Here is a 55,613-nt window from a genome sequence, read left to right as displayed (position 1 = left end):
GGGCGCGACCGAAGGCCTGCACGCTGTCGAGCGGAATCCAGTGGTCGCGCTCGCCAAAGTGCGCGAGCACCGGCACGCGCGGCTGGCGGGCCGACTCTTCGGGCGTGGTCATGCCGCCGCCGTAGTAGCACACGGCTGCGGCCAGGCCTTCGAGCGCGCAGGCCGAGCGCCAGGTCAGCAGGCCGCCCCAGCAAAAGCCCACGATGCCCACCTTGCCGCCGCTGCGCTCGCGCGCCCAGTCGATGGCGGCCTGGATGTCCTGCAGCACACCGGGGGCGGGCAGGCCGTCCACCGCCTGCTTGAGGCCGAAGCCGTCCTTCATGTCCTGTTCGGTGTAGCCCAGCTCCACCCCCTGCTGCACGCGCGCAAAGGTGGAGGGCGCGATCGCCAGGTAGCCACGCGCGGCAAAACGATCGGCCACGGCGCGGATGTGGCTGTTGACGCCAAAAATCTCCTGCAGCACCACCACGGCGCCCTGCGGCGGCGCGTCGGGTTCGGCCACCCAGGCGGGGCAGGCCTGGCCATCGGCGGCCTTGAGTTCGATCCACTGACCCATGTGCGTTCTCCTTGTTGCGGTGCGGCGGCGGCCCGGCAGTGTCGCGCCCGGGCACCACCGCGGGTGGGGCCCCCTCGCCTCGGGCGATGGGGAATGCTGTAATGCGGCCCATTGCCGCACCCTGGCATTCTTGCAGCGCCTGGCTTTTCGGGCAAAACACTCGGCCTTGGGGCCAGCGCTGCGGCCCGCCGAATCCACCCCGAGTCTTGCGCATGGACCTCAAACCGCTGATCACGCTGCTGGCGATCGTCAATCCGCTGGCCATCGTGCCGTTTTTCATCCACTACACCGAGGGCTTCAGCCCCGCGCAGCGCCGCCGCACCATCCAGGTGGCCTCGATGAGTGTGTTCTGCGTGATCGCCGCCTGTGCGCTGCTGGGCCTGCAGATCCTGGATTTCTTCAACATCTCGCTGCAGAGCTTCCAGGTCGGCGGCGGCATGCTGCTGCTGATCTCGGCCATGAACATGCTCGGCGCACAGCCCGCAGAGGCCAAACCGCACACGCACGAGCTGGAAGAAGGCGCCGAAAAGGCCGCGGCTGGTTCGAGCATCGCCGTGGTGCCGCTGACGATTCCGCTGCTCACCGGCCCGGCGAGCATGTCCACCGTGGTGATCTACGCCGACCGGGCGCAGACCTTCTGGCAGCACGCGTCGCTGCTGGTGTACGGCGTGGTCATCGCCGCAGCGACGGCCGTGTGCTTTGCACTAGCCGACCCGATTGCGCGCGTGCTGGGCAAGACCGGCATCAACGTGATGACCCGGCTCATGGGCCTGATCCTCGCGGCCCTGGCGGTGGAGGTGATGGCCGACGGCCTGGGCAAGCTGTTCCCGGTGCTGGTGGCGCGGTGACAGGGTGCCCCCTGAGTCGCCTGCGGCGCCTTCCCCCTCGGAAGGCTCCTCGGTACGCATCGAGCGGAAAGTGTGCGCCGCGGATCGGGAACGGCTGCAAGGCGCCAAGCGCAGCAATAGCCTGCGCTATTGCGAGCATTGGCAACGCAGCGGGCGGCCCGAGTCCGCGGATGCACACGGCGCGAGGATGCGTGCAGAGGGGCCCTGGCCCTCGCTGCGGGGCGGCCCTTGCTCGGCGTCCCCGCGCCGACGGCCCGCGCACCTTGCCACCGGGGGGGGCGGCAGGCTTCACGCACTAGCATTGACCATGTCCACCATCCTCGTTCTGGAAGACGACCCGGCGATTGCCCACACCGTGTGCTACGCCCTCGGCCGCGAGGGCTGGGCCGTGACGCACAGCCTGCTCGTGCAGGACGCGCGCCAGCAGCTGCGCGGCCAGCGCTTTGACGCGCTGGTGCTGGACGTGGGCCTGCCCGACGGCAGTGGGCTGGATTTGCTGCGCGAGCTGCGCCAGGCGCCCCCGGCACTGGCCCAGTTGCCGGTGCTGGTGCTCAGCGCCCAGGGCGAAGAGATCGACCGCGTGCTGGGCCTGGAGCTGGGCGCAGACGACTACCTGGCCAAGCCCTTCAGCCCGCGCGAGCTGGCGGCGCGCGTCAAGGCCCTGCTGCGCCGCGCGGCGCGCGCACCCGCCACCACCGCCCCTGCGGGCCTGCACGACGACGCCGCAGGCCAGCGCATGCTGCTGGCCGGGCAGCCGCTGCCGCTCACGCGGCGCGAATACCGTCTGCTGGCCTGCCTGGTGCAGGGCGCGGGCCGCATCCTGAGCCGAGAGGCCCTGCTGGCCGCCGCCTGGGGCGACGACAGCGACAGCCTGGACCGCACGGTGGACACCCACATCAAAACCCTGCGCGCCAAGCTGCGCGAGGCCGACCCGTCGCGCGAGTACATCGTCACCCACCGCGGGCTGGGCTACGCGCTGGCCGCGGGCTGACCGCACCTCCGTCCCATGCGTCTCGGCCTGCGCCTGCTGTTTGCCTTCTTCGTCATCAACGGCATTGCGGCCTTCTTTGTGCTGCGCGTGTTCGTGGCCGAGATCAAGCCCAGCGTGCGCGAGGTGATGGAAGACATGATGGTGGACACCGCCCACCTGCTGGCCGAACTGGCGGCCGACGACCTGGCCGCGGGCCGCCTGGCCGACGGGCGCTTTGCCCAGCAGGTGCGGGCCTATGCGCAGCGCACGGTGGACGCGCCGATCTGGGGCCTGTCCAAGCAGAGCCTGGACTTCCGCATCTACGTGACCGACGCGCAGGGCGTGGTGCGGTTCGATTCTGAGCAGCGCGCCGTGGGCGAGGACTATTCGCGCTGGCGCGACGTGGCCCGCACGCTGCGCGGCGAATACGGCGCACGGGCCACGCGCGAAGACCCGGCCGACGACAGCACTGGCGTGATGTACGTGGCCGCCCCCGTGCAGGTGGACGGGCGCATTGCCGGCGTGCTCACCGTGGCCAAGCCGGTGCGCAGCGTGCAGCGCTTCATCGACCGCGCCGAGCGCAAGGTGCTGGCTGGCGGCCTGCTGCTGCTGGGCCTGTCGGCGGCCGTGGGCGTGGCCGTCACGCTGTGGATGGTGTGGAACGTGCGCCGCCTGCGCGACTACGCCCTGAGCGTGCAGGGCCCGGCGGCCGGCGCGCCCGCGGGCGACTGGACGGCCCCGCCCCCCGTGCCCCGGGTGCCGGGCGAACTGGGCGACCTGGCGCAGGCCATGGACCGCATGCGCGCCCGGCTGCAGGGGCAGGACTACGTTGAGGGCTATGTGCGCGCCCTCACGCACGAACTCAAAAGCCCGGTGGCCGCCATCCGCGGCGCGGGCGAGCTGCTGCAGGACGATCTGCCCGCGGCCGACCGCGCACGCTTTGCCGACCAGGTGGTGGCGCAGAGCGAGCGCCTGCAGCGGCTCATCGACCGGCTGCTCGAACTCTCCAAGCTTGAGCAGCGCCCGCACGCCGAGGCCTCGGCCCCGGTGGCGCTGGCCGCCTGCGCGCAGCAGGCGCTGCAGCAGGTGCAGGCGCGCGCGGCGCAGCGCGGCATTGCGCTGGCGTTGAGCGGCGAAGGCGCGAGCGGCCCCTGGGAGGCCGAACTCATCACCCTGGCGCTGGGCAACCTGCTGGACAACGCGGTGGACTTTTCCCCGCCCGGCAGCACCGTGCAGGTGCGGCTGAACGGGCCCGAGGTGCAGGTGCAGGACGCAGGCCCCGGCGTGCCCGACTATGCGCTGCCGCGGCTGGGCGAGCGCTTTTTCACCACTGCGCGGCCCGACGGCACGCGCAGCGGCTCGGGCCTGGGCCTGGCCATCGTGCAGCGCGTGATGGCCCTGCACGGGGGGCAGATGCAGGTGCGCAACACCGCGCCGGGCCTGTGCGTCACGCTCACCCTGCCCTGACGGGCGCGTGAGCGCGGGGCAGCCGGGCCGTCCCGCGCCCGCCGCCCCGCCGCCCCGCCGCACCACTTCACACCCGCTTCACAGACTTCATGGTCCGCTCACGCGGGCTGCCGAGACTCGCCTCCACACACCACAACACCTCGGAGGACCTGTGAAGAAACGCCATCCCTGGCTCACCAAACTCGCCGCGCTGGGCGGCATCACCCTGCTGCTGCTGTGGGGCCTGGGCCTGATCGCCGACATCGTGCGCGACCGCCAGAGCCACCGCAGCCAGGCCGTGCAAAGCGTGGCCGACAGCCTGGCGGGCCCGCAAACCCTGCTGGGCCCGCTGATCCACATGGCCTGCGTCGAAAGCTGGGACGACGCCACCGCACCGGCCGAGCGCCGCGGCGAGCAGCGGCGCGAATTCCGCCTCACGGCCATGCCTGAGCGCCTGGTGCTGCGCACCGATGTGGCACTGCAAGAGCGCGCGCGCGGCCTGCACAAGGTGCCCGCCTACCAGACGCAGACGCGCATAAGCGCCCAGTGGGACACGCTGGCCAGCCTGCAACCGCAGCGCCAGGTGCAGGGCTCGCGCCTGCAGTGCGGCCAACCCATCCTGATGGTGGCGGTGAGCGATGCGCGCGGCATCCGCAACGCGCGGCTGCAGCAAGACGGGCAGACGCTCGCGCTCAAGCCCGGCACCTTCCACCCCACCTATGCGCGCGGCCTGCACGCAGTGCTGCCCGCAGCGCTGGCGGGCAGCAGCGGCGGCTTTGCGGCCACGCTGGACCTGGAACTCGTGGGCACCGAGCGCTGGGCCGTGGTGCCGCTGGGCAGCACCACCGAAGTCAGCGTGCAGGGCCCGTGGCCGCACCCTTCGTTTGGCGGACGCTTTCTGCCCACCGAGCGGCAGGTATCGGACGCGGGCTTTCGCGCGCAGTGGCGGCTGTCGTCACTGGCCACCACGGCGCAGCAGGACGTAGAGCGCAAGCGCCGCCTGTGCGACCCGGCCAGCGACACCGGAGCGGACGCGGCCACGCCCGCCGAAGGCCCGAACGCCGCGCCGCGCGGTTGTGTGGACAGTTTCAGCGTGGCGCTGGTGGACCCGGTGAACCCCTACACCCTGAGCGACCGCGCCACCAAATACGGCCTGCTGTTTGTGGCCCTGACCTTTGTGGCCGTGGGCCTGTTCGAGCTGCTGCTGCGCCTGCGCGTGCACCCGGTGCAGTACCTGCTGGTGGGCAGCGCGCTGTGCAGCTTCTTCCTACTGCTGGTGAGCCTGTCGGAGCACCTGCCCTTTGGTTGGGCCTACGGCGTGGCGGCCAGCGCCTGCGTGGCCCTGCTCACCTACTACGCCAGCCACATGCTCGGGCGGCTGTCGCGCGGGCTGCCGCTGGGCGGCGGCATTGCGCTGCTGTACGGGCTGCTGTACCTGCTGCTGCAACTGGAGCAGACGGCCCTGGCCGTGGGCTCGATCGCGCTGTTCGCCGTGCTGGCCGCAGTGATGGTGCTCACCCGCAAGGTGGACTGGTACGGCCTGGCCCCGGCGCGTGCCGACCTGCCCGAAAAACGCCCACCACCGCCCGCACCGCCCACCTCGGCGGGCATGCAGTTCCCGCCCGTGCCGCCGCGCGGGGCGTCTCCTGCGGCGGGGTCGGCATGAGCGCCGCGCACCCCCATCACGCGGCGGGGCAGAACGGCTGGGAGCGCTTTCTGGCCGGGCACGGCAGTGAAGGCACGCCGCCCCCCGCCACCGCGCTGAGCCCGGCCGACGCCGACCGCGTGGCCGCCTACCGCGACGCGCTGCTGCAGGCCCTGGCCCAGCGCGACCGGCAGGCGCTGGCCCAGGCACAGGCGCGGCTGGCGCAGGCCGCATGGCGCGCACGCCCGCTGGCTGCGCCCCCGCTGCGCCGTGCGCTGCGCGAGCTGGCCTGGCGCGCGGCCGGGTTGGGTGTGGCGCTGCGGGTACCGCTGGGCTGAGGGGGAATGAGAGCGAAATCGGCTGCTCGTGCTGATTAATCAAGCACGAGCAGCTATGTATTTGATAGCAATGGCTTGCAGGGTGGTCAAGCCGTCGCAGCCGCCTCGGCCTGCTCGGCATCGCCAGACGAGCAACTGTGGCCGCCACAGCCGTGGATCAGCTCCTGCGGCAGCGCACCGGGCGCGTGCACGGTGCCGGTGGCCGGATCAAAGCCCACGCGGCGCAGGTGCAGCGCGAGCGCCGCGTCCATGCTTTGTGCATGCTGCGGAAACCACACCGCCAGCTCCGACGCCATGGCCCGCACCACGCCCAGCTCGCCGCGCTCTGCACGGGCCGCGCCTTCGCGCATCACCTGCAGCACCACCTTGTGCTGCAAGCTGTGGCAGTTGCCCGAGGCAAAACGCGTCTGCGCCATCCAGGCGTCTTCCTGGCCGAAATGCTGTTCGGTGTGGTCCACCAGCGCATGCCAGGCGGCCAGCACGCCCGCATCGTCGGCACGCTCGACGGTGGCCAGCAGATCGACAAACTCGCGGTGGGTGTCGTCCATCAGGGGCAGGTCGAGCGCGAGCGCGTCGGTCCATTGGAGTGTGGGCATGGGGGGCTCCTTGGGGGCAGCAACAGGAAGGCGCAGCTTAGGTGCGCGCCCCGGAGGGTGCTTTGACGCAGGTCATGCGCTGCGCGGCGCGGTCGCACCGGCAGCGGTGGCTCAGGCGGGCGATCGGCTTGGCAGGCAGTGTTGTAAATCCCCCTCAAGTCGGGGCGATGGCCGTCAAGCCTTTATCGAGAGACAGTTGCGTTTGGTAACGGCTGTGCGTTCTATACACGTTTGCACGGTGTATCGCGGCGTAACGCGGCTTCTTACACTGCGGACACCACTCCTGCGCCCGCACCATGGACACCCTCGTTGCCCCAGACGCCCCCCAGCGGGCCCTTGACCCGAACACCCCGGGTGCCGACCAACCCGCAGCCGCGACGAGCCCGGGTGCGCCCCGCAGCGCAGCAGCCACGGCTGCAGGCACAGCCACCATGGCCGCCGCTGCGGCCAGTCTGGCCGCCTGCGGCGGGGGCGGCGGCGGGGGCAGCGGTGCCAGCCTGCCCGGGGGTGTGACGCCGATTCCCACGCCCAGCCCGGCGCCCCTGCCCAGCCCCGCGCCAGCGCCTGCTCCCACGCCCGCGCCGGGGCCAGCGCCCGGGCCTGCACCGGCCCCGAGCCCAGCACCAAGCCCGGCCCCTGCACCGGCCACCGGCCTGTACCGCTTCACCACCCCGGCGAACGACGCCGACGCCGCACGCTTTCTGCTGCAAGCGCAGCTGTCCACCTCGGTGGGCGAAATCGCCTCGCTGCGCAGCAGCACCTATGCCGACTGGCTGGAGCAGCAATTCAACACCTCGCCCGGCATCACCGGCTGGGACTGGCTCAACCAGCGCGGCTACGCGGTGGTGGACAGCAACAACTATTTCGACAACAGCTACCCGGCCGATTACATGATCTGGCACCAGCTCATGCGCGCGCCCGACCCGCTGCGCAAGCGCGTGGCGCTGGCCTTGTCCGAGATTTTTGTGGTCTCCACCTCGGGCATCGACATCAGCTGGCGCAGCCACGCCATGGCCGCGTACTGGGACATGCTGGTGGCCAACGCCTTCGGCAGCTTCCGCAAGCTGCTCGAAGACGTGACGCTCAACCCGGCAATGGGCGTGTACCTGAACACACGCGGCAACCAGAAAGAAAACCCCGCCACCGGCCGCCAGCCCGACGAGAACTACGCCCGCGAGATCCTGCAGCTCATGTCCATCGGGCTGGTGCAACTCAACCAGGACGGCTCGTCCAAACGAGACGGCAGCGGCACTCCGCTGGAGAGCTACACACAAAGCGACATCACCAACCTGGCGCGCGTGTTCACGGGTTACGACTTCGACATGTCGCAGAACGTGCCGATTCCGGTGCCGGGCAGCTCTCGCACCGTGCCCAGCACTGCGTACACGCGCCTGCCCATGGCGCTCAACGCAAGCCGCCACTCCACGCTCGAAGCCCGCTTCCTGGGCGCAACTGTGGCCGCCAACACGCCGGGTGCCGCTGCGCTCAAGACGGCGCTGGACACCATCTTCAACCACCCCAATGTCGGGCCGTTCATCGGCAAGCAGCTCATCCAGCGCCTGGTGACCAGCAACCCCAGCGCGGGTTATGTGTCGCGCGTAGCGGCCGCCTTCAACGACAACGGCCAGGGCCAGCGCGGCGACATGCGCGCCGTGGTGCGCGCCATCCTGCTCGACGACGAGGCGCGCGACCCGGCCACCGCCACGCAGCCCACCTTCGGCAAGCTGCGCGAGCCCATGCTGCGCCTGGTGCAGTGGGGCCGCACCTTCGGCCTGAACTCCACCTACGGCAGCTGGAAGATTGGCAACCTGAGCGACGCGGGCACCAGCATGGGCCAAAGCCCGCTGCGCTCGCCCTCGGTGTTCAACTTCTTCCGCCCGGGCTATGTGCCGCCGTCGACCGGCCTGGCGGCCATCGGGGCGGTGGCGCCGGAGTTCCAGCTCGTCAACGAAAGCAGCGTGGGCGGTTACCTCAACTTCATGCAGAACGCCGTGCGCAGCGGCCTGTATGCCAACGCGCCCGACCAGCCCAACCCCGGCAGCAACGCCACCAACGGCTTCGACATGAAGCCCAACTACGCCAACGAACTGGCCATCGTCACCGACGCCGACGCGCTGGTGGCACGCCTGAACCTGCTGCTGTGCGCAGGCCAGCTCAGTGCGGCCACGGTCAAGCTCATCAGCGATGCGGTCAAGACCATCACCGTCACGGCGTCGAGCAGCGAGGACACCAAGCTCAACCGCGTGGCAGCCGCTGTGCTGCTGGTCATGGCCTCGGCCGAGTACCTCGTGCAGAAATAACCGATTCCAAGGCGTCGCCATGCACCTGCTGCAACCCCACCTTCACACCCGCCGCGCGTTTCTGCGCCGCAGCGCCCAGCTGGGCCTGGCCGGCACGGCCGTACCGTTTGCGCTGAACCTTGCCGCCATCGGCGAGGCTGCCGCCTTCAACGCCACCGACTACCGCGCGCTGGTCTGCGTATTCCTGTACGGCGGCAACGACTACGCCAACACCGTCATCACCTACGACGACGCCAGCTACAACCGCTACGCCACCATCCGCGGCGGCGGTGGCGGGCAGACCGCTGGCGGCATTGCGCTGGCCAAGTCGGACCTTGTCGGCACCCTGCTCAATCCCACCACGGCGCTGCCAGACGGCCGCCAGTACGCGCTACACCCGTCCATGCCCGGCATGGCCAACCTGTTCAATACGGGCAAGGCTGCGGTGCAGCTCAATGTGGGGCCGCTGGTGGTTCCGCTCACGCGCGCCCAGTACAACAGCGCCGACCGTGTGCGCTACCCACTGCCGCCCAAGCTGTTCTCGCACAACGACCAGCAGTCCATCTGGCAGTCGTCGTCGCCCGAGGGCTCCACCGTGGGCTGGGGCGGCAACCTGGGCGACCTGGCCCTGTCGTCCAACACCAACGCGCTGTTCACCTGCATGTCGGTCACGGGCAATGCGGTGTTCCTGTCGGGCGATTCGGCGCTGTCGTACCAGGTCAGCACCCGGGGCGCGGTGGCGATCAACGGCGTGAAGAACAACGTCTATGGCTCGGCAGGCGTGCGCAACGCACTCACCACGCTGATCCAGCAGCCCAGCGTGCAACTGCTGGAGCACGAATACACGCGCGTGACCTCGCGGGCGGTGACGGCCGAAAGCCAGATCACCTCGGCCCTGGCCACCAGCAACCCGACCACGGTGTTCCCGACCAACAACAGCCTGGCCGACCAGCTCAAGATGGTGGCCCGGCTGATCGGTGCGCGCAATGCACTGGGCACCAAGCGGCAGGTGTTCCTGGTGTCGATTGGCGGCTTCGACCTGCACGACAACCTGATCGCGCAGCAGCCCGGCCTGCTGCAGCGCGTGAGCGAGGCGGTCACGGCGTTCTACAACGCCACGGTGGAGCTGGGTGTGGCCGACAAGGTGACCACATTCACCGCCTCCGACTTCGGCCGCACGCTCAGCTCTAACGGCGATGGCTCGGACCACGGCTGGGGCAGCCACCACTTCATGGTGGGCGGCGCGGTCAAGGGCAAGGCCTTCTACGGCTCGGCGCCGCCCGTCAGTGTGACCAACACCGCTGCGCCTGAGGACCAGTGGCACGTGGGCCAGGGTCGGCTGCTGCCCAGCACCTCGGTGGACCAGTACGCCGCCACGCTGGCCACCTGGTTCGGCGTGGCGCCGTCCGAGCTGAACGGCATCCTGCCCAACCTGCGCAACTTCGGCTCGGCCTCCTACCCCACCAACCTCGGCTTCATGGCCTGAGCGGTCCGGGCTGGCCGAGGGCTCAGTCGGGCATGGTCTCGTCCACCCAGGTGGCGATCTGCGCCACGACCTGTGCCGTGGCCTCTGCCAGGGCGCGGGTGCCGCCCGCGGCGTCGGGCGTGGGCGCGGGCCGCTGCACCACGAACAGGCGCTGGCCGCGCAGCAGCTCGCCCGTGCTGGTGGGTTCGACCAGCGTTGCGCGCATGCGCACCAGGGCGACGCTGCGCTGTTCGGACTCGAACACCTGGCTGAACTCATCCAGCTCGGCCCTTAGCACCAGCGGCAGGCGACCCTGACGGCGGGCCTGCACCACGGCGTCGCGCGCGGGCAGCACGGCCCGGCGTTCGGCCAGCGCGTCGCGCAAAGCCTGCTGCACCAGCTGGGCGGGCGGCTGGCTCCAGCGCGCCAAGGTGTACGAGCGCACCTGCTGTGCGTCGGCATACGCCAGGCGGTAGAGCACGTCGTTGCTGCCCTCCACCAGCCCGGGCGCGTCCAGATCGGCCAGCGCCAGCGGTGCACGGCCCGCGCGCACAGGCGGGCTGGGCACCTGCGAAAGGCCTGGGCCAAAGTCGTACACCAGGGCCCGCGCAGGCGGCGAGGGCAACGAGGAGCAGCCCGCCATCACCACCGCAGCCGCCAGGCACAGGGCGGTGGTCCAGGCGGTCCGGGTCGACCGAAGGGGCAAGAGAGGGTGCGTCATGGTGCGGTCCTGGGGCATTCAACGGGCCGGAGCGGGCAGCGGGGCCATAAAGCCGGGCTCTCCCGGGCCAGGCGGCAGCCGGCCCGAGCCGTAGATGAACAGTTGGGGGTTGTCGCCGATGCTGTCGGCCGCCCGGCCGAACAGGCGGGCGGCACGGGCCACTTCGTCGGTGGCGCGCTGGATGCGTGGCAGCGTGGCCAGGTTGAACTGGTCGGCCGCGCGCGCAAACGCACGGCTGCCCTCGTCGATCTGGTCCATCATGCCGCCCTCGGCGTTCACGCGCTGCAGCGTGCGGTCGAGCTGGCCGGTGAGCGCCGCCACGTTCTGGCCCGCCTGCTGCAGCGACTGCAGCGCGGCCCGCGCGTCGCCCGCCAGCGGCGGCAGGCTGGCCAGCGCCGGATCGAGCCGCTGCTGCACGGTGCCGTCGAGCGTGCGCGCCAGCGCAGCCACCTGGCCTGCGGCCTGGCCGATCTGCCCCAGGGCTTCGGTCAGCAGGCGCTGGTTGTCGTCGCCCAGGATGCGGTTGATGCGGCGCGTGGCCTCGTCCACGCGCATGAGGATGTCAGGGGCCTGGTCGGCCAGGCGCCCGAAGGGCGAAGGCTTGAGCGGCAGCCGCGGCAGGCCGCTGGTGCCGCTGGGCAACGGCGCGTAGGGGGTGGGTGCATCGTCAAGCAGCACATGCGCCAGGCCGGTGACGCCCTGGTAGCCAAGCACGGCAAACGTGGTGTCGCTGACCGGGGCCTGTTCGTTCACGGCGATGCGGATCAGCACGTTGCCGCTGACCTGCGGATCAAATCCGATGCGCACCACCTTGCCCACGGCCACGCCTTTGTAGCGCACGGCCGCCTGGGGTTGCAGGCCGCTTACGGCGTCTTTGGTGGACAGCTCGTAGAGCCGGTAGTTGGCACTGTCGCGCGTGAGCCAGACGGCCAGCCCGATGAGCAGGGCGGCCACCGCCAGCACGAAGGTGCCCGCAGCCAGGGCGTGGGACTTGTTTTCCATCAGGCTTCCTTGGAAGGCGGCAGGGGCGCCATGGCCCGCTGGCCACGCTCGCCCATGAAAAAGTGTTCGATGAACGGATGCGGATGGCGCGCCACCTCGGCAGGCGTGCCCGTGACGATCACGCGCTTGTCGGCCAGCACGGCCACGCGCGTGCTCAGCGCAAACAAGGTGTCCAGGTCGTGCGTGACCATGACCAGCGTGAGCCCGAGCGAAGCCCGCAGCTCGCGCACCAGCGCGCAGAACTCGTCGGCGCTGCTCGGGTCGAGCCCGGCCGTGGGTTCGTCGAGCAGCAGCAGCGGCGGGTCCATGATGAGCGCCCGGGCCAGCGCCACGCGCTTGACCATGCCGCCCGACAGATCGGCCGGCATGCGCGTGGCGTGCTCGGGCTTGAGCCCAACCATCTGCAGCTTGACCATGGCCGCGTCGCGAATGACGTCGGGCGGCAGCGTGCCCTGCTCGCGCAGCGCGAAGGCAATGTTGTCGAGCACGCTGAAGGCCGAGAACAGCGCACCGTGCTGGAACAGCATGCCCACGCGGCTGGCCGCGCCTTCGCGGCCCATCTCCGACGCGGGGCGCCCCAGCACCGTGACCGAGCCGCGCGCGGGCTGCGTGAGCCCGAGGATCTGGCGCAGCAGCACCGTCTTGCCGGTGCCCGACCCGCCCACCAGCGACAGCATTTCGCCGCGGCGCACTTCAAAGCACAGGTCCTGGTGCACGGCAAAGCGCTCGCTGCCCTTGCCGAACACCGTCCAGAGGTCGCGCACTTCCACCACCAGGTCGTCGGGCGGGGACGGAGGGGTGTGCGTCAGGCCGGGCGTGGTCATGGGGCGGCCTTACATGCCGACGTTCTTGAACGCCACGGCGAACAGTGCGTCCACCAGAATGACCATGGTGATGGACGTGACCACCGAGGCCGTCGTGCCTTCGCCCAGGCTTTGGGTGTTGGGCTTGACGCGCAGGCCCCAGTGGCAGCCAATCAGTGCTATCAGCACGCCGAACACCACCGACTTGGCCACCGCCAGGCCCAGGTTGCCGATCTTCACCGCCGCGGGCAGCGCCTGCACGAAATACGCGGGCGAGATGTTCATGGCCAGGTCTGCGGCCAGCATGCCCCCGGCCAGGGCCGCAAGCGTGGTCCATACGCTGATCAGCGGCATGGCCAGCGCCAGCGCCAGCGCGCGCGGCAGCACCAGCCGAAAGCCGTGCGGAATGCCCATGACACGCATGGCGTCGAGTTCCTCGGTCACGCGCATCACGCCGATCTGCGCGGTGATGGCCGAGCCCGAGCGCCCCGCCACCAGAATGGCGGCCAGCATGGGGCCCAGTTCGCGGATCAGCGAGATGCCCAGGATGTTGACGATGAAGGACTCGGCCCCGAACTGACGCAGCTGCTGCGACATGAGGTAGGCCAGCACCACGCCGATGAGAAAGCCCACCAGCGCGGTGATGGGCAGCGCTGTGGCCCCCATGTGGTACAGGTGCCCGGACACATCGCGCCACGGCCCGCGGCGCGGCGCACGCGCCAGCCGCCCCAGGTCGAGCGCAAGCTGGCCCACCAGTTGCAACAGATGGCGCGCGTGGTCTACGCCGTGCAGCACCAGCACGCCCAGGTGGTCCACCTGATCGACCAAGCGCCACGGTTGCTCGGGCGGTGCTGGCACCGTCAGGCGGGCCACGCGTTCGAGCAGCGCGCGCTCGCGTGCGTGCACCTGCAGTTGCGCGGGCCAGGCGCGGCCCCAGTGGTCCCAGAGCCACTGCGCGCCCACGTGGTCGAGCCAGGCGATGCCGGTCAGGTCCCAGGCCCAGGCCTGGGCGGGCTCATGCGCCGCGAGCTGTGCGGCCAGCGCGCGCACGCCTTGGCGGTCGCCCAGATCCCCGGCCCCCCAACGCCCGAGCACGCGCACCACGGGCACGCCGCCGTCGGCAGACGCGGCGGCGATGCGCTCCAGGCGGGGGCGCGTGTCGGCAGGCGAAGAGGAAGCAGCGCGGTCGGGCAAGATGGTGGCGGCAGGCGGCAGCAAACGAATGGCAGGGACAGAACGGGGCTGTCGGTCAGGCAAGCAGATGGCCGCGCGGTGCGGCTGCGCGGCCATCGCCGGGCACCCCGACCCTGCATGCGCCAGCGACTGCGCATCCTACCGCGTGCCCCGGGCCTCGGCCACCGGGCGTGTGGCGGGTGGCGCACAGTGGCGCACAGGCCCTGCGCGCCATACGGCCCGGCCTGTCAGCCAGCCCCCCCCCCCGTGTGCGCCCGGCCGCTGTGGACTTCACCCCCACACGAGGCCCAGCGCCCCCAGCGCGGCTGCAATCAACGGCTCGGTGCTGCGGGCGCGCTGCCACACCAGGCCCAGGCTGCAGTCGAGCTGCACCTGGTCGGCCACCACCAGGCCGCGCGCCTGGGCCTCGCGCATGGCAATCGCGTCGCGCACCAGCGACAGCCCCACCCCCGAGCGCACCAGGTCGAGCATGCTGGCCTCCTGGTCCACCAGCGCCACGCGGCGCGGCTCCACCCCGGCGGCGGAGCCGGGGCCGAACACAGCCGCCTGCAGCCGGTGGTGCACCGAGGCGGGAGGCGTGCCGATCCAGGGCAGCGCGGCCAGCGCGCGCCAGTCGCGCCCCAGCACCTGCGGCCCCCAACCGGCGGGTGCCAGCACGCGGTAGGTGAAGCGCGTGAGCGTGCGCTGTGCAAAGTCGGCCCCGGCCGCACCCTGGGCCGCGGCGTCGGCCTGTGCGTCGCCCAGATAGAAGGCCACATCAAGCGCGCCGCGCGCCAGCGGTGCGAGGTGGTCGCCGCTCATGGCCTGGCGCAGTTCGGTGTCGGCCTGCGGCGCGGCGTCGATGAAGGCGCCGAGGAACGCGCCCAGGCGCGTGAACTCCGGATCGAGAATGGTGCCGATGCGCAGCGTGCCGCGCACCGCGCCCTGCAGGTGCTGGGCGGCCTGGGCGAAGTCGGCCAGCGCGGCCAGCGCGCGCTCGGCCTGCGGCAGCAGCACGGCCGCGTCGCGCGTAGGGGCCAGGCCGCGCGAGGTGCGCGTGAACAGCACCAGCCCCGTGTGCTGCGCCAGCGCCTTGAGCTGCAGGCTCACCGCGGGCTGCGACAGGTGCAACTGCCGCGCCGCGCGCGAGACGCTGCCCTCGCGCGCCACGGCCACGAAGGCGCGCAGGGCCTGGGGGTCCAGAGCACTCATGCTTTATTTGCCACGCAAATAAAACCATTTTGCCGATTTCATTGGCCTCGTGCTCTACTTTTCTGGATACTTGCCGCCGGGATGCCGCCACAAGGCATCAACAATACAAATAACACCACACGCACCGCAGGAGACACACCCCATGGCCACCCCGGAATTCGACTACATCGTGATTGGCGCGGGCACCGCCGGGTCGCTGCTGGCCAACCGTCTGTGCGCCAACCCGCGGCACCGGGTGCTGCTGATCGAGGCAGGCCGCAAGGACGACTACCACTGGATCCACATTCCGGTGGGCTACCTGTACTGCATTGGCAACCCGCGCACCGACTGGCTCTACCAGACCGAGCCCGATGCCGGGCTCAACGGCCGCCGTCTGCGCTACCCGCGGGGCAAGACGCTGGGCGGCTGCAGCAGCATCAACGGCATGATCTACATGCGCGGCCAGGCGCGCGACTACGACCAGTGGGCGCAGATCACGGGCGAGGACGCCTGGCGCTGGGACAACGCCCTGCCCCACTTTCGCCGCCACGAAGACCACTGGCGCCTGGACGCGCCGGGCCAGGCCGACGACGCTTTTGCGCAACTGCACGGCCACCGCAGCCGCGGCAGCACGGGCGAGTGGCGCGTGGAAAAACAGCGCCTGCGCTGGGACATCCTGGACGCGTTTGCGCACGCGGCGCAGCAGGCGGGCATTCCGGCCACCGACGACTTCAACCGCGGCAACAACGAGGGCGTGGGCTACTTCGAGGTCAACCAGAAGAGCGGCTGGCGCTGGAACACGGCCAAGGCCTTCTTGCGGCCCACCTGCTACGGGCGGCCCAACTTCGAGCTGTGGACGAACGCGCTGGTCTCACGCCTGCTGATTGAAGAGCAGCCCGACGGCCGCAAGCGCTGCACGGGCGTGGAGGTGTGGACGGGCACCGAGATGGTGACGGTGCAGGCCTCGCGCGAGGTGGTGCTGAGCGCGGGCGCGGTGAACTCGCCGCAGATCTTGCAGCTCTCGGGCATCGGCCCCGCGCCGCTGCTGCAGCGCCACGGCATTGCGGTGGTGCACGAGCTGCCCGGCGTGGGCGCGAACCTGCAAGACCATCTGCAGATCCGCGCGGTGTACAAGGTGCAGAACACGACCACGCTCAACACCATGGCCAGCTCGGTGTGGGGCAAGGCGCGCATCGGGCTGCAGTACGCGCTCCACCGCAGCGGGCCCATGAGCATGGCGCCCTCGCAGCTCGGGGCCTTCACGCGCAGCAGCCCCGACCAGCCCTGGCCCAACCTCGAATACCACGTGCAGCCGCTGTCGCTGGATGCGTTTGGCGAGCCGCTGCACCGCTTCCCGGCCTTCACGGCCAGCGTGTGCAACCTCAACCCCACCAGCCGCGGCACGGTGCAGATCCAGGGGCCGGACTTCCGCCAGGCCCCGGCGATTGCGCCCAACTACCTGAGCACGCCCGAAGACCGCAAGGTGGCCGCCGACAGCCTGCGCGTGACGCGCCGCATCGTCGCCCAGCCCGCGCTGGCCCGCTACCAGCCCGAGGAATGGAAGCCGGGGCCGCAGTTCCAGACCGACGAAGAACTTGCGCGACTGGCCGGCGACATTGCCACCACCATCTTCCACCCCGTGGGCACCACGCGCATGGGCCGCGCCGACGACCCAATGGCCGTGCTCGACCCGCAGCTGCGCGTGCGCGGCATCGACGGCCTGCGCGTGGTGGACGCGGGGGCCATGCCCACCATCACCAGCGGCAACACCAATTCCCCCACGCTGATGATGGCCGAGAAGGCGGCCGAGTGGATCCTGGCCGAAGCCAAGCGCTGAGGCTGCGGCCCGCCCGGCCCGGCCGTGGCGGGCGCGCTTCCCCGGGGCAGGGGCAGGCCTTACAGCCCAATCGGCTGCTCGTGCTTGAATATCAAGCACGAGCAGCTATCAAAACCATAGCAAAACAACTCAGCGCAAACCGCCCACATAGCGCGGCCCGTCGGGCGCGGACGCGGCAGCGGGGGAGGCGCTGCCCCGAACCGGGGCGTCCGCGGGCGGGGCCAGGCGTTCGCGCAGCGTCTGCCCGGCCTGCGCCAGCAGCGGCGCGCGCGGTGCGGGCGCGGTGGCTGCGGCCTGCCAGGCCTGCTCCAGCCGCGCGGCCCAGTCGTCCAGTTCAGGCGCCGCGTCCTGCAGCGCGCGCAGCCGCGCAAAGCGCACCACCTCGCGCGCGTAGTCGGCGTTCACGGCCATCCACTCGGTGTCGGTCACCCGGCCGGTCTTGCGGCGCAGCAGCACGTGCATGTGCGCCGCGATGGCGAGCCTGTCGCTGTCCTGCATGGCACCTCCTTGCTCACGATCGGTTTCATGGGGCGGGTCGTCGGGCGGGTCATCGCGCGGTCAAGGGCCGAGCCGCTCGCGGTGCTGGGCAATGTCCAGCCCGGTCTGCTCGGTGTTCTCGTCCACCCGCAGGCCCACCACGCGGTCGGTGATCCACAGCAGCGCTGCGGTGGCCACAGCGCTGAAGGCCATCACCGCCACCACACCCAGCGCCTGGGTGAGCACGCTGCCCGCCACACCGCCCACGCTGCGCTCGGCCAGCAGGCCGGTGAGCAGCGAGCCCACGATGCCGCCCACGCCGTGCACGCCGAACACGTCCAGCGAATCGTCGGCCCGCAGCCAGCGCTTGAGCGCCGTGGCCCCCCAGTAGCAGGCCAGGCCCGCCACCGCACCGATCAGCACCGCCGAGCGCGGCGTGACAAACCCGGCAGCCGGCGTAATGGCCACCAGCCCGGCCACCAGGCCCGAGCACAGGCCCAGCAGCGACGGCCGCCCGCGCACCACCCATTCGCCCAGCATCCAGGCCAGCGCCCCGGCCGCGGCGGCCAGGTGCGTGGCCGCCAGCGCCAACCCCGCACGCCCGTCGGCCGCAATGGCCGAGCCCGCATTGAAGCCGAACCAACCCACCCACAGCAGGCCCGAGCCCACCATGGTGAAGGCCAGGCTGTAGGGCTCGAACGCCTCGCGCCCGTAGCCCAGGCGGCGGCCCAGGAACCACGCGCACACCAGCCCGGCCACCCCGGCGTTGACGTGCACCACCGAGCCGCCCGCAAAGTCGAGCGCACCGAGCTGCGCGAGCCAGCCGCCCGGCTCCCAGACCCAGTGGGCCACGGGCGCGTACACACAGACCGTCCACAGCCCCACAAAGAGCAACATGGCACCAAAGCGCATGCGCTCGACAAACGCCCCCACCATCAGCGCCGCGGTGATGATGGCAAAGCTGAGCTGGAACATCGAATACACCGACTCGGGCACATGGGGCGCCACATGGCTCACGGCCACGCGGCCCGTGGCGTGCTGGTACTCCAGCCCCGCAAAGCCCGCGCGCTCGAAGCCGCCAATCCAGCCGGCCAACCCGCCCGCGCCGGGGGTGAAGGCCAGCGAATACGCAACCCCGTACCACAGCAGGCTCACCAGCGCGGCAATCGCGACCACGCTGGCCATGGTGTTCAGCACGTTCTTGCGGCGCACCATACCGGCATAAAACAGCGCAATGCCAGGCAGCGTCATCAAGAGCACCAGCGCCGTGGCCGTCATGAGCCAGGCGGTGTCGGCCCCGTTGATCTGGCCGACGGGCACCAGCCCCGGACGTGCCAACGGCGCTGTGGCTGCGGCCACCGCGGCCGGCGCCTCCTGCGCCCAGGCCACGGGTGTCGCCCACGCGCCGACCCACATCCCCCACCGCGCGTCCGCACACCACCCGGCCCTGTTGATTGCGCCCATGCATTCGCTCCCTGTGCTGTTGTTGGGCAGGCCTCAGCACAACACATGCCAGCCTGGCCTGCGCGCCCTGCCCCCCCGGCGGGGCGGCTCAAGGGCCCGCGCTGGGCCCCAGCGCCCCACAAGCGGGGGCGGGTTAGCCCCAATGCACCAGGGCAGTGCAACCGCTACAGTGCATGCACTCAACGCGCACCGCGGTGCGCTGCAGAGGAGCCCGAGGAGACACTTCAAGCTCGAACGACACGATTGCAAGCACCCGCATGAGGTGCATATCCTTCCCAAGCGCTGGCGATCCCAGCGCTTTTTTGTTGCCTGCGGCCGCCCGCTTCGCTCACAAATCCATAGCGGCCGAGGTGCGACAATCCGGGCATGGAATGGTTTTTCATCGGGTGCGCCTCGCTGCTGGCCGGGTTTGTGGATGCGATCGTGGGCGGCGGCGGCCTGGTGATGGTGCCCGCGCTGTTCGCGGCCTTTCCAGGCACTGCCCCCGCCACGCTGCTGGGCACCAACAAGGCGGTGTCGGTCTGGGGCACCTCCATGGCCACCTGGCAGTACAGCCGCAAAGTGCAGATGCGCTGGCAGGCCCTGCTGCCCGCGGCGGCGGCCGGGTTTGCCGGGTCGATGGCGGGCGCCTGGACGGTGACCCTGGTGTCGCCCGAGTTCCTGCGCAAGCTGCTGCCTCTGGTGCTGCTGGCCGTGCTGGCCTACACGCTGGCCAAAAAGAACCTGGGACAGCACCACACCCCGCACTTTGACGGACGCCGTGAGGCCCTGGTCGCCAGCGTCATCGGACTGGTCATCGGCTTCTACGATGGCTTCTTCGGCCCCGGCACCGGAAGCTTCTTCGTGTTTCTGCTGGTGCGGGTGCTGGGCTACGACTTCCTCAACGCATCGGCCGCGGCCAAGCTGCTGAATTGCGCGACCAACATCGCGGCCATCGTGCTGTTCGGCCTCAAGGGCCATGTGTGGTGGCACATCGCCCTGATGCTGGCCGTGGCCAACGTGGTCGGCAGCCTGCTGGGCACGCACATGGCGCTGCGCCACGGCACGGGTTTCGTGCGCTGGATCTTCATCTGCGTGGTCAGCGCGCTGATCCTCAAGACAGGTTACGACGCCTTTCTGCGTTGAATGGCACCCTTGCTTTGCAGCGACATGGCTCGGTGTTTGCTTAACACCACTGCCATCTCACGCTGCTTGTCAAGCAAAACAAGGCCTTCCCTATAATCCCGACCGTTTCATGACAATCCCGGGCGCGGCCAAAGGCCGACGATCCCTGCTCTGCCTCCGGCCTGCCTACCCGCAGGCCGGATTTTTTGTACCTGCATCACCCCCCACAGGACCCACCATGAAGTTGCTCAAGTCCGTCGCCGCCGCCGTCGCACTGTGCGCCGCCGTCACCGTTCACGCCCGCCCTCTGGCCGAAGTGCAGAAAGACGGCAAGATCCTGATCGCCACCGAAGGCCAGTTTGCGCCTTTCAACTTCTTCAACGGCACCACGCTCACCGGTTTTGAGGTGGAAGTGGCCGAACTGGTGGCCAAGAAGATGGGCCTGACGATCCAGTGGAAGACGCTGGGCTTCGACGCCCTGCTGACCGGCCTGCGCCAGGACCGCTGGGACCTGGTGATCGCCTCGCACGGCATCACCGAAGAGCGCGCCAAGGCCGTGACTTTCACCGAGCCGCACTACTGCTCGGGCGGCATGATCATCGCCATGGACCCGGCGATCAAGAACGCCAAGGACTTGTCGGGCAAGGTGGTGGCCGTGCAGACGGGCACGAGCTACCTGGAGAACGTGAAGAAGGTCTCGTCGATCAAGGAAGTGAAGAACTTCCCCACCGACGTGGACGCCCGCAGCGCGCTGACCTCTCGCCGTGTGGACGCCTGGGTGACCGACCGCTTCGTGGCCAAGGCCGTGGCCGACAAGAACCCGGGCGCGGGCTTCAAGCTCGGCGACATGCTGTTCATCGAGCGCATTGCCGCGGCCGTGTCCAAGGGCAACACCAGCCTGGCTGGCGCCTGGAACAAGGCCCTGGCCGAAGTGATGGCCGACGGCAGCTACGCCCAGCTCTCCAAGAAGTACTTCAACGAAGACGTGCGCTGCAGCAACTGAGCCTGCGCTGACGATCCTCTCCAGGCCTCTCGCCCATGCTCACCGCTCTCTGGCCGCAGCGCTGGTCTCGCACCCAGCGCAGCAACGCCACGCTCGTCTCGGCCCTGGTGCTGATGGTGCTGGCCCTGTCGCTGCTCGGCACGGCCCTGTCTTTTCTGCCTGAGCCCATTGGGCCCAATGCCCAGGCCTTCGCCGAAGGCGCACGCACCACCCTTTGGCTCACGCTGATCAGCGGCGCCGTGGGGCTGGTGCTGGGCACGGCCGCAGCGCTCGCCCGCACGGCCCGCTGGGCACCCGTGCGCTGGGTGGCCGGGTTCTACATCTGGGTCATCCGCGGCACGCCGCTGCTGGTGCAGATCCTGTTCGTGTACTTCGCTCTGCCGGTGCTGGTGCCCGGGCTCAACCTGCCCGACTTTGCCGCGGCCGTGGTCGCCCTCGGCCTGAACGTGGGCGCCTACAACGCCGAAGCCATCCGCGCCGGGCTGCTGGCCGTGCCCCGCGGCCAGACCGAGGCCGCCAAGGCCCTTGGGCTTGGCCGCGTGCATGTGTTTCTGGACGTGGTGTTCCCGCAGGCGTTCAAGATCGCCCTGCCCCCACTGGTCAGCAACTTTGTGGCACTGCTCAAGGATTCTTCGCTGGCCTACGCCATCGGCGTGGTGGAGCTCACCAACGTCGGCAACCGCATCCAGTCGGCCACCTTCCAGCCGATTGCCACACTGACCACGGTGGCCGTCACCTACCTGCTGCTGACCACGCTGGTCACCCAGGTGAGCAACGCCATCGAATACCGCTTCGACGTGGAAGGGCGCAGCAAATGAGCGGCGAGCGCACCCCGTACATCGTGGTGGAGCAGGTCTGCAAATCGTTTGGCACCCACCAGGTGCTGCGCGATGTCTCGACCGTGTTCCGCACCGGCGAAGTCACCGTGATCATCGGGGCTTCTGGCTCGGGCAAGAGCACGTTGCTGCGCGCCATCAACCGCCTGGAGCCGCACGACAGTGGGCGCATCACCATCGGCGGGGTGGAAGTCACCGACGACATCGCGACGCTGCAGCGCCAGCGCAGCGAAGTGGGCATGGTGTTCCAGCAGTTCAACCTGTTCGGCCACCTGACGGTGCTGGACAACGTGACGCTCGCGCCCCGGCGCATCCACCGCACGCCCCGAGCGCAGGCCAACGACGCGGCCATGGCACTGCTCACACGCGTGGGCATGCAGGCCCACGCCCACAAGTACCCGTGGCAGCTCTCGGGTGGCCAGCAGCAGCGGGTGGCCATCGCGCGCGCGCTGGCCATGGCCCCCAAAGTGATGCTGTTTGACGAACCCACTTCGGCGCTGGACCCGGAGATGGTCCAGGAAGTGCTCGACGTGATGCGCGAACTGGCCCGCGGCGGCATGACCATGATCGTGGTCACGCACGAAATGGGCTTTGCGCGCGAGGTGGCCGACCGCGTGATGTTCTTTGACCAGGGTTGCATCAGCCACGATGCGCCGCCCCAGGAGTTTTTCCAGCAACCCGCCAACGACCGCATCCGTGCGTTCCTTGGCCGCATGAGCGCCTGAGACCCGGGCCCTCCTGCCCCACGACCCCAGCCCCTACCGGAGTGACCATGAAACTGAACCACACGTTCCTCGCCCTGATGGCGGCAGGCCTGTGCAGCCTCCCGCCCGCGGCCTTCGCGCAAAGCGCCAAGGACTTTGAAGACCTGCGCAACGAGCTCAAGGCCCTGCGTGCCGAGCTGGCCCAGATCAAGGCCCAGCAAACCCAGCAGACGCCTGCGGCCAGCGCCTCGGCCTGGAACGAGCGCATCGAAGCCGTTGAACTGAAGCAAAAAGACGCCGTGGTGCTGGGCGACATCCCGGGCAGCTTCCGCCTGCCGGGCAGCGAAACCTCAATCCGCGTGTACGGCTTTGCCGAAGCCAACATGGTCAAGGATTTCAAGGCCACGGCCCCTGGCGACACCTTCACCAATCTGATGGAGCAGCCCCTGGGCAAATCGTCGCAGGGCAAGACCAGCCTGACGGCCCAGACTTCGCGTTTCGGCTTCGAGACCTCGACGCCCACGTCGATCGGCACGTTCAACACCAAGATCGAAGCCGACTTCTATGCGTACTGCGGCAGCGAATGCAACCGCAACCGCCTGCGCCTGCGCCATGCGTACGGCGAATATGCCGGCTGGCTGATCGGTCAGACCTGGTCCACCTTCATGGACACCGACAACCTGCCCGAGACCGTGGACTTCAATGGCCCGCCCGGTGCGACTTTCCGCCGCCCGTCTCAGGTGCGCTACACGTACAACAACCCCTCGCTGGCGAAGTTCCAGTTTGCGGTGGAAGAGCCCTCGGACGGTGCGCGCACCCCCAACCTGGTGGCCCGCGTGGACAAGGCCTACGACTGGGGCAATGTCAACGCCCGCCTGATGACGCATGAACAGCGCATCGAAGGCGTGAGCAAGCGCGGCATGGGCCTGGGTCTGGGCATGGGCTACAAGCTCACCGGCACGACCACGCTGATGGCCCAGTACACGCGCATGGACGGCGACGGCGATGGCGCCTATCTGATCGGCGCCAACTACCCGGTGCTGTCGGGCGGCACGGTGCGCCTCGACAAGGCACACGGCCTGGTGCTAGGTGTCTCCAACGTGTTCAGCGAGCAGCTGCGCGGCACGGTGTCGCTGGGCCTGGTGCGCTCGCGCCACAACCTGGGCGATGTGTACGCCGCTGCGGTGGGTGGCACGGGCAACCAGCGCCTCTATCAATGGCATGCGGGTCTGTACTATCTGCCGATCAAGAACGTGGAACTGGGCAGCGAGCTGATCGGCGGCCGCCGCACGACCTACGCAGGCGCGACGGGCGACATGCTGCGCCTGAACCTGCAGGCACGCTACCTGTTCAACTGATCCGGCGACCCGCCCTCACAGGCCGACCGGCACCCCGGTCGGCCTTTTTGTTTTCTGGAACCTTGTCATGCGCGCACAACGCTGGGGCCTGCTGGCCCTGCTCGCCGTCACGGTGGTGTGGGGCACCACCTTTCCTGCCATGAAGCTGCTGTCGGCCCACCTGGATGCGGTGCAGATCATCTGGCTGCGCTTCGTCATCGCCTTGGCCGTGCTCGCGCCGCTGTGGCGGGGCATGCTGCGGCATGAACGCGCATGGGGTTTGGGCCTCGGCCTGCTGCTGTTCTTTGCCTTCTGGCTGCAGATCGAGGGGCTCGCCCGCACGAGCAGCAACCGCAACGCTTTTGTCACGGGCCTGAACGTGCTGGTGGTGCCGCTGATCGCCATGGCCGTGCTGGGCAGACGCTATGGCTGGCAACTGTGGGCCGCCTGCGCCATGGCCCTGGCGGGCATGACGCTGATGTTCCACGAAGACGAACCCTGGAACCTGGGCGATACGCTCACGCTGGCAAGCACCGTGTTTTATGCAATCTACATCCTGACGCTGGAGGAGTGCGCCCGGCGCACCGTGGCCACGCCAGTGCGCGCTACGCGCATGGCCGCCGCGCAGGCGACTGTGATGTGCCTGGCCGCGAGCCTGCTGCTTCTGATGCGCGACCCCGCCATGCCCTGGCTGCGAGACCTGGCCGAACTGCCCGCACGCTCGTGGATGGCCCTGCTGTACCTCGGATTGCTGGCCAGTGTGGTGGTGGTCACGCTGCAGGCCTGGGGGCAGCAGCGGGTGGATGCCATGCGCAGCGCCATCGTATTCGGGCTGGAGCCGGTGTTTGCCGCGCTCACCGCCTGGGTACTGCTGGGCGAGCGCCTGGGCTGGGCAGGCACGGCGGGGGCGGCCCTGATCGTGCTCGCACTCATCGTCAGCCAGTGGCAGCCCGCCTCGCGCGGTGCGGGCGAGCGCACCCGGGCCGCGTAGCGCCGCCTCAGGGCTCCGACAGGGGCACGTCGGCCGCCAGCCGAGGCTTGCCCAGTGGGGCGGCCGCCAGGCCCTTGCGCACCGCAGCCATGTCCTCTTCGCTCGGGTACTCGCCCAGGAGCCAGTAGTCGAACACACGCCGTGCAATCGGTGCAGCGTGGGCCGCGCCAAAGCCCGCGTTTTCGACGATCACGGCCACCGCAATCTTCGGATCTTCCGCAGGGGCGTAGGCCATGTAGAGCGAGTGGTCGCGCTGGTGCTCCTGCAGCTTCGAGGCGTTGTACTTCTCTTTCTGGCCGATGGTCACGGCCTGTGCCGTCCCCGTCTTGCCCGCCGACAGGTAGCGGGCTCCGGCAAACACCCGCGCCGAAGTGCCTTCCTGCGTCACCCCCACCAGCGCCTTGCGGATCACGGCCACGTTCTGGGGCTTGTAGTTCAAGGACACCGGGGATTCAGGCGGAATCGGCTGGGTTGCGCGGGTGACGGCATCCACGGTGGCAATCGCCATGCGCGGCCGATGGCGCACGCCGCCGTTGGCCAGGATGGCCGTTGCGTGGGCGAGCTGCAGCATGGTGAAACTGTTGTACCCCTGGCCGATGCCCAGGGAAATCGTCTCGCCCGCATACCACTTCTTCTGCTCTGGCCTGCGGTAGGTGTTGCGCTTCCACTCCTGGCTGGGCAGCACGCCGCGCACTTCGCCCTGCAGATCGATGCCCGTGATCTGGCCAAAGCCCAGGGGCTTCATGAAGTCGTGCATCAGATCCACACCCATCTCGTTGGCCAGCGAGTAGTAGTACACGTTGCTCGACTTGACGATGCTGGTGTGCATATCTACGGCCCCGAGACCATGGTCGCCGTGGCTGCGGAAGGTATGGCCACCAAAGGTCCAGGAGCCTGCGTCGTTGATCACGGTGCCGGCGGCGCGCTTGCCGGTCTCCAGCGCCGCCAGCGCCATGAAGGGTTTGTAGGTCGAGCCAGGCGGATAGGTGCCGCGCAGCGCACGGTTGAGCAGCGGCTTGTCGATGGACTCGTTCAGTGCGGTCCAGTTCTCGACATCAATGCCCTCGACAAACAGGTTGGGGTCGAAGGTGGGCTTGCTGACCATGGCCAGCACCTCGCCATTGCGCGGATCGATCGCCACCAGCGCCCCGCGGCGGTCACCGTACAGGTCTTCCACCATCTTCTGCAGCTTGATGTCGAGCGAGAGCATCACGCTGTCGCCGGGCGTTGCAGCCCGGCTGGAGAGCTTGCGCACGGCACGTCCACCGGCCGAGGTTTCCATCTGCTCCACGCCGGTCTGCCCGTGCAGCGCTTTCTCGTAGCTGTGCTCGATGCCCAGCTTGCCGATGTATTCTGTGCCCCGATAGTTGGACTCGTCCTCGGACTCCTGGATGCGCGCCTTCTCGACCTGGTTGATGCGGCCGATGTAGCCGATGGCATGGCTAGCCACATCGCCCAGCGGATAGTTGCGAAACAGCCGCGCCTTGATGTCCACCCCTGGAAAGCGGTAGCGCTGCGCGGTGAACCTGGCCACCTCGGTGTCCGTGAGACGGGTGCGGATGGGCAACGACTCGAAGTTGCGCGACTCTTCCATCAAGCGCTTGAAACGTCGTCTGTCGCGCTGCTGGATGTCCACGATGCGCGAAAGTTCCTCGATCGTCTGATCGAGCGAGGCCACGCGCGAGGGCGTGATCTCCAGCGTGTAGGCCGAGTAGTTGGTGGCCAGCACCACACCGTTGCGATCCAGAATCAGGCCCCGGTTGGGCACGATGGGCACCACTGCGGTGCGGTTGCTTTCGGCCTGCGCCGCGAGGTCTTCGTGGCGCAGCACCTGTAGTACGACGAGCCGGGCAAAGATCAGTCCGAAGCACAGCAGCACGACCAACCCGGCCACCAACACACGCGAGCGGAACCGAGCGGCATCGGCTTCAACGTTGCGCAGTTCGGTCATGGCGTTGGCAGTACGTGGTCACAGCGGCCGGTTCTGGTCGCGGTCGGGGGGGCGGCGCTGCGGCGCGAGCAGCACGATGCTGGCCAACGGCCAGAGCGCGGCCTCGAACAGCGGCGACAACACCACGGCCAGCCCAGGGAAGATGCCGCCGCTCACCATGCGCACCAGCAGCTCAACGGCATGCCCGATCGCAAACAGCGGCAGCACCTGTAGCGCCTGAGACGACAGGCTGAACCAGAGCAGGCGACGGTGCATGGCAATCGCCGCGTACGAGAGAACGGTGTAGGCCAGTGCGTGCTGACCAAGCAGTGCCGACTGATGCACGTCCATGCACAGACCCAGCACGAAGGCGATGCCCATGCCCACGCGCAGCGGCTGGTGCACACACCAGAACACCAGGGTCAGCATGACCAGGTCTGGCATCCAGGCCACGCGCCCCAGGGGCAGCATGTTGAATGCGAGTGCCACCACCAGGCTGGCTGCCATGAAGACCGGATTGACCGGCAGCAGCAGCGGCTGACCGCGGGGCATGATCATGGCAGTGCCCTCCAGTCACACCAGACACCCGCCTGCCGGCGCTGGACGTGGCGACAGCACCTCACTTGCGGCCCCCTTTGCGCTGCGCGGCAGCAGCGGGCTCCGGACGCTCCGGCAGCGCATCGGCCGCCGGCTGCAGCACGGCGACATGCCGCGCCGCCAGCACGCGGGCCACGGGCTCGCAGTAAATGCGCGCAAACGCCGAATCGGCGCGGCGCTCCACGCGCTGGACGCGGGCCACTGGCAAGCCGGACGGATACAGGCCGTCCACGCCGCTGGTGCTCAACAGGTCTCCTTCGCGCACGTCCGCATTCACCGGCATGAAGCGCAGCTCCATCCCGCCGCCGTGACCCACCACCGGATCGCCGTACGCCACCGCACGCGCCCCGGTGCGCAGATTGAGCACCGGAATTGCCTGATCACGGTCCACCAGCAGCGTGACCTCACTGACCATGGGAAACACCCTGGTGACCTGCCCTAGCACGCCTGACTCATCCAGCACTGGCGCCCCCAGCGGCACGCCGGCCAGACTGCCGCGGTCGATGACCACGCGCCTAGTGAAGGGGTCGGCCGTGTCGTACACCACTTCGGCCGTCACGAAAGGCGTCGACACCCGTTGGCGCAGTTCCAGCAACTGGCGCAGGCGCGCGTTTTCCTGCAGCAGGTGGTCGGTCTGGTTCGCGCGCAGCGACAGATCGGCCAGTTGGCGGCGGGCTGCGGCGGTCTCGGCCTGCGCCTCCTGGAGCGACTGGAAGTAGCCACTGCCTTTGCCGGCGAATTCGACCGGCTGGAGCATCACCCACTGCAGCGGATACAGGACGGTTGCCACAGCCTGGCGCAAGGGACCTGTGAGCTGCAGACGCGTATCGGCCACCATGAGGAACAGGGCGAGCGCGCTGTAGGCGGCCAGCCGTGTCAGGGCCGATGGCCCCTGCCGGAACATGGGCGGCGCAGAACGTTCAAGGGTGCCAAGCGGCAAGGCTTATCCCCGGGAGAGAAAACGGCCCGGACCGCGAGAAGCGGCGGGCCGTGGTCGGGCGGCGTTACAGGGCCACATGGTCAATCGGAGGTCTTTCGCTCAGGGCTCAGGGCACTCAAGCCGCATGCCCGGCCCAGGGCCCGCCGGTGAAGACAGGCCGGGCACACCATCACTCGCTCGTGAAAATGCTGCCCAGGCGGTCCATACGCTCCAGGGCAATGCCGCAACCGCGCACCACACAGGTCAGCGGGTCTTCGGCCACCAGCACGGGCAGACCGGTTTCTTCGGCTAGCAGGCGATCCAGATCGCGCAGCAGCGCGCCGCCGCCGGTCAGCATCATGCCGCGGTCGGCAATGTCGGCGCCGAGTTCGGGCGGTGTCTGCTCTAGGGCGTTTTTGACCGCAGAAACGATCTGGTTGAGCGGATCGGTCAGGGCCTCCAGCACTTCGTTGCTGGAGATCGTGAAGCTGCGCGGCACGCCTTCGGACAGGTTGCGTCCCTTGACTTCCATTTCACGGACTTCAGAGCCCGGGAAGGCCGAGCCGATGGTCTTCTTGATGGCTTCGGCCGTGGGTTCGCCGATCAGCATGCCGTAGTTGCGGCGGATGTAGCTGATGATGGCCTCGTCGAACTTGTCACCACCCACGCGGACGCTGCCCTTGTAGACCATGCCGCCCAGCGAGATCACACCCACCTCGGTGGTGCCACCGCCAATGTCCACCACCATGGAGCCCGACGCTTCGGACACCGGCAGTCCGGCTCCGATGCCGGCGGCCATCGGCTCTTCAATCAGGTACACCGCGGTCGCACCCGCCGCTTCGGCCGCATCCTTGATGGCGCGGCGCTCCACCTGGGTGGAGCCGCAGGGCACGCAGATGATGATGCGCGGGCTCGGCGTGAGCATGGTCCGCGGATGCACCATCTTGATGAACTGCTTGATCATCTGCTCGGTGATCACGAAGTCGGCGATCACGCCGTCCTTCATCGGACGGATGGCTTCGATATTGCCGGGCACCTTGCCCAACATGGCCTTGGCCTCATGGCCGACGGCCTGGATCACTTTTTTGCCATGGGGACCGCCTTCGTGGCGGATGGCCACCACCGAGGGCTCGTCGAGCACGATGCCCTTGTCGCGGGCAAAGATCAGGGTGTTGGCAGTGCCGAGGTCAATCGCAAGGTCGGTGGAGAAGTACCGACGGAAAGCTCCAAACATTCAAAATCCTCTCAGGCACGGCATGCTCGTCGGCCTGCCGTCGCCGGGTCTACAGGGTTCTTTTTTGCACAATCGCCGGCAGGACGGAGGGTAGTGCGGCAAAGCCGGGATAATACCGCATCCCCTGTGAATAACTCCCCCTGCGGAGCGGTCATTCGCAGGTTTACATCCGGTTTCCTCCCCCCGTTTTTTTATGGCACTGACCTCCGAGGACATCGGCCGCATCGCCAATCTGGCACGGCTGGATCTCTCCCATGAAGAAAGTGAGCGCATGCTCACTCAGCTCAACGGTTTCTTTGGCATCGTCGAGGCCATGCGCGCTGTGGATACCTCGGGCGTCACGCCGTTGGCCCACCCTGTGGCGGCCATCGAAGCGGTGACCCTGCGCCTGCGCGACGACGTGGCCAGCGAGCCCAACCAGCGCGAGGCCAACCAGCAGAGCGCCCCGGCCGTCGAACGCGGGCTGTTCTTGGTGCCCAAGGTCATCGAGTGAGGACCGCAGCATGAGCACCCCTTCGACCCCTTTGCACGATTGGACCGTGGCTGAACTGGCCACCGCCTTGCGCGCCCGCACCGTATCGGCCACCGAGGCTGCCGAGCACTACCTCGCCCGGATGCAGGCGCACACCCGCCTGGGCGCCTATGTGGCCGTGAACGAAGAAGCGACCCTCGCCCAGGCACGCGCAGCCGACGCAGCGCTGGCCACCGGCACGGCTGGCCCGCTGGCAGGCGTGCCGATTGCGCACAAGGACATCTTCGTCACGCGCGACTTCCCGACCACGGCCGGCTCGCGCATGCTGGCCGGCTACCGTTCGCCCTTCGATGCCACTGTAGTCACCCGCCTGGCCGACGCCGGCGCGGTGACGCTGGGCAAGCTCAACTGCGACGAGTTCGCCATGGGCTCGGCCAACGAGAACTCTGCCGTGGCCCCCGTGGGCTTTGATGCGCCCGCGCCGGTGCGCAACCCCTGGGACACGGCCCGCGTGCCGGGCGGCTCCTCGGGCGGCAGCGCGGTGGCCGTGGCCGCACGCCTGGCGGCGGCCGTCACGGGCACCGACACCGGCGGCTCCATCCGCCAGCCGGCGAGCTTTTGCGGCATCACGGGCATCAAGCCCACCTACGGCCGCGCGTCGCGCTATGGCATGGTGGCGTTTGCCTCCAGCCTCGACCAGGCAGGGCCCATGGCCCGCACGGCCGAAGACTGCGCACTGCTGCTGTCAGCCCTGTGTGGCCCGGATCCAGACCGCGATTCGACCTCGCTCGACCGACCGGCTGAAGACTTCGGCCGCTCGCTGAACGACTCGCTGGCGGGCCTGCGCATCGGCATCCCGGCCGAGTTCTTCGGCGAAGGCCTGGCACCCGACGTGCGTGCCGCGGTGGACGGCGCGCTCAAGGAATACGAGAAGCTCGGTGCCACCCTGGTGCCGATCTCGTTGCCCCGCACCGAGCTGTCGATCCCGGTGTACTACATCATCGCGCCGGCCGAGGCTTCGTCCAACCTCAGCCGCTTCGACGGCGTGAAGTTTGGCCACCGCGCGAAGGACTACACCGACCTGGTGAGCATGTACAAGCGCACGCGCGCCGAAGGCTTTGGCGACGAGGTCAAGCGCCGCATCATGATCGGCACCTACGTGCTCTCGCACGGGTACTACGACGCCTACTACCTGCAAGCGCAAAAGATCCGCCGCATGATCGCGGACGACTTCCAGAACGCATTCAAGTCCTGCGACCTGATCGCCGGTCCCGTGGCCCCCACGGTGGCCTGGAAGATCGGCGAGCACGGCAGCGACCCGCTGGCCGACTACCTGGCCGACATCTTCACGCTGCCCGCATCGCTGGCTGGCTTGCCTGGCATGAGCCTGCCCGCAGGCTTTGGCGAAGGCGGCATGCCGGTGGGGCTGCAGCTCATCGGCAACTACTTCAGCGAAGCCCGCCTGCTGAACGCCGCCCACCGGCTGCAGCAGGCCACCGATTTCCACCTCCGCCAGCCCGGAGGTCTGTGACATGAGCACGAGCAAACTGATCCAAGGCTACGAAGTCGTGATCGGCTTCGAAACCCACGCCCAACTTGCCACCCAGAGCAAGATCTTCAGCCGCGCGCCCACAGCCTTCGGGGCCGAACCCAACACCCAGGCCTGCGCCGTGGACCTGGCCCTGCCTGGCACGCTGCCCGTGATGAACCGCGAGGCCGTGGCCTGCGCCATCCGCCTGGGCCTGGCGCTGGGCTCGCATGTCGCGCCGTACAGCGTGTTCGCACGCAAAAACTACTTCTACCCCGACCTGCCCAAGGGCTACCAGATCAGCCAGTTCGAGATCCCGGTGGTGCAAGGCGGCGAGGTGTCGTTCTACCTGGGTGATGAGAAAAAGACCGTGCGCCTGGTGCGTGCGCACCTCGAAGAAGATGCGGGCAAGTCGCTGCACGAGGACTTCATCGGCCAGTCGGGTATCGACCTCAACCGCGCGGGCACGCCCCTGCTGGAGATCGTGACCGAGCCCGACATCCGCAGCAGCGAAGAGGCCGTGGCCTATGCGCGCGAACTGCACAAGATCGTGACCTGGATCGGCATCTGCGACGGCAACATGCAGGAAGGCAGCTTCCGCTGCGACGCCAACGTGTCCGTGCGCAAGCCCGGCCAGCCGCTAGGCACGCGCCGCGAGATCAAGAACCTGAACTCGTTCAAGTTCATGCAGCAGGCCATCGACTATGAGATCCGCTGGCAGATCGAGCAGATCGAGGACGGCCATGCGATCCAGCAGGCCACCGTGCTGTTCGACCCGGACACGGGCGAAACCCGCGCCATGCGCACCAAGGAAGACGCGGCCGACTACCGCTACTTTCCGGACCCCGACCTGCCACCGCTACACATTTCAGAGCAATGGATCGAGCAGGAACGAGCACAAATGCCCGAATTGCCTCGGGCCATGGCTGCGCGTTTCATGGCCGACTACGGCCTGCCCGAGTACGACGCCACCACGCTCACACAGAGCAAGGCCATGGGCGCGTACTTTGAAGCCACGGCCAAGGAGTGCGGGCAAGCCAAGCTGGCTTCCAACTGGGTGATGGGCGAACTCTCGCGCCGCCTGAACACCGAAGAGATTGGCATCGAGCAGGCCAAGGTCAGCAGCACGCAGCTCGCGGCGCTGATCCGCCGCATTCAGGACGGCACCATCAGCAACAACGCTGCCAAGCAGGTGTTTGATGTGCTCTGGAGCGGCGAAGCCACCGAGGTGGACGCCGTGATCGAGGCCAAGGGCCTCAAGCAGATGAACGATACCGGCGCGCTGGAGAAGATCGTCGACGAGGTCATCGCTGCCAACCCGGACAACGTGGCCCAGTTCAAGTCCGGCAAGGACAAGGCCTTCAACGCGCTGGTCGGTCAGGTCATGAAGGCCAGCAAGGGCAAAGCCAACCCGCAGCAGGTGAACGACCTGTTGCGCGCGCGCCTGGCCTGAGTGCTGTCGCCTCCACCCGGCGGGGTGGGGGTGCCGCAGGCCCTAGCGCGCGCCGCTGGCAGGGGGGGCGCCCAGCGGCAGTACGGGCACCATGCGCTGCGCCTCCCACAAGCGCTGCAGCGTGGCCAGTTCGGCATCGAAACGCTGGTGCACGCGGCGCTTTTCCTGCTCCTGGGTCACCAGATAGCGCTGACGCTCGGCAATGTCTTCTTCGTTTTCCGCGATGCGACGGCGCAACACGACCGGGGCCTTGGTGGGGTCCTTCTTGTAGAACTCCATCTCGGTGTCGTAGCCCTTGCGGATGGCCTGCAGCTCTCCGATGCGCTTGTGCGCAATCGTCATGAGGTCGTCGATCTGCGACAGCGCCGCGGCGCGCTCGGCGTCGTGGGCGGCCTTGTCCGGATACCGCGCCAGCAGGGCACGCTCGCGCCGGCGTTCTTCAAGCTGGCGGTTGCGCTCTTCGGCCTCTCGCCGTCGCTGCTGCTCCAGCTCGGCCCGCTCCACCTCGGTCAGCGTGGGGCCGATCTGGCGGCGCACGGTGCCCGAGGGGCTGAGTTCTTTCTGTTCACGGTCAGCACATTCGGGAATGGGCCGGTCGGCCGTGATGCGACGGCCATTGCGGTCCACGCAGGTGAAGATCCCAGACGAACTGGGCTGGGCCCATACCTCGGCGACCACCAGGGTGGCCCACACTGCCGCTCCGATGATCCGCGCCGAGGTGCCCAATCCGCTTACCTTTCGTTGACTCCGTAACGCTGGCGATAGGCCAGCACCCGTTGGTGGTGAGCGGCCATCTCGGGCTCGCCCTTGCCTTCGAGGTACAGCAATAAGTCTGCCAGGCGGGCAATGGCGCACACCTGCAGGCCCAGCTGATGGCGCACATACTGCACTGCACTGTGCTCGACGTCTTGGCCATTTTCAGTGGCTTTTTCCTGGCGGTCCAGTGCAATTGCGACGGCGTGCGGCGTGGCACCGGCCGCGCGGATCAGCGCAATCGACTCACGGGCCGCCGTGCCAGCCGACATCACGTCGTCGATGATCAATACGCGCCCGGCCAGCGGCGCGCCCACCAGCGTGCCGCCCTCGCCATGGTCTTTGGCCTCCTTGCGGTTGTAGGCAAAAGGCACGTTGCGGCCGCGCCGGGCCAGTTCCACCGCCACCGTAGCGGCCAGCGGAATGCCCTTGTAGGCCGGGCCGAACACCATGTCGAACTCGATGCCGCTTTCCAGCAGGGCTTTTGCATAGAATTCTGCGAGCAGGCCGAGCTTGCGGCCGTCATCGAACAGGCCTGCGTTGAAGAAATACGGGCTCAGGCGTCCTGCCTTGGTCTTGAACTCTCCAAACCGGAGCACCCCCGCTTCCACGGCAAACCGTACGAAATCCTGCGCCAGCTGGCCCTGCGCCAGGTTGGGCGTGCCTGCATCCACCATGGGTTCTTCCTTGTTCAAGTTAACCAGCCTCAATCTCAATGGCATCCGCTCGGCCAGTACCAAGGGCGTCGAGCGCTGGATCGCCACCACGCGGCCGGATTGTATTTGCGTGCAGGAGGTCAAGGCCCAGGCGGCCGACCTGGCCGGGCGCTTCGAGCAGTTGGACGAGATGCGCGGGCATTTCCACCTCGCGCAGAAGAAGGGCTACTCGGGCGTGGGCGTGTACACGCGCCACGAGCCCAGCGACGTGCTGGCGGGCTTCGGCTGCGAGGAGTTCGACGCCGAGGGCCGCTATGTGGAGCTGCGCTTTGACACCCCGGCACGCCGCCTGTCCATCATCAGCGCGTACTTTCCGAGTGGCTCGTCGGGCGAAGAGCGCCAGCAGGCCAAGTTCCGCTTCCTGGAGCGCTTTCACCCGCACCTGATGGCGCTGAAGGCCTCGCGCGAGTTCATCCTGTGCGGCGACCTGAACATAGCGCACCAGCAGATCGACCTGAAGAACTGGCGCAGCAACCAGAAGAACAGCGGTTTTCTGCCCGAAGAGCGCGCCTGGATGACAAAGTTGTTGCACACAGAAGATGCGGACGGCGGCCTGGTGGACGTTTACCGCCAGTTGCAGCCCACCGCCACCGACACCGCCTACACCTGGTGGAGCAACCGCGGCCAGGCCTATGCCAAGAACGTGGGCTGGCGGCTCGACTACCACTTGGCCACGCCCGCGCTGGCCGCACTGGCGCGGCAGGAGGCGATCTACAAGGACGAGAAGTTCTCGGACCACGCGCCGATCACCATCGACTACGAATTCCGGCTCTGACACCGCCCGGGGCCGCGGCCGCTGACCGCGCCTGACCGGGGTCTGCCCGCACGCCGCCACGCCAGCCCGCCATGACCGACACCGCCACCCCCTTGAAGACCGCGCCCGCCAGCGTGCAGCCGGCCAGCACCGACGCCTTGTGGCAGCTGGTGACCACACCCCACCCGGTGGTGGGCCGCGCGCCGCACCTGGGGCAGGCGCTGGTGCAGGCGGGCCTCGTGCGCGAGGAGGACCTGTCGTACGGCCTGCAGCAACAGCAGCAGGAGCGCGCGCAGGGCCAGCACCGGTTGATTGGCCAGATCCTGCGCGAGCGCACCGGCCTGTCGGCCGAGCAGCTGCGGCTGGCGATTGCCGCCTGGCTGGGCGACTTCACCGTGCACCCCGGTCACCTGAGCCCCGAGCCCCAGGCCCTGTCGCTGGTGCCGCGCCACCTGGCCGAGCGCGAATCGGTGCTGCCGCTGATGCTGCGCGACGATGCGCTGGTGCTGCTCATGGCCGATCCGTACGACCGCACGCTGCTCGATGAACTGCGCTTTCTCACGCAGCGGCGGCTGGTGCCGCTGCAGGCCGCGCCGGGCACGCTGATGCCGGCCATCCACCAGGCCTACCGCGTGCACCCCGCAGGCCCGGCCTCGGCGGTGGCCGAACGCGCATCGGCGCAGGAGCTGGCCACGCACCTGGTCACGGCCGAAGGCGACGGCGAGAGCGAGCAGGCCGACGTGGTGAGCGAGTCCGACAACACGCTGGTGCGGCTCATCAACACCATGATCGACGAGGCGATCCGCCACCGCGCCTCGGACATCCACATCGAGACCGAGCCCGCGCCGCAGAGCGTGCGCATCCGCCTGCGCATCGACGGCACGCTCACGCCCTACCTGGAGCTGCCTGCACGCTACCGTTTCGCGATGGTGGCGCGCATCAAGATCATGGCGGGCATGGACATCTCCGAGCACCGCAAGCCGCAGGACGGCAAGATCGACTTCGCGCGCTTCGGCGGCCCACCGGTGGAACTGCGCGTGGTCACCGTGCCGACCTCGCACGGGCTCGAAGACGTGGTGCTGCGCCTGCTGGCGGGTGCCAAGCCGCTGCCGCTGGAGCAGATCGGACTGAGCCCGGCGAACCTGGCGGCCATCCGCACGCTGGTGCAAAAGAGCTACGGCCTGGTGCTGGTGTGCGGCCCCACGGGCTGCGGCAAAACGACCACGCTGCACTCGGTGGTGCGCGACATCAACACCGCGGGCCGCAAGATCTGGACGGCCGAAGACCCGATCGAGATCACGCAAAGCGGACTGCGGCAGGTGCAGGTCAACGCGCGCATCGGCTGGACCTTTGCCGCCGCCATGCGCACGTTTTTGCGCGCCGACCCGGACGTGATCATGATCGGCGAGATGCGCGACGAGGAGACCGCGCGCATCGCCGTCGAGGCCTCGCTCACCGGGCACCTGGTGCTGTCCACCCTGCACACCAATTCGGCCCCCGAAAGCATCGCGCGGCTGCTCGAAATCGGTCTGGACCCGTTCAATTTTTCGGATTCGCTGCTGGGCATCCTGGCGCAGCGCCTAGTGCGCCGCCTGTGCACGCACTGCGCGCGGCCCGAGCCCGCGAGCGACGAGGCGCTGGCCTCGCTCGCATCCCAATACCTGGGCAGCGGCGGCAGCAACACGCCCGAGGCGCGCAGCGCCCTGGTGACCGCATGGCGCCGTCGCCACGGTGGCACGGATGGCCGCCCGCGCCTGTGGCGTGCCGTGGGCTGCACGCAGTGCGAGGGCCACGGCTACCGCGGCCGGCTCGGCATCCACGAGCTGATGGTCAGCGACGATGCGATCCGCCACCAGATCCGCCACCGCGCACCGGCGGCCGAGATCCGGCAGTCGGCCTTGGCGCAGGGCATGCTCACGCTGCGGCAAGACGGCATCGAAAAGGTGCTGCAAGGCCTGACCGACCTGCCCGAAGTGCTGGCTGCCACCAACCTCTGACCCGGCGCAGGCCGCGCCTGCGCCACTGCCCCATCCCCCCACATGCTGCACTACCACACCATCCCCGTCACCGCCTTTGCCCAGAACTGCTCGCTGCTGTGGTGCGACGCCACACAGCAGGCCGCGCTGATCGACCCGGGCGGCGATCTGGACACGCTGCTGGCCGAAGTGCAGGCGCGCGGCCTCACGCTGGCGCAGATCTGGCTCACGCACGCGCACATCGACCACGCGGGCGGCACGGGCGAGCTGGCCCAGCGCCTGGGGCTGCCTATCGTGGGCCCGCACCCGGGCGACCAGTTCTGGATCGACGCGCTGCCCCAGCAAAGTGCGATGTTCGGATTTCCGCCCGCGCAGCACTTCACGCCCACGCGCTGGCTGCAGGACGGCGACACGGTGCAGATCGGGCACGAGACGCTGCACGTGCGCCACTGCCCGGGCCACACACCCGGCCACGTGGTGTTCCATGCGCCGCAGATCGACCGCGCCTTTGTGGGCGATGTGCTGTTTGCCGGCAGCATCGGGCGCACCGATTTTCCGCAGGGCAACCACCAGCAACTCATCGACAGCATCACCCAGCGGCTGTGGCCCATGGGCGACCAGACGGTGTTCATCCCCGGCCACGGGCCCGAGAGCACCTTCGGCCGCGAGCGGCGGCTCAACCCCTACGTGCAGGGCACCTGAGCGCTGCCTACGCGGCGTGGCGCGCCGTCAGCCCGTGTCGCCCACCCTGACGGCCGCTATGTATTTGATAGCTGGTTGTGCTTGACTTTGCTGGTTCAGCGCCCGATTTGGCACTGAAGCACGCCCACACTCACCCGGCGTGGTGCGCCGCATCGCTACGTGCAGGGCACCTGAGCGCCGCCTGCGCGGCGTGGCGCGCTGTCAGCCCGTGTCGCCCTCCAAGAATCGCTATAAATTTAATAGCTGGTCGTGCTTGACTTTTCTGCTTCAGCGCCCGATTTGGCACTGAAGCACGCCCGCACTCACCCGGCGCGGCGCGCCGCGTCGTACAGGCCCTGCACCTTGGGCACGTTCTCCTGCAGCTCGCGGATGCGGTCGGGCCCGCTCGGGTGGGTGGACAGAAAGGCCAGGCTGCCCTCCTTGCCGCCCGTGGCCTCGCCCATCTTGCGCCACAGGCTCACGCTGGCCTGCGGGTCGTAGGCACCGCGCGCCGCCAGCTCCAGGCCCACCAAATCGGCCTCGGTCTCGTCGGAGCGGCTGAACTTCAGGCTCAGCAACTGCGTGCCCAGATTGGCCGCCGCATGGCCCAGGTCGCCCAGGCCCAGCAGTTGCGCACCGATCGAAAGCCCCAGCCCGGTGGCCTGCGTCTTGGCGATGCGCGCGCGCGCATGCTCGCGCAGCGCATGGGCCATTTCGTGGCCCATGATCATCGCGGTCTCGTCGTCGCTGAGCTTGAGCTGGTCCAGAATGCCCGTGTAGAAAGCGATCTTGCCGCCGGGCATGCAAAAGGCGTTGATCTGGCGGCTGGCGATCAGGTTGACCTCCCAGCGCCAGCCCCGAGCGCGCTCGTTCCAGCGCGCCGCAAACGGGATCAGCTTGCGCGCAATCGCGTGCAGGCGTTCAAGCTGCGGATGCCCCTCGGGCGCAAGCGCACGCTTGGCCCGCGCCTGCTGCAGCATCTGGTGGTACTGCTGCTGGGCCGAGTTTTCGAGCGACTCGGCCGGCACCAGGCGGCGCATGCCCGAGGCGTTGCCCACATCCACCTGCGCCAGCGCGGGCCCAGCCACCGCCGCACCGGCAGCCAGCACAAAGGCGCGGCGGGCGTTCCAGGGCGATGCAGCGGCGGGCTGCGGGGCAAAGCAGAGGCGGCACATGCAGGAATAATAGACAAAAACCCCAGGGGCCCCATGTCCGACGCCATGCCATCTTCTTCCGCCTCTGCGCCTGCGGGCTCCGCCCCCCCTCCCCCCCGCCGCTCTTGGCGTGCCGCGCTGGCCGTGTACCTGGAGCCCGCCAGCCTGCGCATGCTCACCCTGGGCTTCGCGGCGGGGCTGCCGCTGCTGCTCGTACTGGGCACGCTGTCGTTCCGGCTGCGCGAGGCGGGCATTGACCGCAGCACCATCGGCTATTTGAGCTGGGTGGGCCTGGCCTATGGCTTCAAATGGGTGTGGGCGCCGCTCGTGGACCGCATGCCCCTGCCCGGCCTCACGCCCTGGCTCGGGCGGCGGCGCAGCTGGTTGCTGCTGTCGCAGGCGGTGATCGTGGCGGGCCTGGTGGGCATGGCACTGGCCGATCCGCGCAATACCCTGGGCCCCATCGTCTGGTGCGCGCTGGCCGTGGCCTTTGGTTCGGCCACGCAGGACATCGCGCTGGATGCCTTCCGCATCGAATCGGCCGAGGCCGACAAGCAGGCCGCACTGGCCGCGTCGTACCAGACGGGCTACCGGCTGGCGATGATCTGGGCCGGCGCGGGCGTGCTCTGGATTGCCGCGCGCGCCGAAGCGCCAGCGCTGGCGGCCGCTGCAGGCAGCGCCGCCGCCGCGGGCGCTGCCTACCAGAACGCCGCCTGGCAGACCGCCTACCTGGTGATGGCCGCGTCCATGGCCGTGGGCGTGGTCACGGTGCTGTTCTCACGCGAGCCGCGTCCGCAGCCACTGCCCCCCGCGCGCGGCCCGGCCGAATGGCTGCAGGGTGCAGTGGTCGAGCCCTTTGCCGACTTTCTGCGCCGCTACCGCTGGCAGGCGGTGCTGATCCTGGCGCTGATCGCGGTGTACCGCATCAGCGACATCGTGATGGGCATCATGGCCAACCCGTTTTATGTGGACATGGGCTTCACCAAAGACGAAGTGGCCGCCGTCACCAAGGTGTACGGCGTGATCATGACGCTGGTAGGCGCCTTCGTGGGCGGCGTGCTGTCCATGCGCCTGGGCGTGCTGCGCATCCTCATGCTGGGGGCGGTGCTCAGCGCAGGCAGCAACCTGCTGTTTGCCTGGCTGGCCGGGCATGGGCATGACGTGACGGCGCTGATCGCCGTGGTGTCGGCCGACAACCTGTCCGGCGGCATCGCCTCGGCGGCGTTCATCGCCTACCTGTCGGGGCTGACCAACGTGAGCTACTCCGCCACGCAGTACGCGCTGTTCAGCTCGATGATGCTGCTTGTGCCCAAATGGCTCGCAGGCTTCTCGGGCCAGTTCGTCGACCTGCACGGCTACCCCACTTTCTTCATGGGGACGGCGCTGCTCGGCCTGCCTGTGTTGCTGCTGATTGCGCTGGCCGCCCGCTATGCGCCGGTGAACCCGGCCTCTCCACCTCCAACCGAAGCGGCGCAGCCGCCCCAGCCATGACCACCGCCCTTGTCGTGATCGACGTGCAGTCGGCTTTGTTCGACCCTGCCCCCCGCCCGGCCGATGCCGACGCCGTGCTCGCGCGCATTGCCGCCCTGGCCGCCAGTGCCCGCGCAGCGCATGTGCCCGTGCTGTGGGTGCACCACGAACAGGCGGGCAGCCCGCTGGCCCGCCACAGCCCCGGCTGGGCCTTGGCCGCTGGGCTGGAGGCCGCCCCCCAGGACACGGTGATCCACAAGACCACCCCCGACAGCTTTTTGCGCACCGACCTCGGCGAACGCCTGGCCGAGCGCGGCGTGCGGGAGCTGGTGGTCTGCGGCTATGCGAGCGAGTTCTGCGTGGACACCACGGTGCGCAGCGCCGCCGGGCGCGGCTTTGCCGTGCGGCTGGTGGCCGATGCGCACACCACACACGACAAGCCGCACGCCAGCGGCGCGCAGATCCGCGCGCACGAAAACGCCACCTTGCCCGCCATCCGCAGCTTTGGCGTTTCGATTGCCGCAGTGCCCGCCGATGCGGTGCGCTGGACCACGCCACCCGCGGCCTGAAGGTTGCACCCGGCCGGGTTTACCTTTCTTTACGCACAAGACATCCGACCGCACGCTCGGCACGCGATGATCGTCCGTTGAGGATCTGCCCATGCCCGCCACCGCCGCCCACCTGCTGATGATCGAAGACGACGCCCGCCTGGCCGACATGGTGGGCGAGTACCTGGGGCAGTCGGGCTTCTCGGTGGCGCACCGCGGCGATGGGCGCAGTGGCCTCGGGCTGCTGGAAGGCACCGAAGGGGCGCCACAGCCCGACCTGGTGATCCTGGATCTGATGCTGCCCGACATCGACGGTCTGGAAGTGTGCCGACGCATCCGCGCATTGCCGGGCGCAGCTGCCCGCGTGCCGGTGCTCATGCTCACGGCCAAGGGCGATCCGATGGACCGCATCATCGGTCTGGAGATCGGGGCCGACGACTACCTACCCAAGCCCTTCGAGCCGCGCGAGCTGCTCGCGCGCATCCGCGCCATCCTGCGCCGCCGCGGGGACGCAGCGGCCGGCGGTGCGGCGCACACGATGCGCTTCGGCAGCCTGGAGATCGACCGCGACGCACGCGCCGTGACCGTCGCCGGCCAGACGGCCGAGCTGACTTCTTACCAGTTCGACCTGCTGGTGGCCCTGGCCGAGCGCGCAGGCCGCGTGCTCACGCGCGACCAGATCATGGAGGCCGTGCGCGGCCGCGAACTGGAAGCCTTCGACCGGTCCATCGATGTGCACATGGGGCGCATCCGCGCGGCCATTGAGGCCGACCCCAAGAACCCCAAGCGCATCCTCACGGTGCGCGGCGTGGGCTATGTGTTTGCCAAGCAGCAGGACTGAGCAGCGCACCGCCCGCGCTGCTGCGCTGACATCGCCCCGTTTCGCATGAACCCCCTGCGCGTTGTCTCCCGGCGTCTGTACCTGCGCATCTGGTTGGCGGTGGTGGGCGGCGTGGCCGTGCTCACCTTGCTGGTCGGTTGGGCATGGCGGGTGGCTGCAGAGCAGAACGTGCAGACCCTGTCGCCTCCTTCGCGCGAAGTCGTGCTGCGCAATGCCCAGGGCGAGGTGCTGTGGCGCGGCATGGCCACGCGCCAGCCAGGGCCGCCGCATGAGGGCCTGGAGCTGCGCATCGACACCGACGCAGGCGAGGGTTACACGCTGCAAATGGCCCCGCGTGCACCCCGCCAGGGCCGGGCCGGCCGGGTGCCCGGCAGTGCCCCCCCGCCACACGATGCGGCTTTCTGGACCAGACCACCGTTCGGATTCGTCTGGATGCTGGGCCTGGTCGGGCTGGCGGTGGCCGTGGGGGTATTCCCCATCATCCGCCGCCTGACGCAGCGACTTGAGGCACTGCAGCGCAGCGTCCAGCGGTTTGGCGAAGGCGACCTGTCGGTGCGCGTGCCCGTGCGAGGTGAGGACGAGGTGGCCGATCTGGCACGGCAGTTCAACGCCGCGGCCGAACGGGTAGAAAAGCTCGTGCAGACCCACAAATCACTGCTGGCCAATGCGTCGCATGAGCTGCGCTCGCCGCTCACGCGCATCCGCATGGGGCTGGAGCTGATGGGCGGGCAGCAGCCATCTCCTGCGTTCCGCGCCGAAATCCTGCGCAACATTGCCGAGCTGGACCAGCTGGTGGATGAGATCCTGCTGGCCAGCCGGCTGGACGCCCGCGAAGCCGAGGTGGGTACCGTTGAGGAAGTGGATCTGCTGGGCTTGGCTGCGGAGGAATGCGCGCGGGTGGATGCCGACCTGGACCTGCAGGCGGACCCGGCCCGTCTTCAGGTGCGGGGCGTGGGCAAGCTGCTGCGACGTGCGGTGCGCAACTTGCTGGAAAACGCCCGCCGCTACAGCCAGGGCCCAGTGGCGCTGACCCTGCGGCGCGAGGGGGCGTGGGTGGAGTTGCGGGTCTGCGACCGCGGCCCCGGCGTGCCCCCGGACCAGCGCGAGCGCATCTTCGAGCCCTTCTACCGACTGCCGGGCGCCAGCGAGCGAGCGGGCGGCGTAGGCCTGGGGTTAGCGCTGGTGCGCTCAATTGCGGAACGCCACAACGGCCAGGTGCACTGCGAAGACCACGCTGGAGGCGGCGCCTGCTTTGTGCTGCGCCTGCCAGCGCACCCACCGCTTGGCACCTGAGGCTTGGGCCTTAGCCCTCCCTCGGTGGCGCGGAGCCTTCGCGTGGCAGCTCGTCCGGGCTGCCCGACACCACCACCCGGTTGCGACCGGTTCGCTTGGCCGTGTACATGGCATGGTCGGCTGCGTCGATCAAAGCTTGCATCTCGCTGGGCGTGGCCAGCGGCATCACATGCACGCCGATGCTGATGGTCACACGGATGTCCTCGGGCTCCCAAGGCACGACCAGGCGCTCGACCCGCGTGCGCAGGTGTTCTGCCAGGGTGGCGGCCCCCACCTCTCCGGTGCCGGGTAAGACCACCAGAAACTCCTCGCCGCCGTAGCGGCCGAGAAAGTCCTGGGCGCGCAGCCCCCCCTTGAGACACTGGGCCACGGCGGCCAGCACCGCGTCGCCCGCGACGTGGCCCCAGGTATCGTTCACGCGCTTGAATCGGTCGATGTCCAACATCAGCACAGCCACCGGGCGCTGCTCGCGCGCCGCCTGGGCCAGCGTGCGGTGCAATTGTTCCAGCAAGGCTTTGCGGTTGGGAACGCCCGTCAACGCGTCGATCAGGGCCTCCTGCACATGGTCGGCATCCACACGCTCCTTGCTCATCAGCACGTAGCCCACCGTCAACACCACCAAACCTGTCAGCCCCAACAGGAAGGCAGCACTCTGCACGGGATGCGGCTCAAAGGGCTTCGCGAGCGCAGTGTGCCCCAGGGCTAAAGCGCCGAGCCGCAGCAAGAACACCGCCAGTACCAGTGCAGCGCCAAGCATCAGGACACAACGCCCCCGCCCTGGCATGGCATCACGCCATCGATGCGTTGCGAGCAGCAGGCCGACCCACTGCAAGGCAAACAGCGCATTCAACACGCCGAACCGGAGAACAGGCCGGTCTGCCAGCACCCAGGACACCGCCGCCACCATCGCCACGGGCGCCAGCACGCGCCACCACGGCCAGCGAGTGTGCCGAAAGCCTGCTAGCGCCCACAAGGCTGTCGCATAGGACGCAGCCAGCAGGGCATTGCCTGTCGCCAGCCCGAGCCGCGGCCAAGGCAGCCAGCCCAGCGCGAGCAGCACGCCGAAGCTCAAGCCCATGAGGGCCAGCCCCGCGCCCCACACGCCGAGCCCGTCCGGCTCACGCTGTCCCCAGGCCGCGAGGCCCACCGCCAGCGCCAAGGCAAACGCCACCAGCGTCAGGACGACGGCCAAGGTCGGGACATGCAGGGCGCTCATGCGTGCAACTCCTGAGCGCCTTGTGCGATGCGTGTCCACAGCGCTTCCAAGGATGGCGGCCGCTGCGCAGTGCGCGTCACCAACCATGTGGTCTGGCGAGCCCAGACCGGAGCGAGGGGGCGCTGAAGCACCGAAGCCGCATCGCTCAGAGCCAGCACCGATCGTGGCACCAAGCCCATGCCCATGCCTGCGGCCACCGAGGCGATCAAGGCATGGTAGGAGCCGATCTCGACGGTGCTGTGAACCTCGGGATGTTGGGAACGCGCCCAGGCTAGAGCCACCGCACGGTAGGCACATCCTTGCGCGAAACACACCAGCGTAGACGGCTGTGGCAGGTCCTGCGGAGCGATCAGCACGAGTTCTTCCACGCACACCGGCGTCCAGCACCACGCGGGCTGTGTCACGGGGCCGGCCACCAAAACAGCGTCCAGCGCCCCCTCGTGGAGTTGATCGATCAACGCCTGGGTGGTCCCAGTGCGCAGCACCAGTTCCAGGCCAGGGTGCTCGGCCCGCAGCCGGGCCAGGGGGCGGGGCAGGCGGGCCGCAGCGGTGCTTTCCATGGCTCCGAGGCGTAGCAGGTCCGGGCATTGCGGCCGTTGCATCGCTTGACGCAGCGCCAGCAGTTCGTTCACCACAGGGGCACTGCGTTCGTACAGCCGTTGCCCTTCAGGAGTCAGTTGGAGTCGACGTCCCTGGCGCTTGAACAGGGGCATGCCCAATTGCGTCTCCAGCGCGGCCAGCCGGGCCGACACGCTGGACTGCACCCGATGGAGACGACGCGCCGCCGCCGAGATCCCGCCGTGTTCCACCACGGCGCGAAAAGTCTGCAGATCCGCAAAGTCCATGGGGCGCCCTCCCAGCGCCTGCCGCGCGGAGCGCGAGCGCGCTTTTGCGGGCGGCAACAACATCGGAAACTCCGATGATTTCTATTCTTATTATGCGTTGGACACCTTGTGGATGTCTCTCGACAATGCGCCGGATGGACCCCGTACCCATGACCCAGATCAACACCCGTTTCACCCGCCACTTTGGCCTGAGCACCCCCGTGGCGCTTGCACCCATGGCGCTTGCGTCTGGGGGCGCGCTGGCCGCCGCCTGTGCGCGTGCGGGTGCCCTGGGTCTGGTCGGAGGCGGCTACGGCGACGTGGCCTGGACGCAGCGCGAATACAAGGCAGCCTGCCAATCAGCCCTCACCACCGATCGCATTGGCTGCGGCTTCATCACCTGGAAGATGGACGAGGATGCGCGGGCCCTTGATTGGGTCCTGGGCTTGCCATCGGATCAACGGCCCAAGGCGCTGATGCTGTCATTCGGTGATCCTCGCCCCTATGCCCGGCGCATCGCCGATGCCGGAGTGGCGCTGATCTGCCAGATCCAGCGGCTCGAGCAGGCAGCCGCTGCGATTGAGGCCGGGGCATCCGTGTTGGTCGCACAAGGTGCGGAGGCCGGCGGACATGGCATGAACGCCCTGAACGGCCGGTCCACCCTGACCTTCGTGCCGGAACTGGCCGACTGGCTGGCGGACCATGCCCCGGAAACGCTACTGCTCGCCGCCGGCGGTATTGCCGATGGACGCACACTGGCCGCAGCCCTGATGCTGGGAGCCGACGGCGTTCTGGTCGGCACGCGCCTGTGGGCCAGCCAGGAGAGCCTGGCCCCCGTGGGGGCCCAAGACTTGGCCATGACCACGGACGGAGACGGCACAGCCCGCTCGCCCGTATTCGACATCCTGCGCCGCAAACACTGGCCGGCCCCGTACGACTTCCGCGCGCTGCGCAACCCGCTGCACCGCACCTGGGAGGACCGCATCGACGCCCTGCGCGCCGACCCAGAGGCGGCCCGGGCCGACTACGACGAGGGCGTGCGGCAGGGCGACTTCACCCGTGCCCACGCCACCGCAGGCGAAGCGGTAGGCCTGATCCATGACCGCCCGTCTGCGGGCGTGCTGATCGCACGAATGACACAAGAGGCCGTCGCACTGCTGGGCAATGCCCACGGCACGTTCGGCCTTGACGGCCCCTAAACCGGCGCAGTCGTAAGGCGCTGCGGCTTTAATGTGACCACGAGCGCCAGCGCAAAGGCATAAAAGAAGCTTTCGGATGACAGCCACAGACTGCTGTGCGTCATGCTGCCCACCGCCAAGATGGCGAGATACGACCAGAGCAGAGCGCGGCTGGGGGTGGGCCATGTGCGGCCCGCCCGTGCTGCCTGCACGAAGACGGCGAGGAACAACAGCAAGCCCAGCGCGCCATACTGCACACCAAAAAACAGAAACTGGTTGTGTGGATGGAACTGCCCCGCAGCGCACCATTCGGCCGTCGTGGCCACGCGGCAGTACTGACTGTGGTACGCCCCAGTGCCCCATCCCCACACAGGCCGCTCCGCGATCAACTCGACGGAGCGGGTCAAGAAGTACATCCGCTGACCGATGGAGCTCAGCGTGCCCGTCTTGTGGTCATTGAGCTCGCTCACTGCCAACACGGCCCGCTGCTGCAGTTGGGGTGAAGTGGCCACCGAGATCCCGGCCACAACCACCAGCGCCGCCAGCGCTGGCAGCCAGCGGCGTCGAGGCACCACGGCCAGCACAAAGACCAGCAGCGCCACCCCGGTTGCGAGATAGCCGGTGCGCCCCATGGACAACTGGGTGTTGCACACAAAGGCCAAGGCGGCAATGGTCCACCAGGCCCAGCGGCGCCAAGGCACGGTCGCAAGCCACCCCTGGTGCAGCCCGCGCACCATCAACAGGGCCATCACGGCACCCTGCGAGATGTAGTCCTTGAACACCGTATGGTCCACGCCCCAGCCTTGGTTGTGGGTCTTGGACCAGGACGGGTTCCACCAGATGTTCAGGTAGCTGAAACCCAGTGTGATCAGCGCCGCAAGGGTGAACGCGCGCCAGCACTGCGCATGCGTGTCAGGACGCACCAGCAGGGTAGCCGCCATCACAATCCACACCAGCTTGCTGAACTTCAGCAAATGGTGCGTCATCTCCTTGTTCGATGCATCGCTGTACAGGCAGCCGAGCACCACCAGCCCGAACAATCCCAGCAATGGCACGGCCACGGGCAGGTTGCGCACGGCCTCGGCACGCTCTCGCCAACGCCCCGCCAGCAACCAGAACAGCAGCGTGCACGCCAGCGCAATGTTGGCCCCTGCCAGCGTAATCGGCACCATGAAGAACAGCGCCACCAGACACCAGCGTGCCAGGCGATCAAACACGGCAGAGGGGTAGGCAGGCACGGCCAGATTCAAGAGCGCTTCCAGGCAGATCGGGGGATGACGCGTCAGCGCAACGCAGGCCGTTCGAGGGCGTCCTGGTCTACCGCCAGGGCGGCGTAGCGGAAGAACGACTCCAAGGCCACCAGGAAACAGTGCAGGAAGCCCTCGCGCCCGCACAGGAAGCCGCGGTGAAACACATAAAGACGGACAAAACTCGCAAGGGCGCTGCCGATGCCGCGCACCACCCCGCCACGCTTGCCTTGTGTGTGGCGCTTGAGGGCTCCGAGCTGTGCATACTGCGCGAGCTTGAGCAGGCTCTGATGGACTGTCCGCCGCGAGTGGTGCAGCAGCGGACTGGGCAGCGAGCGGTGTTCAAGGCCGGGTGTCTGCAAGGTCGGCCCTTCGTGCACCACACCCTCAAACCCCAGCAGCTGACGGCGCGGAAACAAGCGTGGCAACCCGTCGCCGCGGCGCATGTGCGTGAGCGGCCGACCAAACGCAACCTGCGTCCAGCGCACGTCGTACACGCGATCGACATCGGCCGCCACGGCGGCGCGGATCTCGTCGGCCAGTCCCGGCGTGATCACCTCGTCGGCATCCAGAAAGAACACCCAGTCGCCATTGCAGTGTGCGAGCTGGCGGTTGCGTTGCACGGCAAAACCCTGCCAGTCGGGATAGGCATACACCTCAGCGCCAGCGGCCTGCGCAAGCGCGACGGTGGCGTCGGCACTGCCGGAATCAATGACCACAATCTGGTCGGCGAAGGCGGCGCTGCGCAGGCAGGCCTCGATGTTCTCGGCCTCGTTCAACGTGAGGACGGCGATGCTCAGGCGCGGCATGTCAGGAACTCTGGTGAGCGGAAGGGGGCACAGGCGCAAGGGTGAATTGGTCGCGGGCAGTCCACAGCCCCCACCAGCGTCCGGCACTGCGCGCCATAAGACGCGGATTCAACAACAACACACGGGCCAGCATTTCCAAGGCGCCGCTCCACAACCCCCGCCTCCGCACACGGGCCGCTTCAGAACGGCCGCGGTGCTTGCACTGAAAGCGCACCTTGGAACGGCTGTGGTGGTAACCCCGCAGCCATTCGGCTCGCGCAGGCGAGCGGCCACGCACCGACCCGCGGTTGGCATGCACGGCCGTTGCGGCCGGCTCAATGATGACGGGCGCACGCGCAGCCAGCGCACGCGCGCACAGGTCCTCGTCTTCGTAGTACAGAAAAAAACCGGGGTCGAAACGCCACGCGCGGTCGTCGCAGCGCAACAGCCATGCGGCCGCACAGGCATGACCCACACACAGTGGTCCCTGCGCTGCGGCGGTGCGGCCAGCCCAATGCCAGCGCAGCCAGCCGTAGTTAAGCTCAGGCCGTCCCTGGGCATCGAGCAGCTGCGGCGCAATGATCGCCGCATCAGGCCAAGCGTCGGCAGTGGCTACCAGTTGGGCCACGGCCTCGGGCTCGATGTGGCAATCGGGGTTAAGCAGGAGCGCGTAAGGCGTGCCCACGGTATCCAGCGCACGGTTGTTCGCCACCCCGAAACCCAAATTCACGGGCGAGGCAATCACACGGGCCTGCGGAATGCGGGCCGCCAGCTGGGCCACGGTGTCGTCGTCGCTGGCGTTGTCCACCACAATGGCCTGGGCAAAAGGCGAAAGCGTCCGGGCCATGGCCGGGACGCAGTGGGCGCTGTGGTGGGTGACCGACACCACGGTCACACGCTGCAGCGCGGCTTGGATGGCCTCAGGGGCCAGGCTCAATGGGCGTGCCCCACTTTTTCGCCTTCCTTGAGGCGATAGACCGTACCGCAGTACGGGCACTTGGCCTGCCCCAGACGTGCCACATCCAGGTACACCTTGGGGTGGCTGTTCCAGAGCTTCATGTCGGCCTTGGGGCTGGGGCAAAAGACACCGCCCTGGGCGTTCAGGTCCTTGGCCAGCAGTTCAACAACGGCTTGGGACATGGCAGTCACACCTTCGAGAGCCAGTGGGCGTACTTGGGATTGCGGCCGTTCACGATGTCGAAGAACGCCGTCTGGATCTTCTCGGTGATCGGGCCACGGCTGCCGCTGCCGATCTCGATGCGATCAAGTTCCCGGATCGGCGTGACTTCAGCGGCCGTGCCGGTGAAAAACGCCTCGTCGGCGATATAGACCTCGTCGCGCGTGATGCGCTTCTGAATGATTTCCAGGCCGAGGTCCTTGGCGATGTGGAACACCGTGTTGCGCGTGATGCCGTTGAGCGCTCCGGCCGAGAGGTCGGGCGTGTAGATCACGCCGTTCTTGATGACGAACAGGTTCTCGCCCGCGCCTTCCGACACAAAGCCTGCGGTGTCGAGCAGCAGGGCTTCGTCGTAGCCTTCGTCCGTGGCCTCCATGTTGGCCAGGATCGAGTTGGTGTAGTTGCTCACCGCCTTGGCCTGCGTCATGGTGATGTTGACGTGGTGGCGCGTGTAGCTGCTCGTCTTGACACGGATGCCACGCTTCATGCCCTCTTCACCCAGGTACGCGCCCCAGGCCCAGGCGGCCACCATCAGGTGCACCGTGTTGCCCTTGGGGCTCACGCCCAGTTTTTGCGAGCCGATCCAGGTCAACGGACGCAGGTAGCACGATTCCAGCTTGTTGGCGCGCACGACAGCCTTCTGGGCTTCGTTCACCTCATCTTTGGTGAACGGGATCTTCATGCGCAGGATCTTGGCGCTGTTGAACAGGCGCTCCGTGTGCTCTTCAAGGCGGAAGATGGCCGTGCCATTGACCGTGTTGTAGGCGCGCACGCCCTCGAACGCGCCGCAGCCGTAGTGCAGCGTGTGGGTCAGCACGTGGATCTTGGCGTCGCGCCAGTCGATCAGCTGGCCATCCATCCAGATCTTGCCGTCACGGTCGGCCATCGAGGGAACTACGGGGCTCATGGGGGTCCTTTGTGTGCCAGGAAGTCGCAAAACCCTGATTTTAGGGCGCGGAGGGCGGGCTGGCACCGGCCCCCTCGGCATCGGGCTGCGCCGGGCGCTCCAGCGCCCAGCGCACCAGGCGCCCGCCCTGGAACTCGCAGGTCACATGCGACTGGGTGCCGTCGGTCCACCGGTACACCTCGGGCTGCGTGTCGGCGGGGGTCTGCAGTTCGCCCAGCGAGCGGGTGAGCGCAATGACGTGCATCAGCGTGTCGCCCACGCGCAGCCGGGCATTGAGCATCACGGCGCTGCCCACGTAGCCCTTGGGCCGGTCGGCCGCGCGCTGCAACACCGTCATCAAACGGGTAAAGTGCAGCAGCAGCCACATGACGGCGCCACCCGCCACCAAGGCCACGCCAGCCCAGCCGTACGATTGCCAACCCGCCACCAGGGCCACAGACAGCCCCAGGGGCACCCACCATTTGCGCAAGCTCATGGGGCGCGATTGTCGTATGCCAGGCCACAGGCGGCCATGTGGATAGTGCGGATGCTCAACCCACGCTGCGCACCACCTCCATGGCCTGCTCCACCCGCTCCACGGCATGGATGGTGAGCCCCTCGATGGGCTTCTTGGGCGCGTTGGCCTTGGGCACCACCGCAACCGAAAAGCCCAGCTTGGCCGCCTCCTTCAGGCGCTCCTGCCCGCGCGGCGCAGGCCGCACCTCGCCGGCCAGGCCCACCTCGCCAAACGCGATGAAGCCTTTGGGCAGCGGGCGGCCGCGCAGGCTGGAGGTGATGGCCAGCATCACCGCCAGGTCGGCCGCAGGCTCTGCAATGCGCACGCCACCCACCGCGTTCACAAACACGTCCTGGTCCATGCAGGCCACACCCGCGTGGCGGTGCAGCACGGCCAGCAGCATGGCCAGGCGGTCGCGGTCCAGCCCCACCGAAAGGCGGCGCGGGCTCGGGCCGCCACTGTCGACCAGCGCCTGGATCTCGACCAGCAGCGGGCGCGTGCCTTCCAGCGTCACCATCACGCAACTGCCGGGCACGGGTTCGCTGTGCTGCGACAGAAAGATCGCACTCGGGTTGCTCACGCCCTTGAGGCCGCGCTCGGTCATCGCAAACACGCCGATCTCGTTCACCGCACCAAAGCGGTTTTTGATCGCGCGCACCAGCCGGAACTGGCTGTGCGTGTCGCCTTCAAAGTACAGCACGGTGTCCACCATGTGCTCCAGCACGCGCGGGCCCGCCAGCGCGCCTTCCTTGGTCACATGGCCTACCAGCACCACGGCCACGCCCGTGGCCTTGGCCACGCGCGTCAGGTGGGCCGCACATTCACGCACCTGTGCCACCGAGCCTGGGGCTGAGGTGAGTTGATCGGAATACACCGTCTGGATCGAATCCACCACGGCCACCGCCGGCTGCGTGGCTTCCAGCGTGGCAAGGATCTTTTCGAGCTGGATCTCGGCCAGCACGCTGACCTGGCTGTGGTCCAGCCCCAGGCGGCGTGAGCGCAGCGCGACCTGCGAGCCGCTTTCCTCGCCCGTGACGTACAGCGTGGGCAATCCGGCGCGCTGCAAGGCATCGAGCGCCTGCAGCAAGAGCGTGGATTTGCCGATGCCCGGGTCCCCGCCGATCAGCACCACGCCGCCTTCCACAATGCCGCCCCCCAGCACGCGGTCCAGCTCATCGATGCCGCAGGGCGTGCGGGCCACCTCGGTGGCCTCAATGGCCGACAGCGGCATGACCGCCTGCGCCTGGGCCAGGCCTGCAAACTGCGGCGTGCTGTAGCGGTTGCGGCCGCCGCCTGCAGGCTCGGCCACCGATTCGATCAGGGTGTTCCAGGCACCGCAGGACGGGCATTTGCCCAACCAGCGCGGGCTGGTGCCGCCGCATTCGGTGCAGGTGAAGAGGGTCTTTTCTTTGGCCATGGCAGACCGGCCCGCGCCAGCAGGGCGCGCAGCCGGAGCGCCACTATATCGGGCGATTCCCGGTCACAGCGCCGGGCGCACCGGCGCGCTGCGCCCGGCTTACGATGGCAACTTTGCCCCTGCTCGCCCCAGACGCCATGCCTTCCCACGCCACTCCTCGCAACCTTTTCAAGCAACGGCTCGCTGCGGGCGAGACAGTGCTGGGCCTCTGGCTCGGCCTGGCCCATGCCTACAGCGCCGAGATCCTGACCGGCGCGGGCTTTGACTGGCTGCTGATCGACGGCGAGCACGCGCCCAACGACCTGCACTCCGTGCTCGCGCAACTGCAGGCCATTGGCAGCGCCAGCCACGCGCTGGGACTGGGTGCCCGGGCCCCGCATCCGGTGGTGCGCCTGCCCGTGGGCGATGCGGCGCTCATCAAGCAGACGCTGGACATTGGCGCGCAGACCCTGCTCGTGCCCATGGTGGACACCCCCGAGCAGGCCGCCGCTCTGGTGCGTGCCACGCGCTACGCGCCCGAGGGGGTGCGCGGCATGGGCAGCGCGTTGGCGCGGGCGTCGCAATGGCAGGCCTATGGCGACTATGTGCAAGCCGCCAACCGCGAGGTCTGCCTGCTGGTGCAGGCCGAAACCGTGACGGCGCTCGGGCATCTGGACGCCATTGCCGCCACCCCAGGCGTGGACGGCGTATTCATCGGCCCGGCCGATCTGTCCGCTTCGATGGGCTACCCGGGCCAGCCCCAGCACCCGGCCGTGCTGGCCGCCATCGACGACGCCATCGCGCGCATCCGCCGCGCGGGCAAGGCGGCCGGTATCCTCGCCACCCAGGACGCGCAGGCGCGCCAGTGGCACGCGGCAGGCGCGCAGTTTGTGGCCCTGGGCATCGATACCATGCTGCTGTCACGGGCCGCTGCCGATCTGGTGGCGCGTTGGCGTCCGGACGGCCGCGCGCCGGCTTCCCAGTCGGCCGGCTACTGAACTGGAAGGCGGCCCGTATTCCCAACCCGGTGCGCCCGCTGAGGGCAGCGGGATGCACCTGCCAGAGAGACAAGCGATGAAAGTCTGTATCTACGGAGCCGGCGCCATTGGCGGCTGGATGGGCCTTGCGCTGCAGCGCGCCGGGGCCGACGTGTCTTTTGTGGCCCGGGGGGCAACGCTCACCGCGCTGCAGACCGAAGGTCTGCGCCTGCGCCGGCCTGACGGCAGCGTCGAGCAGGTGCCCGTGCGGGCCGCGCAGACCCCGGCCGAGCTGGGCGTGCAGGACGTGGTCGTGGTGGCCGTCAAGGCCCCGGGCATGGCCGACGTGGCCCGGGGCATCGGCCCGCTGCTGGGGCCACAGACCATGGTGCTCACGGCCATGAACGGCGTGCCCTGGTGGTTCCTGCAGGGCTGCGGCGGTCCGGCAGCGGGCCGTTCGCTCGCCTCGGTGGACCCAGATGGCACCATCGCCCGCGCCATTGCCCCGGCGCATGTGGTGGGTGGCGTGGTGCACACCAGCTGCGCGCTCGAAGCCCCGGGCTTTGTGCGCCAGCACTTTGGCAACCGCCTGATCCTGGGCGAGCCCAGCGGCGAGCGCAGTGCGCGCGTGCAGGCCCTGGCAGCGGAACTGCAGACTGGCGGCATCGATGCCGAGGTGTCTGAGCGCATCCAGCAGGACATCTGGTTCAAGCTCTGGGGGAACCTCACGCTCAACCCCATCAGCGCGCTCACGGGCGCGACCACCGACCGCATCCTGGACGACGTGCTGGTGCGAGATTTTGTGGAACGCGTGATGCTGGAGGCCAAGGCCATCGGCGAGCGCCTGGGCCTCCCGATCGACCAGCAGCCGGCCGACCGCCACGCGGTCACGCGCAAGCTCGGCGCGTTCAAGACCTCGATGCTGCAGGACGTGGAAGCGGGCAAGCCGATGGAGATCGACGCGCTGGTGGGCGCAGTGCACGAGCTGGGCGGGCTGACCGGCGTGCCCACCCCCGACACCGCGGCCCTGCTGGGCCTGGTGCGCCTGATGGCCCGCACGCGGGGCCTGTACTGAACCACCGCCCACCCACCAGACTTGCGGCGCAGACCACCTCTGCGCCTGCGGCTTTTCGCCCCCCGACCTACCCATGACCCCACTGACGCTCTACTACACCCCCGGCACCTGCGCGCTGGCCGTTCGCATCGCACTGGAAGAAGCGGGCGTGCCGTACCAACTGGAACGCGTGGACTTTGCGTCGGGCCAGCAGCGCACGCCGGAATATCTGGCCGTGAATCCCAAGGGCCGCGTACCGGCCCTGATCACACCCCACGGCACGCTGACCGAAACCCCTGCCCTGCTGGCCTATGTGGCGCACAGCGCGCCGCAGTCCCGTCTGACACCAGACGACGCCTATGGCTTCGCGCGGCTGCAGGAATTTCACAGCTATCTGGCATCGACCGTGCACGTGGCCCATGCGCATCGCCCCCGCGCCAGCCGATGGGCTGACGAGCCTGAGGCCCAGGCGGCCATGCAGCGCAAGGTGCCACACAACATGACGGAGTGTTTTCAATTCATCGAACACCACTACCTTGGTGACGGCCCATGGGTGATGGGCGCGCAGTACACAGTGGGCGACGGCTACCTGTTCACGATCGGCACCTGGCTGCACAGCGACGGGGTGGACATCGCGCAATTCCCCAAGGTGGTGGCCCACGCGCAGCGCATGCTGCAACGCCCGGCCGTGCAGCGCGCCCTGGCCTGACGCACCCGCCAAGCCGCCAGAACGCCACAGGCCCCGGGCACTGTGGCACCCGGGGCCTGCATCCATCACCAGAAACAAGGCACCCGCAACGGGTGCCCGGCGATCACTGGACCTTCAGGTAGCGCCAGTCGATGCGGTTGTCGGCGCGGTGCAGGATCTCCACCTTGCGGGAGCCCGCCCACGGAATCACCTGGTTGTACAGCGGGATGTGCGAGATCTGCTGCCGCTCGTTGAGCAGCGCGCGCTCGATCAGCTGGTTGCGCGTTCCGTGGTCGGTTTCCTTCTTGATGCGCTCGATCAGCGCGTCCTGCTGCGGATCGGAAAAACGCCCGAGGTTGAAGTTGCCGTCACCGCCTGCGCCCGGGCTGCGGATCAGCGACTGCAGCGTGTAGAACGCGTCGAACGTGGGAACGCCCCAACCCAGCAGGTAGATGCTGGCCTCATGGCGCTGAATCATCGGGAAGTAGGTGGCAAACGGCAGCAGGCGCAGCTTGGCGCGCACGCCCACCTTGGCCCAGTGCGCGGTGATGGCCTGGCAC

The 55,613-nt window shown here is 68.6% G+C and carries 54 protein-coding genes (2 of these 54 running past the window's edge); 28 read left to right on the top strand and 26 right to left on the bottom strand.

The features are described 5' to 3' along the window. Positions 1-556, bottom strand: the 5' portion of a protein-coding gene (locus ABD866_RS09895; protein ID WP_345064024.1) for a dienelactone hydrolase family protein. The gene continues 134 nt to the left of window position 1, outside the view; the window shows 556 of its 690 coding nt (coding positions 1-556); its start codon is at positions 554-556; its stop codon lies beyond the left edge, outside the window. 212 nt (positions 557-768) lie between these two features. Between ABD866_RS09895 and ABD866_RS09890 the strand changes: the two genes are divergently transcribed. The 5 genes from ABD866_RS09890 (at position 769) to ABD866_RS09870 (ending at position 5,803) form a co-directional block, all read left to right on the top strand. Then, complete coding sequence (locus ABD866_RS09890) at positions 769-1,404, top strand: MarC family protein (protein ID WP_345064021.1); 636 nt, start codon at positions 769-771, stop codon at positions 1,402-1,404. Between the two features lie 307 nt (positions 1,405-1,711). Beyond that, the gene (locus ABD866_RS09885; RefSeq protein ID WP_345064019.1) at positions 1,712-2,395 is read left to right on the top strand and encodes a winged helix-turn-helix domain-containing protein; all 684 of its coding nucleotides are present in this window, start codon (positions 1,712-1,714) and stop codon (positions 2,393-2,395) included. A gap of 15 nt (positions 2,396-2,410) precedes the next feature. Next, entirely contained in the window at positions 2,411-3,841 is a 1,431-nt protein-coding gene (creC, locus tag ABD866_RS09880; protein WP_345064015.1) for a two-component system sensor histidine kinase CreC, read from the top strand. Between the two features lie 151 nt (positions 3,842-3,992). Continuing rightward, positions 3,993-5,486: a cell envelope integrity protein CreD gene (gene creD, locus ABD866_RS09875; RefSeq protein ID WP_345064013.1), complete on the top strand. Its 1,494-nt coding sequence runs from the start codon at positions 3,993-3,995 to the stop codon at positions 5,484-5,486. Further along, positions 5,483-5,803, top strand: coding sequence for a hypothetical protein (locus ABD866_RS09870; RefSeq protein WP_345064010.1), 321 nt, complete (start codon positions 5,483-5,485; stop codon positions 5,801-5,803). Before creD ends, ABD866_RS09870 begins: the two co-directional genes overlap by 4 nt. 86 nt (positions 5,804-5,889) lie before the next feature. On the opposite strand, the gene ABD866_RS09865 is transcribed toward ABD866_RS09870, so the two are convergent. Continuing rightward, complete coding sequence (locus tag ABD866_RS09865) at positions 5,890-6,399, bottom strand: hemerythrin domain-containing protein (protein WP_345064007.1); 510 nt, start codon at positions 6,397-6,399, stop codon at positions 5,890-5,892. Positions 6,400-6,695: 296 nt separating this feature from the next. Here ABD866_RS09865 and ABD866_RS09860 point away from each other — a divergent pair, with 296 nt between their 5' ends. Both ABD866_RS09860 and ABD866_RS09855 read left to right on the top strand, forming a co-directional pair. Further along, positions 6,696-8,699, top strand: a complete 2,004-nt coding sequence (locus ABD866_RS09860; RefSeq protein WP_345064004.1) for a DUF1800 domain-containing protein — start codon at positions 6,696-6,698, stop codon at positions 8,697-8,699. A 19-nt stretch (positions 8,700-8,718) separates the two neighbouring features. Next, positions 8,719-10,164 (top strand): DUF1501 domain-containing protein, encoded by a 1,446-nt coding sequence (locus ABD866_RS09855; protein WP_345064001.1) that lies wholly within the window; start codon positions 8,719-8,721, stop codon positions 10,162-10,164. A gap of 22 nt (positions 10,165-10,186) precedes the next feature. On the opposite strand, the gene ABD866_RS09850 is transcribed toward ABD866_RS09855, so the two are convergent. From ABD866_RS09850 to ABD866_RS09830, 5 genes are all read right to left on the bottom strand, one after another. Continuing rightward, a complete protein-coding gene (locus ABD866_RS09850; RefSeq protein WP_345063999.1) occupies positions 10,187-10,864 on the bottom strand; it encodes an ABC-type transport auxiliary lipoprotein family protein in 678 nt (225 codons plus the stop codon). An 18-nt stretch (positions 10,865-10,882) separates the two neighbouring features. Then, positions 10,883-11,866: an MlaD family protein gene (locus ABD866_RS09845; RefSeq protein ID WP_345063996.1), complete on the bottom strand. Its 984-nt coding sequence runs from the start codon at positions 11,864-11,866 to the stop codon at positions 10,883-10,885. Further along, positions 11,866-12,690 (bottom strand): ABC transporter ATP-binding protein, encoded by an 825-nt coding sequence (locus ABD866_RS09840; protein ID WP_345063993.1) that lies wholly within the window; start codon positions 12,688-12,690, stop codon positions 11,866-11,868. The genes ABD866_RS09845 and ABD866_RS09840 overlap by 1 nt, the downstream gene beginning before the upstream one ends. Positions 12,691-12,699: 9 nt before the next feature. Next, a complete protein-coding gene (locus tag ABD866_RS09835) occupies positions 12,700-13,887 on the bottom strand; it encodes an MlaE family ABC transporter permease (RefSeq protein WP_425549572.1) in 1,188 nt (395 codons plus the stop codon). A 246-nt stretch (positions 13,888-14,133) separates the two neighbouring features. Continuing rightward, complete coding sequence (locus ABD866_RS09830; protein ID WP_345063991.1) at positions 14,134-15,054, bottom strand: LysR family transcriptional regulator; 921 nt, start codon at positions 15,052-15,054, stop codon at positions 14,134-14,136. Between the two features lie 142 nt (positions 15,055-15,196). On the opposite strand from ABD866_RS09830, the gene ABD866_RS09825 reads away from it, so the two are divergent. Next, on the top strand, positions 15,197-16,870 hold the full coding sequence (locus tag ABD866_RS09825; RefSeq protein ID WP_345063989.1) for a GMC family oxidoreductase: 1,674 nt from the start codon (positions 15,197-15,199) through the stop codon (positions 16,868-16,870). Positions 16,871-16,999: 129 nt separating this feature from the next. Here ABD866_RS09825 and ABD866_RS09820 read toward each other — a convergent pair whose 3' ends face one another. Together ABD866_RS09820 and ABD866_RS09815 are read right to left on the bottom strand one after the other, a co-directional pair. Further along, a complete protein-coding gene (locus ABD866_RS09820; protein WP_345063987.1) occupies positions 17,000-17,368 on the bottom strand; it encodes a hypothetical protein in 369 nt (122 codons plus the stop codon). Positions 17,369-17,428: 60 nt separating this feature from the next. Next, the gene (locus ABD866_RS09815) at positions 17,429-18,763 is read right to left on the bottom strand and encodes an ammonium transporter (RefSeq protein ID WP_345063984.1); all 1,335 of its coding nucleotides are present in this window, start codon (positions 18,761-18,763) and stop codon (positions 17,429-17,431) included. 414 nt (positions 18,764-19,177) lie between these two features. Here ABD866_RS09815 and ABD866_RS09810 point away from each other — a divergent pair, with 414 nt between their 5' ends. From ABD866_RS09810 to ABD866_RS09785, 6 genes are all read left to right on the top strand, one after another. Further along, complete coding sequence (locus ABD866_RS09810) at positions 19,178-19,936, top strand: sulfite exporter TauE/SafE family protein (RefSeq protein ID WP_345063981.1); 759 nt, start codon at positions 19,178-19,180, stop codon at positions 19,934-19,936. A gap of 217 nt (positions 19,937-20,153) precedes the next feature. Next, on the top strand, positions 20,154-20,918 hold the full coding sequence (locus ABD866_RS09805; protein ID WP_345063977.1) for an ABC transporter substrate-binding protein: 765 nt from the start codon (positions 20,154-20,156) through the stop codon (positions 20,916-20,918). A 35-nt stretch (positions 20,919-20,953) separates the two neighbouring features. After that, entirely contained in the window at positions 20,954-21,736 is a 783-nt protein-coding gene (locus ABD866_RS09800) for an amino acid ABC transporter permease (protein WP_345063974.1), read from the top strand. Then, positions 21,733-22,479, top strand: coding sequence for an amino acid ABC transporter ATP-binding protein (locus tag ABD866_RS09795; RefSeq protein ID WP_345063971.1), 747 nt, complete (start codon positions 21,733-21,735; stop codon positions 22,477-22,479). Before ABD866_RS09800 ends, ABD866_RS09795 begins: the two co-directional genes overlap by 4 nt. 47 nt (positions 22,480-22,526) lie before the next feature. Continuing rightward, positions 22,527-23,816 carry a DcaP family trimeric outer membrane transporter gene (locus tag ABD866_RS09790; protein ID WP_345063968.1) on the top strand — a complete coding sequence of 430 codons (1,290 nt, stop codon included), beginning with the start codon at positions 22,527-22,529 and terminating at the stop codon, positions 23,814-23,816. A gap of 67 nt (positions 23,817-23,883) precedes the next feature. Continuing rightward, complete coding sequence (locus tag ABD866_RS09785) at positions 23,884-24,786, top strand: DMT family transporter (protein ID WP_345063965.1); 903 nt, start codon at positions 23,884-23,886, stop codon at positions 24,784-24,786. Between the two features lie 7 nt (positions 24,787-24,793). On the opposite strand, the gene mrdA is transcribed toward ABD866_RS09785, so the two are convergent. The 4 genes from mrdA to ABD866_RS09765 all read right to left on the bottom strand — a co-directional run bounded on the left by mrdA (position 24,794) and on the right by ABD866_RS09765 (position 29,466). Further along, positions 24,794-26,737, bottom strand: a complete 1,944-nt coding sequence (gene mrdA / locus ABD866_RS09780) for a penicillin-binding protein 2 (protein WP_345063962.1) — start codon at positions 26,735-26,737, stop codon at positions 24,794-24,796. Positions 26,738-26,755: 18 nt separating this feature from the next. Then, on the bottom strand, positions 26,756-27,274 hold the full coding sequence (gene mreD, locus ABD866_RS09775) for a rod shape-determining protein MreD (protein WP_345063959.1): 519 nt from the start codon (positions 27,272-27,274) through the stop codon (positions 26,756-26,758). A 61-nt stretch (positions 27,275-27,335) separates the two neighbouring features. After that, complete coding sequence (mreC, locus tag ABD866_RS09770; protein WP_345063957.1) at positions 27,336-28,253, bottom strand: rod shape-determining protein MreC; 918 nt, start codon at positions 28,251-28,253, stop codon at positions 27,336-27,338. Between the two features lie 169 nt (positions 28,254-28,422). Continuing rightward, positions 28,423-29,466, bottom strand: a complete 1,044-nt coding sequence (locus tag ABD866_RS09765) for a rod shape-determining protein (protein WP_345063955.1) — start codon at positions 29,464-29,466, stop codon at positions 28,423-28,425. Positions 29,467-29,659: 193 nt separating this feature from the next. Here ABD866_RS09765 and gatC point away from each other — a divergent pair, with 193 nt between their 5' ends. The 3 genes from gatC to gatB are packed head-to-tail and all read left to right on the top strand — an operon-like array spanning position 29,660 to position 32,919. Then, complete coding sequence (gene gatC / locus ABD866_RS09760) at positions 29,660-29,959, top strand: Asp-tRNA(Asn)/Glu-tRNA(Gln) amidotransferase subunit GatC (RefSeq protein WP_345063952.1); 300 nt, start codon at positions 29,660-29,662, stop codon at positions 29,957-29,959. Between the two features lie 10 nt (positions 29,960-29,969). Continuing rightward, positions 29,970-31,469 carry an Asp-tRNA(Asn)/Glu-tRNA(Gln) amidotransferase subunit GatA gene (gene gatA, locus ABD866_RS09755; RefSeq protein ID WP_345063949.1) on the top strand — a complete coding sequence of 500 codons (1,500 nt, stop codon included), beginning with the start codon at positions 29,970-29,972 and terminating at the stop codon, positions 31,467-31,469. A 1-nt stretch (position 31,470) separates the two neighbouring features. After that, a complete protein-coding gene (gene gatB / locus ABD866_RS09750) occupies positions 31,471-32,919 on the top strand; it encodes an Asp-tRNA(Asn)/Glu-tRNA(Gln) amidotransferase subunit GatB (protein ID WP_345063946.1) in 1,449 nt (482 codons plus the stop codon). A gap of 42 nt (positions 32,920-32,961) precedes the next feature. Here the strand turns inward: gatB and ABD866_RS09745 are convergent, their stop codons facing one another. Both ABD866_RS09745 and pyrE read right to left on the bottom strand, forming a co-directional pair. Next, positions 32,962-33,612: a DUF4124 domain-containing protein gene (locus ABD866_RS09745; RefSeq protein WP_345063943.1), complete on the bottom strand. Its 651-nt coding sequence runs from the start codon at positions 33,610-33,612 to the stop codon at positions 32,962-32,964. 38 nt (positions 33,613-33,650) lie between these two features. Continuing rightward, positions 33,651-34,349, bottom strand: coding sequence for an orotate phosphoribosyltransferase (gene pyrE / locus ABD866_RS09740; RefSeq protein WP_345063941.1), 699 nt, complete (start codon positions 34,347-34,349; stop codon positions 33,651-33,653). Between the two features lie 10 nt (positions 34,350-34,359). Between pyrE and ABD866_RS09735 the strand changes: the two genes are divergently transcribed. The 3 genes from ABD866_RS09735 (at position 34,360) to ABD866_RS09725 (ending at position 37,820) form a co-directional block, all read left to right on the top strand. Beyond that, positions 34,360-35,163, top strand: a complete 804-nt coding sequence (locus tag ABD866_RS09735; RefSeq protein WP_345064475.1) for an exodeoxyribonuclease III — start codon at positions 34,360-34,362, stop codon at positions 35,161-35,163. Between the two features lie 71 nt (positions 35,164-35,234). Then, entirely contained in the window at positions 35,235-37,139 is a 1,905-nt protein-coding gene (locus ABD866_RS09730; protein WP_345063938.1) for a GspE/PulE family protein, read from the top strand. Positions 37,140-37,181: 42 nt separating this feature from the next. Next, complete coding sequence (locus ABD866_RS09725; protein ID WP_345063935.1) at positions 37,182-37,820, top strand: MBL fold metallo-hydrolase; 639 nt, start codon at positions 37,182-37,184, stop codon at positions 37,818-37,820. A gap of 302 nt (positions 37,821-38,122) precedes the next feature. Here ABD866_RS09725 and ABD866_RS09720 read toward each other — a convergent pair whose 3' ends face one another. After that, positions 38,123-38,974, bottom strand: coding sequence for a M48 family metallopeptidase (locus tag ABD866_RS09720; protein WP_345063932.1), 852 nt, complete (start codon positions 38,972-38,974; stop codon positions 38,123-38,125). Between the two features lie 33 nt (positions 38,975-39,007). Here ABD866_RS09720 and ABD866_RS09715 point away from each other — a divergent pair, with 33 nt between their 5' ends. From ABD866_RS09715 to ABD866_RS09700, 4 genes are all read left to right on the top strand, one after another. Further along, positions 39,008-40,444, top strand: coding sequence for an AmpG family muropeptide MFS transporter (locus ABD866_RS09715; protein ID WP_345063929.1), 1,437 nt, complete (start codon positions 39,008-39,010; stop codon positions 40,442-40,444). Further along, positions 40,441-40,992, top strand: a complete 552-nt coding sequence (locus tag ABD866_RS09710) for an isochorismatase family protein (protein WP_345063925.1) — start codon at positions 40,441-40,443, stop codon at positions 40,990-40,992. The genes ABD866_RS09715 and ABD866_RS09710 overlap by 4 nt, the downstream gene beginning before the upstream one ends. Before the next feature lie 91 nt (positions 40,993-41,083). Further along, positions 41,084-41,812 (top strand): response regulator, encoded by a 729-nt coding sequence (locus ABD866_RS09705; protein ID WP_345063922.1) that lies wholly within the window; start codon positions 41,084-41,086, stop codon positions 41,810-41,812. Between the two features lie 45 nt (positions 41,813-41,857). Further along, positions 41,858-43,105, top strand: a complete 1,248-nt coding sequence (locus ABD866_RS09700; RefSeq protein WP_345063920.1) for a HAMP domain-containing sensor histidine kinase — start codon at positions 41,858-41,860, stop codon at positions 43,103-43,105. A gap of 10 nt (positions 43,106-43,115) precedes the next feature. On the opposite strand, the gene ABD866_RS09695 is transcribed toward ABD866_RS09700, so the two are convergent. Together ABD866_RS09695 and ABD866_RS09690 are read right to left on the bottom strand one after the other, a co-directional pair. Beyond that, entirely contained in the window at positions 43,116-44,321 is a 1,206-nt protein-coding gene (locus tag ABD866_RS09695; protein ID WP_345063917.1) for a GGDEF domain-containing protein, read from the bottom strand. Continuing rightward, the gene (locus ABD866_RS09690; protein ID WP_345063914.1) at positions 44,318-45,166 is read right to left on the bottom strand and encodes a LysR family transcriptional regulator; all 849 of its coding nucleotides are present in this window, start codon (positions 45,164-45,166) and stop codon (positions 44,318-44,320) included. Before ABD866_RS09690 ends, ABD866_RS09695 begins: the two co-directional genes overlap by 4 nt. 149 nt (positions 45,167-45,315) lie before the next feature. On the opposite strand from ABD866_RS09690, the gene ABD866_RS09685 reads away from it, so the two are divergent. Further along, on the top strand, positions 45,316-46,344 hold the full coding sequence (locus tag ABD866_RS09685) for an NAD(P)H-dependent flavin oxidoreductase (RefSeq protein WP_345063911.1): 1,029 nt from the start codon (positions 45,316-45,318) through the stop codon (positions 46,342-46,344). On the opposite strand, the gene ABD866_RS09680 is transcribed toward ABD866_RS09685, so the two are convergent. The 7 genes from ABD866_RS09680 to radA all read right to left on the bottom strand — a co-directional run bounded on the left by ABD866_RS09680 (position 46,341) and on the right by radA (position 52,355). Then, entirely contained in the window at positions 46,341-47,540 is a 1,200-nt protein-coding gene (locus ABD866_RS09680; RefSeq protein ID WP_345063909.1) for an O-antigen ligase family protein, read from the bottom strand. The two genes, ABD866_RS09685 and ABD866_RS09680, sit on opposite strands and share 4 nt — an antisense overlap. Before the next feature lie 65 nt (positions 47,541-47,605). Continuing rightward, on the bottom strand, positions 47,606-48,379 hold the full coding sequence (locus ABD866_RS09675; protein ID WP_345063907.1) for a glycosyltransferase family 2 protein: 774 nt from the start codon (positions 48,377-48,379) through the stop codon (positions 47,606-47,608). Position 48,380: 1 nt separating this feature from the next. Beyond that, positions 48,381-49,295: a glycosyltransferase gene (locus ABD866_RS09670; RefSeq protein ID WP_345063905.1), complete on the bottom strand. Its 915-nt coding sequence runs from the start codon at positions 49,293-49,295 to the stop codon at positions 48,381-48,383. Next, positions 49,292-49,498 (bottom strand): zinc-finger domain-containing protein, encoded by a 207-nt coding sequence (locus ABD866_RS09665; RefSeq protein WP_345063903.1) that lies wholly within the window; start codon positions 49,496-49,498, stop codon positions 49,292-49,294. Before ABD866_RS09665 ends, ABD866_RS09670 begins: the two co-directional genes overlap by 4 nt. Before the next feature lie 5 nt (positions 49,499-49,503). After that, a complete protein-coding gene (locus tag ABD866_RS09660) occupies positions 49,504-50,442 on the bottom strand; it encodes a branched-chain amino acid transaminase (RefSeq protein ID WP_345063901.1) in 939 nt (312 codons plus the stop codon). A gap of 40 nt (positions 50,443-50,482) precedes the next feature. Further along, positions 50,483-50,917 (bottom strand): glycerate kinase, encoded by a 435-nt coding sequence (locus ABD866_RS09655; RefSeq protein ID WP_345063899.1) that lies wholly within the window; start codon positions 50,915-50,917, stop codon positions 50,483-50,485. Between the two features lie 55 nt (positions 50,918-50,972). Next, on the bottom strand, positions 50,973-52,355 hold the full coding sequence (gene radA / locus ABD866_RS09650; RefSeq protein ID WP_345063896.1) for a DNA repair protein RadA: 1,383 nt from the start codon (positions 52,353-52,355) through the stop codon (positions 50,973-50,975). 137 nt (positions 52,356-52,492) lie between these two features. Here radA and ABD866_RS09645 point away from each other — a divergent pair, with 137 nt between their 5' ends. From ABD866_RS09645 to ABD866_RS09635, 3 genes are all read left to right on the top strand, one after another. Then, entirely contained in the window at positions 52,493-53,332 is an 840-nt protein-coding gene (locus ABD866_RS09645) for an HpcH/HpaI aldolase family protein (protein WP_345063893.1), read from the top strand. A 76-nt stretch (positions 53,333-53,408) separates the two neighbouring features. Continuing rightward, positions 53,409-54,386, top strand: a complete 978-nt coding sequence (locus ABD866_RS09640; RefSeq protein WP_345063890.1) for a 2-dehydropantoate 2-reductase — start codon at positions 53,409-53,411, stop codon at positions 54,384-54,386. Positions 54,387-54,459: 73 nt separating this feature from the next. Next, entirely contained in the window at positions 54,460-55,074 is a 615-nt protein-coding gene (locus tag ABD866_RS09635; RefSeq protein WP_345063888.1) for a glutathione S-transferase family protein, read from the top strand. A gap of 103 nt (positions 55,075-55,177) precedes the next feature. On the opposite strand, the gene ABD866_RS09630 is transcribed toward ABD866_RS09635, so the two are convergent. Then, positions 55,178-55,613: the 3' portion of an ABC transporter substrate-binding protein gene (locus ABD866_RS09630; protein WP_345063885.1), read on the bottom strand. Its footprint extends 1,148 nt past the window's final position; 436 of the gene's 1,584 nt are visible here — the last part of the coding sequence; the start codon falls outside the window, past its right edge — the gene reads right to left on this strand; its stop codon occupies positions 55,178-55,180.

The sequence above is a fragment of the Acidovorax lacteus genome (genome assembly GCF_039540375.1).
Classification (GTDB): Bacteria; Pseudomonadota; Gammaproteobacteria; order Burkholderiales; family Burkholderiaceae_C; genus Acidovorax_G; species Acidovorax_G lacteus.
The sequence above is the reverse complement of the archived record's forward strand: the minus strand, read 5'-3'. Positions and strand labels throughout refer to the sequence as shown.

Bases quoted from the DNA above. Each gene is read 5' to 3' on its own strand.
- ABD866_RS09830 (WP_345063991.1), bottom strand. From the start codon at position 15,054: ATGAGTGCTCTGGACCCCCAGGCCCTGCGCGCCTTCGTGGCCGTGGCG.
- ABD866_RS09885 (WP_345064019.1), top strand. From the start codon at position 1,712: ATGTCCACCATCCTCGTTCTGGAAGACGACCCGGCGATTGCCCACACC.
- gatA (WP_345063949.1), top strand. From the start codon at position 29,970: ATGAGCACCCCTTCGACCCCTTTGCACGATTGGACCGTGGCTGAACTG.
- ABD866_RS09810 (WP_345063981.1), top strand. From the start codon at position 19,178: ATGGAATGGTTTTTCATCGGGTGCGCCTCGCTGCTGGCCGGGTTTGTG.
- mrdA (WP_345063962.1), bottom strand. From the start codon at position 26,737: ATGACCGAACTGCGCAACGTTGAAGCCGATGCCGCTCGGTTCCGCTCG.
- ABD866_RS09715 (WP_345063929.1), top strand. From the start codon at position 39,008: ATGTCCGACGCCATGCCATCTTCTTCCGCCTCTGCGCCTGCGGGCTCC.
- ABD866_RS09890 (WP_345064021.1), top strand. From the start codon at position 769: ATGGACCTCAAACCGCTGATCACGCTGCTGGCGATCGTCAATCCGCTG.
- ABD866_RS09660 (WP_345063901.1), bottom strand. From the start codon at position 50,442: ATGAGCCCCGTAGTTCCCTCGATGGCCGACCGTGACGGCAAGATCTGG.
- ABD866_RS09655 (WP_345063899.1), bottom strand. From the start codon at position 50,917: ATGAGCTTGCGCAAATGGTGGGTGCCCCTGGGGCTGTCTGTGGCCCTG.
- ABD866_RS09825 (WP_345063989.1), top strand. From the start codon at position 15,197: ATGGCCACCCCGGAATTCGACTACATCGTGATTGGCGCGGGCACCGCC.
- ABD866_RS09635 (WP_345063888.1), top strand. From the start codon at position 54,460: ATGACCCCACTGACGCTCTACTACACCCCCGGCACCTGCGCGCTGGCC.
- creC (WP_345064015.1), top strand. From the start codon at position 2,411: ATGCGTCTCGGCCTGCGCCTGCTGTTTGCCTTCTTCGTCATCAACGGC.
- ABD866_RS09820 (WP_345063987.1), bottom strand. From the start codon at position 17,368: ATGCAGGACAGCGACAGGCTCGCCATCGCGGCGCACATGCACGTGCTG.
- ABD866_RS09870 (WP_345064010.1), top strand. From the start codon at position 5,483: ATGAGCGCCGCGCACCCCCATCACGCGGCGGGGCAGAACGGCTGGGAG.
- ABD866_RS09765 (WP_345063955.1), bottom strand. From the start codon at position 29,466: ATGTTTGGAGCTTTCCGTCGGTACTTCTCCACCGACCTTGCGATTGAC.
- ABD866_RS09685 (WP_345063911.1), top strand. From the start codon at position 45,316: ATGACCCAGATCAACACCCGTTTCACCCGCCACTTTGGCCTGAGCACC.
- ABD866_RS09720 (WP_345063932.1), bottom strand. From the start codon at position 38,974: ATGTGCCGCCTCTGCTTTGCCCCGCAGCCCGCCGCTGCATCGCCCTGG.
- ABD866_RS09790 (WP_345063968.1), top strand. From the start codon at position 22,527: ATGAAACTGAACCACACGTTCCTCGCCCTGATGGCGGCAGGCCTGTGC.
- ABD866_RS09840 (WP_345063993.1), bottom strand. From the start codon at position 12,690: ATGACCACGCCCGGCCTGACGCACACCCCTCCGTCCCCGCCCGACGAC.
- ABD866_RS09665 (WP_345063903.1), bottom strand. From the start codon at position 49,498: ATGTCCCAAGCCGTTGTTGAACTGCTGGCCAAGGACCTGAACGCCCAG.
- radA (WP_345063896.1), bottom strand. From the start codon at position 52,355: ATGGCCAAAGAAAAGACCCTCTTCACCTGCACCGAATGCGGCGGCACC.
- ABD866_RS09730 (WP_345063938.1), top strand. From the start codon at position 35,235: ATGACCGACACCGCCACCCCCTTGAAGACCGCGCCCGCCAGCGTGCAG.
- ABD866_RS09800 (WP_345063974.1), top strand. From the start codon at position 20,954: ATGCTCACCGCTCTCTGGCCGCAGCGCTGGTCTCGCACCCAGCGCAGC.
- ABD866_RS09640 (WP_345063890.1), top strand. From the start codon at position 53,409: ATGAAAGTCTGTATCTACGGAGCCGGCGCCATTGGCGGCTGGATGGGC.
- gatB (WP_345063946.1), top strand. From the start codon at position 31,471: ATGAGCACGAGCAAACTGATCCAAGGCTACGAAGTCGTGATCGGCTTC.
- ABD866_RS09805 (WP_345063977.1), top strand. From the start codon at position 20,154: ATGAAGTTGCTCAAGTCCGTCGCCGCCGCCGTCGCACTGTGCGCCGCC.
- ABD866_RS09850 (WP_345063999.1), bottom strand. From the start codon at position 10,864: ATGACGCACCCTCTCTTGCCCCTTCGGTCGACCCGGACCGCCTGGACC.
- ABD866_RS09845 (WP_345063996.1), bottom strand. From the start codon at position 11,866: ATGGAAAACAAGTCCCACGCCCTGGCTGCGGGCACCTTCGTGCTGGCG.
- ABD866_RS09695 (WP_345063917.1), bottom strand. From the start codon at position 44,321: ATGAGCGCCCTGCATGTCCCGACCTTGGCCGTCGTCCTGACGCTGGTG.
- ABD866_RS09645 (WP_345063893.1), top strand. From the start codon at position 52,493: ATGCCTTCCCACGCCACTCCTCGCAACCTTTTCAAGCAACGGCTCGCT.
- ABD866_RS09795 (WP_345063971.1), top strand. From the start codon at position 21,733: ATGAGCGGCGAGCGCACCCCGTACATCGTGGTGGAGCAGGTCTGCAAA.
- ABD866_RS09710 (WP_345063925.1), top strand. From the start codon at position 40,441: ATGACCACCGCCCTTGTCGTGATCGACGTGCAGTCGGCTTTGTTCGAC.
- ABD866_RS09690 (WP_345063914.1), bottom strand. From the start codon at position 45,166: ATGGACTTTGCGGATCTGCAGACTTTTCGCGCCGTGGTGGAACACGGC.
- ABD866_RS09675 (WP_345063907.1), bottom strand. From the start codon at position 48,379: ATGCCGCGCCTGAGCATCGCCGTCCTCACGTTGAACGAGGCCGAGAAC.
- ABD866_RS09785 (WP_345063965.1), top strand. From the start codon at position 23,884: ATGCGCGCACAACGCTGGGGCCTGCTGGCCCTGCTCGCCGTCACGGTG.
- ABD866_RS09815 (WP_345063984.1), bottom strand. From the start codon at position 18,763: ATGTGGGTCGGCGCGTGGGCGACACCCGTGGCCTGGGCGCAGGAGGCG.
- ABD866_RS09865 (WP_345064007.1), bottom strand. From the start codon at position 6,399: ATGCCCACACTCCAATGGACCGACGCGCTCGCGCTCGACCTGCCCCTG.
- ABD866_RS09705 (WP_345063922.1), top strand. From the start codon at position 41,084: ATGCCCGCCACCGCCGCCCACCTGCTGATGATCGAAGACGACGCCCGC.
- ABD866_RS09725 (WP_345063935.1), top strand. From the start codon at position 37,182: ATGCTGCACTACCACACCATCCCCGTCACCGCCTTTGCCCAGAACTGC.
- ABD866_RS09855 (WP_345064001.1), top strand. From the start codon at position 8,719: ATGCACCTGCTGCAACCCCACCTTCACACCCGCCGCGCGTTTCTGCGC.
- ABD866_RS09860 (WP_345064004.1), top strand. From the start codon at position 6,696: ATGGACACCCTCGTTGCCCCAGACGCCCCCCAGCGGGCCCTTGACCCG.
- pyrE (WP_345063941.1), bottom strand. From the start codon at position 34,349: ATGGTGGATGCAGGCACGCCCAACCTGGCGCAGGGCCAGCTGGCGCAG.
- gatC (WP_345063952.1), top strand. From the start codon at position 29,660: ATGGCACTGACCTCCGAGGACATCGGCCGCATCGCCAATCTGGCACGG.
- mreD (WP_345063959.1), bottom strand. From the start codon at position 27,274: ATGATCATGCCCCGCGGTCAGCCGCTGCTGCTGCCGGTCAATCCGGTC.
- ABD866_RS09700 (WP_345063920.1), top strand. From the start codon at position 41,858: ATGAACCCCCTGCGCGTTGTCTCCCGGCGTCTGTACCTGCGCATCTGG.